General features: G+C 37.0%; 66 protein-coding genes, 3 pseudogenes and 1 riboswitch (1 of these 70 running past the window's edge). Of the genes and pseudogenes, 23 read left to right on the forward strand and 46 right to left on the reverse strand.

Features of this window, described 5'->3' with window-relative positions; translation table 11 throughout:
• Positions 1-119: 119 nt before the first annotated feature.
• The 3 genes and pseudogenes from ACFWDE_RS14640 to ACFWDE_RS14650 form a co-directional block, all read right to left on the reverse strand.
• Positions 120-1,070, reverse strand: a complete 951-nt coding sequence (locus ACFWDE_RS14640; RefSeq protein WP_377893046.1) for an Rpn family recombination-promoting nuclease/putative transposase — start codon at positions 1,068-1,070, stop codon at positions 120-122.
• Positions 1,071-1,200: 130 nt separating this feature from the next.
• Positions 1,201-1,575: a hypothetical protein gene (locus ACFWDE_RS14645; RefSeq protein ID WP_377893047.1), complete on the reverse strand. Its 375-nt coding sequence runs from the start codon at positions 1,573-1,575 to the stop codon at positions 1,201-1,203.
• Between the two features lie 36 nt (positions 1,576-1,611).
• Positions 1,612-1,851: pseudogene (locus ACFWDE_RS14650) on the reverse strand (DUF7660 family protein).
• Positions 1,852-1,940: 89 nt separating this feature from the next.
• Here ACFWDE_RS14650 and ACFWDE_RS14655 point away from each other — a divergent pair.
• Positions 1,941-2,411, forward strand: coding sequence for an SMI1/KNR4 family protein (locus ACFWDE_RS14655; RefSeq protein WP_377893048.1), 471 nt, complete (start codon positions 1,941-1,943; stop codon positions 2,409-2,411).
• A pseudogene (locus ACFWDE_RS14660) lies at positions 2,398-2,865 on the forward strand (DUF4304 domain-containing protein); the annotation flags it as partial. The gene ACFWDE_RS14655 and the pseudogene ACFWDE_RS14660, both read left to right, overlap by 14 nt.
• Positions 2,866-2,924: 59 nt before the next feature.
• Here ACFWDE_RS14660 and ACFWDE_RS14665 read toward each other — a convergent pair.
• Both ACFWDE_RS14665 and ACFWDE_RS14670 read right to left on the reverse strand, forming a co-directional pair.
• A complete protein-coding gene (locus ACFWDE_RS14665; protein WP_377893049.1) occupies positions 2,925-3,719 on the reverse strand; it encodes a nucleotidyltransferase domain-containing protein in 795 nt (264 codons plus the stop codon).
• 52 nt (positions 3,720-3,771) lie between these two features.
• Positions 3,772-4,080, reverse strand: coding sequence for a YuzD family protein (locus tag ACFWDE_RS14670; protein WP_002145082.1), 309 nt, complete (start codon positions 4,078-4,080; stop codon positions 3,772-3,774).
• 206 nt (positions 4,081-4,286) lie between these two features.
• Here ACFWDE_RS14670 and ACFWDE_RS14675 point away from each other — a divergent pair, with 206 nt between their 5' ends.
• Positions 4,287-4,523 (forward strand): NifU family protein, encoded by a 237-nt coding sequence (locus ACFWDE_RS14675; RefSeq protein WP_000431159.1) that lies wholly within the window; start codon positions 4,287-4,289, stop codon positions 4,521-4,523.
• Positions 4,524-4,850: 327 nt separating this feature from the next.
• Entirely contained in the window at positions 4,851-5,066 is a 216-nt protein-coding gene (locus ACFWDE_RS14680) for a hypothetical protein (protein ID WP_002068096.1), read from the forward strand.
• A gap of 79 nt (positions 5,067-5,145) precedes the next feature.
• Here ACFWDE_RS14680 and yutH read toward each other — a convergent pair whose 3' ends face one another.
• Positions 5,146-6,147 carry a spore coat putative kinase YutH gene (yutH, locus tag ACFWDE_RS14685; RefSeq protein ID WP_219920735.1) on the reverse strand — a complete coding sequence of 334 codons (1,002 nt, stop codon included), beginning with the start codon at positions 6,145-6,147 and terminating at the stop codon, positions 5,146-5,148.
• A gap of 120 nt (positions 6,148-6,267) precedes the next feature.
• On the opposite strand from yutH, the gene ACFWDE_RS14690 reads away from it, so the two are divergent.
• A complete protein-coding gene (locus ACFWDE_RS14690) occupies positions 6,268-6,759 on the forward strand; it encodes a phosphatidylglycerophosphatase A family protein (protein ID WP_002145078.1) in 492 nt (163 codons plus the stop codon).
• A 19-nt stretch (positions 6,760-6,778) separates the two neighbouring features.
• On the opposite strand, the gene ACFWDE_RS14695 is transcribed toward ACFWDE_RS14690, so the two are convergent.
• Complete coding sequence (locus ACFWDE_RS14695) at positions 6,779-7,258, reverse strand: GNAT family N-acetyltransferase (RefSeq protein WP_377893051.1); 480 nt, start codon at positions 7,256-7,258, stop codon at positions 6,779-6,781.
• Between the two features lie 163 nt (positions 7,259-7,421).
• Here ACFWDE_RS14695 and ACFWDE_RS14700 point away from each other — a divergent pair, with 163 nt between their 5' ends.
• The 5 genes and pseudogenes from ACFWDE_RS14700 to ACFWDE_RS14720 all read left to right on the forward strand — a co-directional run.
• The gene (locus ACFWDE_RS14700) at positions 7,422-8,525 is read left to right on the forward strand and encodes an HpcH/HpaI aldolase/citrate lyase family protein (RefSeq protein WP_377893053.1); all 1,104 of its coding nucleotides are present in this window, start codon (positions 7,422-7,424) and stop codon (positions 8,523-8,525) included.
• Positions 8,470-9,834: a phosphoribosyltransferase family protein gene (locus ACFWDE_RS14705; RefSeq protein WP_377893054.1), complete on the forward strand. Its 1,365-nt coding sequence runs from the start codon at positions 8,470-8,472 to the stop codon at positions 9,832-9,834. The genes ACFWDE_RS14700 and ACFWDE_RS14705 overlap by 56 nt, the downstream gene beginning before the upstream one ends.
• A 2-nt stretch (positions 9,835-9,836) precedes the next feature.
• Positions 9,837-10,955, forward strand: a complete 1,119-nt coding sequence (locus ACFWDE_RS14710; RefSeq protein ID WP_377893055.1) for a cysteine protease StiP family protein — start codon at positions 9,837-9,839, stop codon at positions 10,953-10,955.
• Positions 10,952-11,767 (forward strand): HAD family hydrolase, encoded by an 816-nt coding sequence (locus ACFWDE_RS14715; RefSeq protein ID WP_377893057.1) that lies wholly within the window; start codon positions 10,952-10,954, stop codon positions 11,765-11,767. The genes ACFWDE_RS14710 and ACFWDE_RS14715 overlap by 4 nt, the downstream gene beginning before the upstream one ends.
• A 561-nt stretch (positions 11,768-12,328) precedes the next feature.
• Positions 12,329-12,433 (forward strand): annotated as a pseudogene (locus ACFWDE_RS14720) (NAD(P)H-dependent oxidoreductase); the annotation flags it as partial.
• Between the two features lie 32 nt (positions 12,434-12,465).
• On the opposite strand, the gene ACFWDE_RS14725 reads toward ACFWDE_RS14720, so the two are convergent.
• From ACFWDE_RS14725 to ACFWDE_RS14740, 4 genes are all read right to left on the reverse strand, one after another.
• Entirely contained in the window at positions 12,466-12,996 is a 531-nt protein-coding gene (locus ACFWDE_RS14725) for an iron ABC transporter substrate-binding protein (RefSeq protein ID WP_377893058.1), read from the reverse strand.
• A 114-nt stretch (positions 12,997-13,110) separates the two neighbouring features.
• Complete coding sequence (locus tag ACFWDE_RS14730) at positions 13,111-13,875, reverse strand: TIGR01457 family HAD-type hydrolase (protein ID WP_377893059.1); 765 nt, start codon at positions 13,873-13,875, stop codon at positions 13,111-13,113.
• Positions 13,876-13,982: 107 nt separating this feature from the next.
• Positions 13,983-14,615: a helix-turn-helix transcriptional regulator gene (locus ACFWDE_RS14735; protein ID WP_377893060.1), complete on the reverse strand. Its 633-nt coding sequence runs from the start codon at positions 14,613-14,615 to the stop codon at positions 13,983-13,985.
• A 78-nt stretch (positions 14,616-14,693) separates the two neighbouring features.
• On the reverse strand, positions 14,694-15,134 hold the full coding sequence (locus ACFWDE_RS14740; RefSeq protein WP_002145069.1) for a DUF86 domain-containing protein: 441 nt from the start codon (positions 15,132-15,134) through the stop codon (positions 14,694-14,696).
• 147 nt (positions 15,135-15,281) lie between these two features.
• Between ACFWDE_RS14740 and glpX the strand changes: the two genes are divergently transcribed.
• From glpX to ACFWDE_RS14760, 4 genes are all read left to right on the forward strand, one after another.
• Entirely contained in the window at positions 15,282-16,253 is a 972-nt protein-coding gene (glpX, locus tag ACFWDE_RS14745; RefSeq protein ID WP_002174048.1) for a class II fructose-bisphosphatase, read from the forward strand.
• A 16-nt stretch (positions 16,254-16,269) separates the two neighbouring features.
• Positions 16,270-16,536, forward strand: coding sequence for a DUF3055 domain-containing protein (locus ACFWDE_RS14750; RefSeq protein ID WP_002034592.1), 267 nt, complete (start codon positions 16,270-16,272; stop codon positions 16,534-16,536).
• Between the two features lie 373 nt (positions 16,537-16,909).
• Positions 16,910-17,407 carry a cytoplasmic protein gene (locus ACFWDE_RS14755; protein ID WP_377893063.1) on the forward strand — a complete coding sequence of 166 codons (498 nt, stop codon included), beginning with the start codon at positions 16,910-16,912 and terminating at the stop codon, positions 17,405-17,407.
• A gap of 11 nt (positions 17,408-17,418) precedes the next feature.
• The gene (locus ACFWDE_RS14760) at positions 17,419-17,940 is read left to right on the forward strand and encodes a GNAT family N-acetyltransferase (RefSeq protein ID WP_377893064.1); all 522 of its coding nucleotides are present in this window, start codon (positions 17,419-17,421) and stop codon (positions 17,938-17,940) included.
• 10 nt (positions 17,941-17,950) lie between these two features.
• Here the strand turns inward: ACFWDE_RS14760 and ACFWDE_RS14765 are convergent, their stop codons facing one another.
• Positions 17,951-18,253: a YutD family protein gene (locus ACFWDE_RS14765; RefSeq protein WP_002015914.1), complete on the reverse strand. Its 303-nt coding sequence runs from the start codon at positions 18,251-18,253 to the stop codon at positions 17,951-17,953.
• Between the two features lie 118 nt (positions 18,254-18,371).
• On the opposite strand from ACFWDE_RS14765, the gene ACFWDE_RS14770 reads away from it, so the two are divergent.
• Positions 18,372-18,950 (forward strand): YhcN/YlaJ family sporulation lipoprotein, encoded by a 579-nt coding sequence (locus ACFWDE_RS14770; protein ID WP_002068062.1) that lies wholly within the window; start codon positions 18,372-18,374, stop codon positions 18,948-18,950.
• Positions 18,951-19,026: 76 nt separating this feature from the next.
• Here ACFWDE_RS14770 and ACFWDE_RS14775 read toward each other — a convergent pair whose 3' ends face one another.
• Complete coding sequence (locus tag ACFWDE_RS14775; protein ID WP_016096606.1) at positions 19,027-19,761, reverse strand: MerR family transcriptional regulator; 735 nt, start codon at positions 19,759-19,761, stop codon at positions 19,027-19,029.
• 108 nt (positions 19,762-19,869) lie between these two features.
• Between ACFWDE_RS14775 and ACFWDE_RS14780 the strand changes: the two genes are divergently transcribed.
• Positions 19,870-20,685: a YhfC family intramembrane metalloprotease gene (locus tag ACFWDE_RS14780; protein WP_377893066.1), complete on the forward strand. Its 816-nt coding sequence runs from the start codon at positions 19,870-19,872 to the stop codon at positions 20,683-20,685.
• Positions 20,686-20,709: 24 nt separating this feature from the next.
• Here ACFWDE_RS14780 and ACFWDE_RS14785 read toward each other — a convergent pair whose 3' ends face one another.
• Positions 20,710-21,153: a hypothetical protein gene (locus ACFWDE_RS14785; RefSeq protein WP_377893068.1), complete on the reverse strand. Its 444-nt coding sequence runs from the start codon at positions 21,151-21,153 to the stop codon at positions 20,710-20,712.
• A gap of 134 nt (positions 21,154-21,287) precedes the next feature.
• Here ACFWDE_RS14785 and ACFWDE_RS14790 point away from each other — a divergent pair, with 134 nt between their 5' ends.
• Together ACFWDE_RS14790 and ACFWDE_RS14795 are read left to right on the forward strand one after the other, a co-directional pair.
• Positions 21,288-21,842 (forward strand): histidine phosphatase family protein, encoded by a 555-nt coding sequence (locus ACFWDE_RS14790; protein ID WP_377893070.1) that lies wholly within the window; start codon positions 21,288-21,290, stop codon positions 21,840-21,842.
• A gap of 83 nt (positions 21,843-21,925) precedes the next feature.
• Entirely contained in the window at positions 21,926-22,405 is a 480-nt protein-coding gene (locus ACFWDE_RS14795) for a YbaK/EbsC family protein (protein WP_377893072.1), read from the forward strand.
• A gap of 19 nt (positions 22,406-22,424) precedes the next feature.
• On the opposite strand, the gene lipA is transcribed toward ACFWDE_RS14795, so the two are convergent.
• Positions 22,425-23,321, reverse strand: coding sequence for a lipoyl synthase (gene lipA / locus ACFWDE_RS14800; RefSeq protein WP_002112653.1), 897 nt, complete (start codon positions 23,319-23,321; stop codon positions 22,425-22,427).
• 189 nt (positions 23,322-23,510) lie between these two features.
• Between lipA and ACFWDE_RS14805 the strand changes: the two genes are divergently transcribed.
• Complete coding sequence (locus ACFWDE_RS14805) at positions 23,511-24,494, forward strand: M23 family metallopeptidase (RefSeq protein WP_377893074.1); 984 nt, start codon at positions 23,511-23,513, stop codon at positions 24,492-24,494.
• A 56-nt stretch (positions 24,495-24,550) separates the two neighbouring features.
• Here ACFWDE_RS14805 and yunB read toward each other — a convergent pair whose 3' ends face one another.
• From yunB to ACFWDE_RS14895, 18 genes are all read right to left on the reverse strand, one after another.
• A complete protein-coding gene (gene yunB, locus ACFWDE_RS14810; RefSeq protein WP_016096601.1) occupies positions 24,551-25,282 on the reverse strand; it encodes a sporulation protein YunB in 732 nt (243 codons plus the stop codon).
• A 55-nt stretch (positions 25,283-25,337) separates the two neighbouring features.
• Entirely contained in the window at positions 25,338-25,640 is a 303-nt protein-coding gene (locus ACFWDE_RS14815; protein WP_016096600.1) for a YunC family protein, read from the reverse strand.
• A 65-nt stretch (positions 25,641-25,705) separates the two neighbouring features.
• Positions 25,706-27,121: a bifunctional metallophosphatase/5'-nucleotidase gene (locus tag ACFWDE_RS14820; RefSeq protein ID WP_377893119.1), complete on the reverse strand. Its 1,416-nt coding sequence runs from the start codon at positions 27,119-27,121 to the stop codon at positions 25,706-25,708.
• Between the two features lie 571 nt (positions 27,122-27,692).
• The gene (gene sufB / locus ACFWDE_RS14825) at positions 27,693-29,090 is read right to left on the reverse strand and encodes a Fe-S cluster assembly protein SufB (RefSeq protein WP_002015928.1); all 1,398 of its coding nucleotides are present in this window, start codon (positions 29,088-29,090) and stop codon (positions 27,693-27,695) included.
• Positions 29,091-29,138: 48 nt separating this feature from the next.
• The gene (sufU, locus tag ACFWDE_RS14830; protein ID WP_002089369.1) at positions 29,139-29,570 is read right to left on the reverse strand and encodes a Fe-S cluster assembly sulfur transfer protein SufU; all 432 of its coding nucleotides are present in this window, start codon (positions 29,568-29,570) and stop codon (positions 29,139-29,141) included.
• Entirely contained in the window at positions 29,560-30,780 is a 1,221-nt protein-coding gene (gene sufS, locus ACFWDE_RS14835) for a cysteine desulfurase SufS (protein ID WP_377893075.1), read from the reverse strand. The genes sufU and sufS overlap by 11 nt, the downstream gene beginning before the upstream one ends.
• The gene (sufD, locus tag ACFWDE_RS14840; protein WP_377893077.1) at positions 30,780-32,072 is read right to left on the reverse strand and encodes a Fe-S cluster assembly protein SufD; all 1,293 of its coding nucleotides are present in this window, start codon (positions 32,070-32,072) and stop codon (positions 30,780-30,782) included. The genes sufS and sufD overlap by 1 nt, the downstream gene beginning before the upstream one ends.
• A 15-nt stretch (positions 32,073-32,087) precedes the next feature.
• The gene (gene sufC / locus ACFWDE_RS14845) at positions 32,088-32,873 is read right to left on the reverse strand and encodes a Fe-S cluster assembly ATPase SufC (RefSeq protein WP_002112662.1); all 786 of its coding nucleotides are present in this window, start codon (positions 32,871-32,873) and stop codon (positions 32,088-32,090) included.
• A gap of 237 nt (positions 32,874-33,110) precedes the next feature.
• Entirely contained in the window at positions 33,111-33,917 is an 807-nt protein-coding gene (gene metQ / locus ACFWDE_RS14850; protein ID WP_377893078.1) for a methionine ABC transporter substrate-binding lipoprotein MetQ, read from the reverse strand.
• A 74-nt stretch (positions 33,918-33,991) separates the two neighbouring features.
• Positions 33,992-34,804 (reverse strand): methionine ABC transporter substrate-binding lipoprotein MetQ, encoded by an 813-nt coding sequence (gene metQ / locus ACFWDE_RS14855; RefSeq protein ID WP_377893079.1) that lies wholly within the window; start codon positions 34,802-34,804, stop codon positions 33,992-33,994.
• 23 nt (positions 34,805-34,827) lie between these two features.
• On the reverse strand, positions 34,828-35,493 hold the full coding sequence (locus tag ACFWDE_RS14860) for a methionine ABC transporter permease (protein ID WP_002112667.1): 666 nt from the start codon (positions 35,491-35,493) through the stop codon (positions 34,828-34,830).
• Positions 35,486-36,511, reverse strand: coding sequence for a methionine ABC transporter ATP-binding protein (locus tag ACFWDE_RS14865; RefSeq protein WP_002145045.1), 1,026 nt, complete (start codon positions 36,509-36,511; stop codon positions 35,486-35,488). The genes ACFWDE_RS14860 and ACFWDE_RS14865 overlap by 8 nt, the downstream gene beginning before the upstream one ends.
• A gap of 432 nt (positions 36,512-36,943) precedes the next feature.
• A riboswitch (SAM riboswitch) is annotated at positions 36,944-37,051 on the reverse strand.
• 125 nt (positions 37,052-37,176) lie between these two features.
• Entirely contained in the window at positions 37,177-37,521 is a 345-nt protein-coding gene (locus tag ACFWDE_RS14870; protein WP_002145044.1) for a hypothetical protein, read from the reverse strand.
• Positions 37,522-37,673: 152 nt separating this feature from the next.
• Positions 37,674-37,982, reverse strand: coding sequence for a thioredoxin family protein (locus ACFWDE_RS14875; protein WP_377893081.1), 309 nt, complete (start codon positions 37,980-37,982; stop codon positions 37,674-37,676).
• Positions 37,983-37,985: 3 nt separating this feature from the next.
• Positions 37,986-38,330 (reverse strand): toprim domain-containing protein, encoded by a 345-nt coding sequence (locus ACFWDE_RS14880; RefSeq protein ID WP_000640865.1) that lies wholly within the window; start codon positions 38,328-38,330, stop codon positions 37,986-37,988.
• Between the two features lie 576 nt (positions 38,331-38,906).
• Positions 38,907-39,290 (reverse strand): glycine cleavage system protein GcvH, encoded by a 384-nt coding sequence (gene gcvH, locus ACFWDE_RS14885; protein WP_377893084.1) that lies wholly within the window; start codon positions 39,288-39,290, stop codon positions 38,907-38,909.
• 41 nt (positions 39,291-39,331) lie between these two features.
• A complete protein-coding gene (locus tag ACFWDE_RS14890; protein WP_002129756.1) occupies positions 39,332-39,697 on the reverse strand; it encodes an arsenate reductase family protein in 366 nt (121 codons plus the stop codon).
• Positions 39,698-40,251: 554 nt separating this feature from the next.
• A complete protein-coding gene (locus tag ACFWDE_RS14895; RefSeq protein ID WP_377893087.1) occupies positions 40,252-40,782 on the reverse strand; it encodes a hypothetical protein in 531 nt (176 codons plus the stop codon).
• Positions 40,783-40,926: 144 nt separating this feature from the next.
• Between ACFWDE_RS14895 and ACFWDE_RS14900 the strand changes: the two genes are divergently transcribed.
• A complete protein-coding gene (locus ACFWDE_RS14900; RefSeq protein ID WP_002145042.1) occupies positions 40,927-41,574 on the forward strand; it encodes a phosphatase PAP2 family protein in 648 nt (215 codons plus the stop codon).
• Positions 41,575-41,631: 57 nt separating this feature from the next.
• Here the strand turns inward: ACFWDE_RS14900 and ACFWDE_RS14905 are convergent, their stop codons facing one another.
• From ACFWDE_RS14905 to ACFWDE_RS14920, 4 genes are all read right to left on the reverse strand, one after another.
• A complete protein-coding gene (locus ACFWDE_RS14905) occupies positions 41,632-42,645 on the reverse strand; it encodes a PTS sugar transporter subunit IIC (protein WP_088079624.1) in 1,014 nt (337 codons plus the stop codon).
• A 22-nt stretch (positions 42,646-42,667) separates the two neighbouring features.
• Positions 42,668-43,618 carry an L-lactate dehydrogenase gene (locus ACFWDE_RS14910; RefSeq protein ID WP_483861751.1) on the reverse strand — a complete coding sequence of 317 codons (951 nt, stop codon included), beginning with the start codon at positions 43,616-43,618 and terminating at the stop codon, positions 42,668-42,670.
• A 245-nt stretch (positions 43,619-43,863) separates the two neighbouring features.
• Positions 43,864-44,112 (reverse strand): spore coat protein, encoded by a 249-nt coding sequence (locus ACFWDE_RS14915; protein WP_002034620.1) that lies wholly within the window; start codon positions 44,110-44,112, stop codon positions 43,864-43,866.
• Positions 44,113-44,125: 13 nt separating this feature from the next.
• A complete protein-coding gene (locus ACFWDE_RS14920) occupies positions 44,126-44,311 on the reverse strand; it encodes a hypothetical protein (RefSeq protein WP_001180550.1) in 186 nt (61 codons plus the stop codon).
• A 221-nt stretch (positions 44,312-44,532) separates the two neighbouring features.
• On the opposite strand from ACFWDE_RS14920, the gene ACFWDE_RS14925 reads away from it, so the two are divergent.
• Positions 44,533-44,802: a hypothetical protein gene (locus ACFWDE_RS14925; protein WP_377893094.1), complete on the forward strand. Its 270-nt coding sequence runs from the start codon at positions 44,533-44,535 to the stop codon at positions 44,800-44,802.
• A gap of 308 nt (positions 44,803-45,110) precedes the next feature.
• On the opposite strand, the gene ACFWDE_RS14930 is transcribed toward ACFWDE_RS14925, so the two are convergent.
• From ACFWDE_RS14930 to ACFWDE_RS14950, 5 genes are all read right to left on the reverse strand, one after another.
• Entirely contained in the window at positions 45,111-45,668 is a 558-nt protein-coding gene (locus ACFWDE_RS14930; protein WP_377893097.1) for a TetR/AcrR family transcriptional regulator, read from the reverse strand.
• Between the two features lie 3 nt (positions 45,669-45,671).
• Complete coding sequence (locus ACFWDE_RS14935) at positions 45,672-46,394, reverse strand: MBL fold metallo-hydrolase (protein ID WP_264539416.1); 723 nt, start codon at positions 46,392-46,394, stop codon at positions 45,672-45,674.
• A 140-nt stretch (positions 46,395-46,534) separates the two neighbouring features.
• Positions 46,535-48,319, reverse strand: coding sequence for an acyl-CoA dehydrogenase family protein (locus ACFWDE_RS14940; RefSeq protein WP_377893101.1), 1,785 nt, complete (start codon positions 48,317-48,319; stop codon positions 46,535-46,537).
• Between the two features lie 382 nt (positions 48,320-48,701).
• Positions 48,702-49,874 carry an acetyl-CoA C-acetyltransferase gene (locus ACFWDE_RS14945; protein WP_002112692.1) on the reverse strand — a complete coding sequence of 391 codons (1,173 nt, stop codon included), beginning with the start codon at positions 49,872-49,874 and terminating at the stop codon, positions 48,702-48,704.
• A gap of 21 nt (positions 49,875-49,895) precedes the next feature.
• Positions 49,896-52,277 carry a 3-hydroxyacyl-CoA dehydrogenase/enoyl-CoA hydratase family protein gene (locus ACFWDE_RS14950; RefSeq protein WP_377893104.1) on the reverse strand — a complete coding sequence of 794 codons (2,382 nt, stop codon included), beginning with the start codon at positions 52,275-52,277 and terminating at the stop codon, positions 49,896-49,898.
• Positions 52,278-52,514: 237 nt separating this feature from the next.
• Here ACFWDE_RS14950 and ACFWDE_RS14955 point away from each other — a divergent pair, with 237 nt between their 5' ends.
• Together ACFWDE_RS14955 and ACFWDE_RS14960 are read left to right on the forward strand one after the other, a co-directional pair.
• Complete coding sequence (locus tag ACFWDE_RS14955; protein WP_001096344.1) at positions 52,515-52,661, forward strand: YuzL family protein; 147 nt, start codon at positions 52,515-52,517, stop codon at positions 52,659-52,661.
• A gap of 97 nt (positions 52,662-52,758) precedes the next feature.
• Positions 52,759-53,598 (forward strand): D-alanyl-D-alanine carboxypeptidase family protein, encoded by an 840-nt coding sequence (locus tag ACFWDE_RS14960; RefSeq protein ID WP_289402265.1) that lies wholly within the window; start codon positions 52,759-52,761, stop codon positions 53,596-53,598.
• A 22-nt stretch (positions 53,599-53,620) separates the two neighbouring features.
• Here the strand turns inward: ACFWDE_RS14960 and ACFWDE_RS14965 are convergent, their stop codons facing one another.
• The 4 genes from ACFWDE_RS14965 to ACFWDE_RS14980 all read right to left on the reverse strand — a co-directional run.
• Positions 53,621-54,538: a proline dehydrogenase family protein gene (locus ACFWDE_RS14965; RefSeq protein WP_002015957.1), complete on the reverse strand. Its 918-nt coding sequence runs from the start codon at positions 54,536-54,538 to the stop codon at positions 53,621-53,623.
• Between the two features lie 309 nt (positions 54,539-54,847).
• Positions 54,848-55,093, reverse strand: coding sequence for a YusU family protein (locus tag ACFWDE_RS14970; RefSeq protein ID WP_002145027.1), 246 nt, complete (start codon positions 55,091-55,093; stop codon positions 54,848-54,850).
• Between the two features lie 47 nt (positions 55,094-55,140).
• Entirely contained in the window at positions 55,141-55,443 is a 303-nt protein-coding gene (locus ACFWDE_RS14975) for an MTH1187 family thiamine-binding protein (RefSeq protein ID WP_001018860.1), read from the reverse strand.
• A gap of 61 nt (positions 55,444-55,504) precedes the next feature.
• Positions 55,505-56,282 carry the 3' end of a methyl-accepting chemotaxis protein gene (locus ACFWDE_RS14980; protein WP_377893122.1) on the reverse strand. 1,238 nt of this gene lie beyond the right edge of the window, so only the last 778 of its 2,016 coding nucleotides appear in the window; its start codon lies beyond the right edge, outside the window; its stop codon occupies positions 55,505-55,507.

The following is a 56,282-nucleotide window of genomic DNA, read 5'->3' on the forward strand; positions in this document are numbered from 1 at the left end:
TACTTATATATAAACCATTTAATACACCATGTTAATTATTTCTTAATTTATATAAAAGAGGAATCCTTCAATGGATTCCTCTTTTATAACATATTTTCTCCTTAAAGAACGGCTAAATCTTATCTTAATAACTCCCTAATTTCCTCTATATTTAAATCAGTAAACTTCGCGATATCTTCAATCGGCATCCCTTTCTCATACATCCCACGAATTAACTGTATTTTCCCTTTTTCGATTCCTCTTTCAATTCCCTTTTCAATTCCCTTTTCAATTCCCTTTTCAATTCCCTTTTCGATTCCTTGTTCGATTCCTCTTTTAAGTCCTTCCTTTTCTGCATGCGCAAATTTCGCAGCCTCATCCATTAGTACTTTTTCTCTGGCGTCATATGCTTGCCTGAAAGAAGAATCTCGGCTCATATCTTCCCATTTATTCATCGCTTTTTGTAACATTGGGTCTTGGCTCATCGCAATATCCTCCAATAGTTCTGTCAATTGTTCATCTTCATTCGCCGGTAACAATAACAACCAACGTACAAATGCATCTTCCCAAGGATTTATTTTTTCCGCTTTCCACTGCCGCATTAATTTTGGAATCTCGACAACATGAATTTCTATGTCATCGCTTAATATTCTTTTCTGTTTCCTATTCCAAAGAACCCCCGTTGTATGAAACTCACCATACTCAGGAAACATGTTAAAATTCAATAAGTTCACAGTAATTGTTTTACAAAGTTCACTATACGCCATCCCTTTTTGCAGTTGAGATGTATATAATTTTCCCCAATAGTATAAACTTCGTTTTATCATATGATGATTATTATTCAACTGAATCTCCACATTAACCTTTGTACCCGTATTTAATGTAGCTAAAACATCTAAAATCGATAATTTATCGTCCTCATATTGACGATGTAAATGAGGATCCTCTAGTTGTAATGAAGCAATTGGTGATTCCAAAGATTCCTGTAACATCGCATTCAAAAATGTAATAAGAATATCTTCGCTACCACTTGTACCAAATAATTGTTTAAACGCAAAATCAATACGTAAATTAACTAATTTCTTGGACATGTGTCTTTTCACCTGCTTATTTTATTTATAGTTTCATTTTACATAACAAAAACGTAAGTAGGCAAATAAGAGCTTGAAATAATAAAGAAAAAAAGAGCTCTAATTAGAGCTCTTTTTCATCACCACACAACTATTCCACATTTCCTTTCACTTTCTCAATAACATCTTCTATACGCTTAGCTATACATTCCGGCTCCCAATCTCCTTCACCGTGCATAGCTGTATAAACTGGACAATTCTCATCATTACTATCTACAAAGATTGGATCTCCGAGATATGAATCTATCCCAACTACAATCCATCCATCTTTCCAGTCTCCTTCTTCATCCCCGATTAAACTTTGACCTTCATCATCAAAGCTATAACCAAGTTGCCCTTCTTCTATTTCTTCACTTTTAAATAATCCTATCATCAGTGGTTCAAATTCATACTCTAATTCAATTTCATTATCCTCAGCACGATCTACATATGCTAAAAGTTGTTTAATTTTATTATGGTTAATCATAATATTTTCTCCATTCTATCTTTTAAAAATCTAACTTTATTCATAATAAGCTGCCGCAAGTAACATCTGGGCAATAAACTTCCATGGAATATTTTCTGGAAGCTTCTCTCCTTGATTTATATAAACACCTTCATAATCACCTAACCAACCATGTAATGCCTCTAAATAAGTCTCTACCTCTATATTCCCCTATTCACTTTAAAATCCTTTTGAAGATATAAACCTCAATAAGTCTTCTTTAGAATTTACGTGCTCAAGGGATTCATACACATCCATATTATTCTCATCCTTCTATTGCTCGTCATTTAAACTAACTATAATATATGAAATAAGATTCTTAAAACTATTATTTGAGGTGATCCAATATGAAGACTACACTTTGGGCAGAAGATGATTATTTAAAATTAGCCCCTATTAACGACGAACTAATAAAAAAAGCAGAAGAAGTACTGAACGTAAAGCTCCCAGAATCATACATAAACCTTCTAAAAGAACAAAATGGGGGAACTCTTCGCCTTGATGCTCACCCTACTTCAGAGCCAAATTCTTGGGCAGATGATCACGTTAATGTTTCTGGTTTATATGGCATTTCTTTTAATGAGAATGAATCTAGTATTTTAGAGAGCCATTATTTAATTCAAGAATGGGAAATGCCTGAGAATATCGTACTTTTATCTGGTGATGGACATACATGGATTGCATTAGACTATCGAAATGTAGCTAAAAACCCTCCAGTTATATTTATCGATAATGAGTTTGAGGAAATTATTGAATTAGCACCTAACTTTGAAAGCTTCTTACAAAACTTAACTACTTACGATTATGATGAAGAATAAGCTTCGCTCTAAAGAGGAGCAAGATTTTATTACAAATTTACACGTTGCTTTAAAACCACTTGGATTTAAGAAGAAAAGACATACATTTTCCAAAGCTGACAACGGATTTTATAAGATCATTCATATACAAAAAAGCCAGTTTGGAGATGATTTCTATATAAATATAGGTGTTCATCCAATTGGTCTCCCGCAACTTATTACGGACCAATTACAAGTAAAAGAAAACATCTCACTATTCGATTGCATTCTACGAACAAGGATAGAGCCTATACATATGAAACAGAACCAGTTATTACATAATGTTTCACATGAAACTATCGACATTCCGAATTACCTTTCTACTATTTTCGACTGGTTTCAAACGTGGGCATCTTATGAAAATTTAATAAAGACAACTATACATTCCATTACTTCCATAATAGCTGTCGTTCCAATATTACAAGAAAAAGCATTTTTTCATTATCTAAAAATAGTAAAAGCACCCTTCATACAAAGGATGCTTTTACTATTCACCTACCACTTTCGCCTACACTCCTCAATCACACTAAGCAAATACCTCTTCGTCATATCAGCCCGTCTCCAACTAGAGAGCTTTCGCTTTTCCTTTGGATTATGCCGCATTCGCTCTACTTCTCTTAATAAAGGCTCCCACTTATGAGAGTAAAGTTCCAACATATATTGCAATCCTCTATCTTTTGAAACGATTGTTTTATGATCTAACGTATATAAAATACGTCCCATCGTAACGACAGCTGATTCTACCCATTCTTCTATGAAAAATAAATAAGGACGCTTCGCTTTTTCAAGCCAGTAATGTTCTACGTTATATTTCATTGTGTTTACTACATCGTTCCACTTTATTTGAAACGGAAGGTCTTCTGCTTCTTTCCCGATAACTGTAATACCTTGGTTTTTCAACGTCCACCATGTTACTGCATTAATGTCCCAGTAACCACTATCCGCTTTCCCCTCTGCACAATACACGTACTCATTTATTTCATGATTGTATTTCCCTAAATCAGCAAGCGGAATATACATACCATCCATTCTTTTACCTAACGTACTTTTCCTAAGTTTTTTATGCAGCTCTATAATTTGCTGTTTTTCAGCTTTATTCACGGAATCACTTATTACCGTAACAAAGTCCACATCGCTCGTTTCTATATGAAATGCTCCTAGCGCGATTGATCCGTAAATGTATACCCCGACTATTTTTTCATCCGAAAAAATTTCTTTTAATTCTACTATGTACTGCTCCATTAACTGTTTCACTTCTCCTGGTAAAGCATGTTTTATTCCATTCTCCACATCTATCCCTCCATTAAAAAAAGCCTTTGCAAATTCGCAAAGACTTCCTGCTTTATAAATATTTCTCGATTTCTTCGTAAACATCCTTCAAACGAGGATTTCCTTCTCCAACAATCTCTCCATTTACAAGAACGACTGGATAAAATAAATCTTCCTCCACTACTCGCTCTGCGAATGCTTTTTTCTCTTCATCTTCTTGTTCTTGTTGAAAATCAATATACTCGAAATTAAATTTATTTTCTTGTCCTTCATATTTACGACCAATCGCCGCTTGTAACCACTCAAACGTTTCTGTTGAAGATGGCATTCCGACGCAACTCGCACAAATCACTTTCGTCCCATACACTTGCACATTAACCATTTCTTCTCCCCCACTTCTTGCTCTAACAGTATATTCAGATACCTTAGTACATAAGCACATCATTTTACAAACTTATTCCATACCCCTATACTGAAAAAACACGTTGTACACATGATAAAATATTTCGACAATAAAACAAGAACAGAAAAAATAGATTTTCCCCTCTATCTTGATTATAATAAAACTGATGAAAGGAGTCGATAAAAATGGAAAACCCACATATGCAAGAACAAGTACTAGAAGTATTAGATAAATTACGTCCATTCTTACTTCGCGATGGCGGAGACGTTGAATTAGTAGACATTGAAGAAGGTATCGTAAAACTACGCCTTATGGGTGCATGCGGAAGCTGCCCAAGTTCTACAATCACACTAAAAGCTGGTATCGAACGCGCACTACTTGAAGAAGTACCAGGCGTTATTGAAGTAGAACAAGTATTTTAATCTAAAAGCGGAAGCGGCTCGTTCAGAACAGAAGGTCATTGGAGCTCCTGACGAAGAGGCGCTTTTTGCCTCACAGGAAGGCGCGAAATGGCCGACTGTTCTAGCCGCTGGAGCTAGACATTATCTAAAAGCAGAAGCGGCTCGTTCAAAGCTACTTCTAAGAAAAGAGACCATATTTGGTCTCTTTTTTTGTACGCAAACAAAACATACTCCCCCACACTATTAACATCATAAAACAAAATTGGAAATCCTTCTCAAAAAATGCGATAATTAATATATAGTGAATCGTTCACACATATAAAGCGAAAAACATAGGGGGGACGACGTATGCCAAAAATAGGGAGTACTTTTGTAACAATTCAAGAATTAGAACAGAAAAAAGAATATTTATTAAGTCTTTCACCCGTTATACCGACATGGAATACGAGCTATCAATTTTTATTTAAAGAAATACAACAAGAATTATTAAAAAAGGTAAATGAAAAAATTGAAAGACACCACATTATTTTAACTATATGTACAGATCAAAAAGTAGGAGCATAGCTTCTTATTATATAAAGATAGAAATGGGTATCTTTTATGGTATAAAAAAGAGACCTCAATTGGCCTCTTTTTTATACTTTTAAGATAGCCAATCTAATTTCCTAATGCCTAACTTATCAACTGGTAAACGAAATGACTCGTAAAAATGATTCATAAATTGCTCAGTGCGCTTCACATCATGTAAAATGATTTCTAAACGAGCTCTATATATGCCTTTTTGTTCTTCGTTTCCTGTTTGATAATATCGTTCAACCGTTTCAAAGTAGTGAAGCGGGAACAGAAGCCTTGCGAATAATAAGCGCCAACCAAATGAAGAGAGCGAATAATTACGTTCATAATCTGTAATGAATTGAACTACCGTTTGCTCCCAATCTTTCTTTTTTTCTATCATCATATAGCGAATACATTCTGCTATATCCCTACTTGGGTGATCATATACCCAATCAAAAGGAAGTTTTAAGCGCTTCGTTTGATGCCATAATAAAGGTGTAAATCGTTCTTGGCAAATTGTTGCTGCGTCAGTTATTTGTGGTGTATCGTCCATTTCTGTATCGACAACATATTGAATTGCATTTTCTGCAACTCCTAAGTAATACGGGAAGGATTCAATAAACAATTGATCGAATACGTCTGAAGGATGGTTCATCACTTGCGATTGCCAAAACTTTTCTAATTGGTCGAGCCTTTTTTCCCATAATGCTTTCCATTCACCAATGCGGCTTAATTGCTCAACTTCTTCTGGAAAGAATGCGCCACGTTTATGGAATATAGAAAGCTCACTTCCTAATGATGTAGCATGTCGCTCTAACATACGCATACCTTTTAATAAGCAATAATTTTTTTCTTCTATCTCACTTACATAGTAGCCGTGTATAGTCGGAACGAAAGTCGAAACAGTTATATCCCCTTGCTGGTTCATATAATCACTGAGCTTTTTCATCTCTACAAGTACTTCTTCCTCCATTTCTCCAATTGGAACAAGTACATAAATTTTGTTGCGAATCCAAAAGCTTTTATAGGGGCCAAGGGGGATTAATTCTTTAACATGCATGTGATAATGCTCATAAATATGCTGAATCATCGCAGTCGCCACCTATGGTTTTTCTTTATATATATGAGCTTGTGCTCGCCTTTCATTCCTATGCACATGATAAAGCAACGAAACGTATACAAATACTAAAAAGAAAAAAAGGTGATAAACATGAAAGACTCAAATCAACTACAAGAAAGAGCATTACAACTATTACAAGAGCGCGGTGTAACAATTGACGATATTGCTGATCTTGTTCATTTTCTTCAAAAGAAATACCATGCAAATTTAGAGATGTCAGAATGTCGCTATAACGTTGAGCGTGTACTATCAAAACGAGAAGTACAAAACGCACTTATTACAGGCATTGAACTTGATGTCCTTGCTGAAAAAGGACTATTAAGTCAACCGTTACAAGATATCGTAAAACGCGATGAAGGACTATATGGAATCGATGAAGTCATCGCGCTTTCTATCGTTAACGTGTACGGTTCTATCGGTTTCACGAACTTTGGATATATCGATAAATTAAAACCAGGTATTTTAGAATACTTAAATGATAAATCAACTGGACAGGTGCACACATTCCTTGATGATATCGTTGGCGGAATCGCTGCCGCTGCTTCAAGCCGTTTAGCGCACCGTGCTGAGCATTCAGAGTAACGTATCTAGGCCGTCAGTTTCATACTGACGGCCTTTCATATTCCATAAGCATAAACTCTCTTCCACGGCTCCAAAAAACAGGTCCTACTTGAAATCCAATATTTTCATATAGCCTAATCGCTCTCTCATTAAATGTCGCTACACTCAGTCGCAACATTTTCGAATTGAATTCCTCAGCAGCAAACGCTATCCCAGCTTGAAAAAATTCTTTTCCCATCCCTTTCCCTGTTAACTCGGGCTTCATTCCAATTCCTATATCTACTACATCTTCGCCTTCATATAAATTGGCATCTCTTCTGCCTGGAACTTGTGCATTTTCTCCAAAACAAAAATAGCCGATGAATTCTCGCTTCTCATCACAACAACCGTAATACGTCCCATCTAATAGCTCTTCTATTACTTCAGCATCTCCTGAAAAGCTATATAACGTATACGGTTCATCGTACGTCCACGTACTTATTTCGTTTGCTTCTTCTTCTGTTAACTTATGTATATCCATCTTCCCTTGTCCCCCTATTATATGCCTACTAACAATATTCGATATTCATCTTATAATTCATCTTTCTCAATATATTTTTTATATTTTCTACTTTATTTCCATGGAAGATTTTTCTTATTATGTTACGATTAAACAGAATCATTCAAATTAAGGTGGTGACAATTTGAATTACTTTTCTTATCTATCTTTGGAAGAGAAACGAAAATTTTTCTATAAAGAACCTCTTAGTTTTTCAAAAGATATAGAGAAAGGGCAATTGGCTTACGCACTAGGTGCTACCCTTTATACACCCGGTACGAAAGAGACGATTGCTGAAGATATCATTAGAAAAAAACATATAGGTGCTACATCGATTATTCTTTGCCTGGAGGATTCTATTAGTGATGAGGAAGTAAAACTTGCAGAACAAAACATCGTAGTCCAAATACAACAAATCGCCAACTTAGTCAGTGCTAACATACTGCACCAAACAGACATACCACTTCTTTTCATTAGAGTTCGAAATCCAAATCAAATGAAAGCAATTGTTACTGAACTAGGCAGTGCCATTCATTGTTTATGTGGCTTCGTCTTCCCAAAATTCACACCAATTAATGGAAGATTATACATCAATCAGCTTAAATATATTAACGAGCTATATTCATTTTCACTTTACGGAATGCCGATTTTAGAATCACCGGAAATTATGCATAAAGAAACGCGCTTAGAATCACTATTACAAATAAAAGATTTGCTAGATTCCTACTACGATTTCATCTTAAACATACGCATTGGTGCTACAGATTTTTCAAGTATATTTGGCATTCGTCGTAATAAATATACTCCTATCTATGATATTACTGTTATTCGTGATTGTATTTCGGACATTATTAATATTTTCTCTAGAGCAACTAACCAATATATAATTTCAGGATGTGTATGGGAGTATTTTTCTAATGATTATGAAGATGGGCTCATACATGAAGTATCACTTGATCAAGCGAATGGATTAATTGGAAAGACAGTTATTCATCCTTCTCATATTAATATTGTACAAGCGATGCACATTGTCACACTGGAAGATTATTTAGATGCAAAATCTATTTTACAAAATGCTGATACGTATAACGGAGTGCTAAAAAGTAGCTTTGCTAACAAAATGAATGAAGTAAAGCCACACTACAATTGGGCTCGCAAAGTCATTTTAAAATCTAATATTTACGGGGTGCTACATGAAAATAAAAAATTCACCGATCTCCTTATTACAAACACAAAGCAACTCGTATAACATTTTAAATGATATACAAGTTCATATAGAAATACGTGATGATCCATATAACTTAGCGCTAGACTCTTTTTTTCAAATGGCTGCGAGGGTAAATAAGAAGCGTAGCTTTTTATTTGTGAGTACCATTCTTGGAAAGCATCTTCCTGTTAAACCAGTAGTTGCTTTAGCAAGCGGATACGCTCTTGCTGCAAGATATATGGAAATACTACATAACACTGTTCATCCATTTCAGAAAGAAATTTTAAATCTCATTTCTTCAGAAATGGATGAAATTCCAGAAGAGGTATTTCATTATCAATATCCGTTACAGGAAGAAGTTTTATTTATCGGCTTTGCTGAAACAGCAACGGCACTCGGTCACTCTATGTTTCAATGTTTCAAAAATGCAAAGTATGTGCATACAACTAGGGAATCGATACCTGAGCTTGAACCCGTTATTACATTTGAAGAAGAGCATTCCCATGCAACATCGCACCGTTGTTATGTGGATAAAAATTTTTTCCAAAACAAAAATCCAATTATCCTTGTAGATGATGAGATGACAACAGGAAAAACAGCATTAAATATTATCAGGTCCATTCAAGAGAAATTCCCACGAGAAGAATACACCATCGCCTCTTTACTAGATTGGCGTTCCGATACACATCGAAACAAATTTAAAGAACTAGAAGATGAACTTCAAATAAAAATTCACGTTATTTCTTTATTGGGCGGAACCATTCGTGCGACTGGACATCCATTAACTACTTCCAAGAAAGAAATTCACAACAAAGGAACAGAGCCTCATTTTCAAAAGCATACAATTGCTTGTCCGACATTACCTTATACATCTATTGAACGTAAAGCAAATTATATAAAGCATACAGGTCGCTTCGGTATTTCAGCGCATGAACAAATACAAATCCATAATTTCGCTCAAAAGGTTGGCAATGACTTAAAGAAAAAACGAATAGGAAAACGATCGCTTTGTCTAGGAACTGGTGAGTTTATGTATATCCCTATGAAAATTGCTGCTCAAATGGGGGAAAACATTTTATATCAATCTACAACACGAAGCCCTATCCATCCTGACCAAAATGGGGTGCAGTATGCTATTTATAATCGTTTTTCGTATCCAAGTCCTGAGGATGCTACTATTACGAATTATTTTTATAATATTTCATCTCATGATTACGATGAAGTATTCCTTTTTATAGAACGTGACTTAGATGAGGAATCATTATCTCCTCTTTTAAAGCAATTACAAACGGTTATTCCAATTATTCATATCGTCTCATTTTCAAAAAGAATAGAAAAGGAAGGTCGATAACTATGGAAAGAGTAAAAGTAGATTCAAATATTGGTAGTTATAGCCGTGAAGATGCTATTTTTCTATTAAAAGATATTAGTGACATGCTGGAAGAAAGTTCAACAAAAACGAGAGAACGAGCGATTCAATCTGGCACACATTATTCTGAAATGTTGCCAATCGAATATAAGCCGTCTAAAGCCTATATGGATTTATTCTTCTCTTCAATGCAAAAATATAAACACAAAATAGCAGTTGCTGTTGGCGTCGTTGCAGAGCAAATCATACAGAATAAAGGAACAAATCTTGTCCTCGTTTCATTAGCACGTGCAGGTACGCCTATCGGTGTTCTCATAAAGCGCTATATACGTTATCGTTATAATCTTGATGTACCACATTATTGTATTTCGATTATTCGTGGAAGAGGTATTGATGAAAATGCTCTTCGCTATATTTTAAAGCACCATCCAAATGAGACGATGCAATTTATTGACGGTTGGACAGGAAAGGGAGCAATAAAAAAAGAACTAAAACATGCAATACTTGATTTTAACGAGAAAAACAATACACAGATTTCTCATTGCATGGCGGTACTTGCTGATCCTGGTTACTGCACTTCAATTTATGGCACCCGAGAAGATTTTCTCATTCCAAGCGCTTGCTTAAATGCAACCGTATCAGGATTAATTAGTCGTACTGTATTAAATGATGCCTTTATTGGTTCAAATGATTTTCATGGTGTTAAATATTATAAAGAACTAGAACAAGAAGACTTATCCAACTTTTTTATCGACGAAGTAGCAACATCATTCCCTTCTGCTCATTTTCATATAAACGAACAATTACATCATATTGCTTCAACATACACAAAGCCATCTTGGCAGGGGCTAAAAGACATCCAATCTATTCAAACACATTTTAGAATAGAGGATATTAACTTAATCAAACCAGGAGTTGGTGAAACAACTCGCGTGTTACTACGGAGAATGCCTTGGAAAATTTTAATACGAACAGAAAATAATCCTGAGTTAGAACATATTTTACTTCTTGCAAAAGAAAAGAATGTCCCTGTGGAAATATACGAAAATATGACCTATTCATGTTGCGGTCTAATTAAACCCCTTATGAGGAAAACAACATGATTTTTGCCAGCGATCTTGACCAAACCCTTATTTATTCTCGCAAATCATTTCGCGCTCATATAGAAGATGCATCCATTCAACTCATTGAAACTTTGGATGGGAAAGAGATTTCTTTCATATCGTATAAAACCATTTCGCTATTAAAAAAACTGCAATTGCACTCACATTTCATCCCAGTCACCACAAGAACTATTGAACAGTTTCAGCGCCTTTTATTGTTCAAAAATGAAATTATTCCTGAGTATGTTGTTACAAGTAACGGTGGCAATATTCTTCATAACGGCAAGCAAGATACTATTTGGAAAGAAAAAATACAAAAGAGAATCTCAACAGAATGCCTAGAAAGTAATGATATACTAAAAGAATTTGAACAACTTGCCCATAAAGATTGGGTCACATCAAAAAAAACTGCCGATCGATTATTTCATTACTGCATCGTAAAGCGCGAAAACATTCCCTATGATGAATTAAAGGCCTTCACTGCTTGGTTGGATGAACAAGGTTGGACTCACTCACTTCAAGGTAGAAAATTATACTTTGTACCGAAACCAGTTAACAAATGGGATGCTGTCCAATATATAAAAGAAATACTACAAATAGATACCGTTATTACAGCCGGGGATTCTTTACTCGATTTATGTATGCTTGAAAAAGCTAACTATGCTTTCGCACCACTTCACGGCGAACTGGGAGCAACACATGATAACTTACAACCTCATATTTTAAAAACAAATGAAATTGGTATATACGCAGCAGAAGAAATTGTAAGTAAAGCCCTTCAAATTATCCATCGTTCATTACCTACTTTATAATACAAATATGCATAATTGCATGCGCGCACCCATTTAAAAAATGCTACAATTTATTCGAATCGCTGTTGCTACACTTCTTGATTAAAGAAAAGACGTTAAAACGGAAATTAACGTCTTATCAGACTCAAGCAATTGACACATTTTGTCATCATGAAAGACACTCGAAAGAGTGTCTTTTTTTCTATACCTGAGCAGGACCTGCTCATTTACAAAATTAATGCATAAATTAATATAACTCTTTAAACGCATTATTCCCTTTCTATATGTTGCGGCGTTCGTTGCGACAGATTCGGATAATAAAAAGCACTCCAGCCAGAGTGCTTTTTACTTTCAAACAAGGAGGTTACATATATGGATAGTACTCTTGTATTTAACTTTGGAATTGGTATTGTCATCATTTTATTCGTCTTCTTTGTACTTTGTATGAGCGGGATATAGAAAGACGGTTTGGGACGTCTTTTTATACATATGTATTATTTGACCGTCGCCCCAAAAGTAACCATAACAGTTACAGATATGCGAATAACTACTAACATATCCACAAATAGGAGGAAGAAAAACGAAATACTTGAGCGTACATTCTATACAAGCCTTCCTTCTGTGGACAACGATGTACGTAAACACTATCTTGAAGAAGTAAAAGAAGTTGTGAATCGCGTATTTTAATAAAAAACTCCGGTTATAACAACCGGAGTTTTTTATTTCATCATCAATTTCGGAATATATCTTTGAAGAATGCTTTCTAATTCATTAATATCTTCCTGTCTAATAAGTAAATTTACATTGTCATTCATTTTTTCTCGCCCGCGATATAAAAATATATTTTCTTTTGGATTTTCCCATGTTGATGTTTTATAGCCTTTTAATTCTTCGTATGAATAAAAGTTCAATCCGTCTATTACACCTTTTTCATATATTTGTACACTTTTAATAAGATGGATAGCTATTAAAGTCATAAAACAACTTGCTACAGCATAACTACCTGACTGAACGAGAAACTGTTCAACTGTACCAATATCACCATTTACGTACTGAGCATATATATACATACATTGCCCGATGAAGTATGCTGGTCCAAGTAATGCAATCCAACGTCGTTTCACCCGAGGATATGTTGCAATAAGTTTTCCTGCACTTTTTTTCATTTCATTTATTTTATATATCTTCCATAGAACAAAGAACAAAACACATAATGTAAAAACAAACATAATACATGACATCCAGTACACTCTTATTCCTCCCCTCCATATCACCACATATAAATTTTACATTTTATATACCTATAGTACATATGTAATTATGCATAAAAAAACAGGCAACCTCTTCCGGTTACCTGCCTTTCATTACATCTTCTCAATCCACTCTGTCAAGTTATGCACAACTCGCGTCGGTTGTACTTCATATTCTATTAACTTCTCCACAGTTGTTACTCCAGTGTGGACAATAAGGGTATGCATACCAGCATTTATCCCCGCTAAAATATCTGTATCGTAGTTATCCCCAACCATTAATGCTTCTTCTTTTTCTATGCCAAGCACTTTTAACGCTTGTTCCATAATGATTGATTCTGGTTTTCCAATAAAGATTGGATCCACACCTGTTGATACTGCTACAACTGATGTTAATGAACCGTTACCCGGTAATAATCCGCGCTCGGTCGGAATTGCGATATCCCCATTTGTTGAAATAAACGTTGCACCGTTACGCACAGCAAGGCACGCTTTCGCTAATTTTTCATATGTGATGTCGCGATCTAATCCAACAACGACGAAATCAGGATTTTCATCCACAATTTCAAATCCTTTTTCCACAAGAGCAGCATGTAAGCCCTCTTCACCAATCATATATACAGTTGCATCTTGTTTGCGCTCATAAATAAAGTTCGCTGTAGCCATACTCGTTGTGAATACTTGCTCCGCTTTCGCTGGAATATCGAAACGAACAAGTTTTTCTGCAACTTGTTCTGGTTTACGAGTTGAGTTATTTGTAACGAATAAATATGGAATACCGCGTTCTCCTAATGCTTTTACGAAGTCACTTGCTTCTTCAATTTGTTCTTCACCGCGATACATCGTACCGTCTAAATCAATTAAATAACCTTTATACATTATTATGTCTCTCCTTCTATGCTAACGTTCATATCTATCATACCACTCTTATATTAACCCCTTTTTCAAAAGAAAAAAACGCTTTACCCTAAAGCGTCCCATAACGTTCATTTTTTCTCTTTTATTTGGTACGAACAATTACAATCTCCCTCACACATGTTTGCTAACGTCTTCACATTTGCATCTACAAATAACCGCTTATACATATCTTTTTCATCTTCACACACTTGCGGGAATCTCTCTGCAATTTCCTTTAACGGACAGTTTTGCTTTTCAAATATGAAAGAATGCTCCCCATCTCGCTTTATTTGAACCATATAACCGTTTCTCTCTTGCATAGCAGCTACTTCTTGAACTTTATACGCTAAATTGCTTTGATTACTTATCCTCTTTTGCAACTGTTCTTCCATTCGTTTCGTTCTCGCTTGCAAGACGTGACGCAGCATTTTTTCATCGCCCATTCGAGCTAAATCTTCTAGCATATCAATAGCAAATTGCTTATATTCTTTCGGGAATGTATCTTCTCCCTTTTGACTTAATCCATACAAATATGTTGGTCGTCCGACATGCTGTCTTACCATCTTTGAATAGATTAGCTCATCTTTCTCCAGTTTACTTAAATGCCTTCGAATCGCCATCTCAGTAATCTCTAAAGCTTCAGCTAAATCTGCTACAGTATGCTCACCCTTTACCTTCAATAATTGTACAATCTCTTCTTTCGTAGTACGTGCTTCCCCCATATTTCACCCTTCTCCCTTTTCTCTCTCATATACAATATAAGATCCCCAAAGGAATCTCCGGGGATCTTATAAGCATAATTATTCTGGTACAAATGCAGATACAGGTCCTAATTCCTTTTCTAAATAACTACGAATATTCGCTGGGTATTTCTCTACCACTGCGATATTTTTTTGAATCGTCTTATATAATTCATCATGATTCATTTGAATATAATCTTGCGTAAGCATTTTTCGAAGAAGAATAATTTCTTTAATATGCGCTCCCTCTTCTCCACTTATAACTCTCTCGTCCATTAAAATATCAATAATATCTTCGTAACTTCCTGGATCGCGCATAATAAATCCATCAATCATCGCATTCCCTACATCTAATATACAATCGATAATAAGATGGGCTATGCGCTCTAATGCATAAAATTCAAACTCTGTTTCATATGTCTTTTTCTCTTGAAATGTATTTGTTGCTCGTTCTAAACATACTAGCATTTGTTCTATTTTCTTTCTGTCTACGAAGTACATGAATGTCACCTACCTGGAAATTAAAGCATTTACATTTTAATTGTAACGCTTTCTTCTGAAAAAATCGACAATTTTTCGAATTCACCTTTTCCTCGTTATTTGTTATAGTTATATTTGTATGATTTTTGAAATTGGAGGAATGCAACCTTGGAACGTGAACTCGCACTAGAAATTGTCCGTGTAACAGAAGCAGCAGCCTTAGCATCCGCACAGTGGATGGGCCGCGGAAAGAAAAACGAAGCAGATGATGCAGCAACTACAGCTATGCGTGATATGTTCGATTCAGTAAACATGGCAGGTACAGTTGTAATTGGTGAAGGAGAACTTGATGAAGCACCGATGTTGTATATTGGTGAAGAACTAGGAACAGGTAACGGTCCAGAAGTAGATATCGCCGTTGATCCATTAGAAGGTACAAACATCGTTGCGAAAGGCCTTGCAAATGCAATGGCAGTTATCGCAATCGCAGATAAAGGAAACCTTCTTCATGCTCCGGATATGTACATGGAAAAGATTGCGGTTGGTCCAAAAGCAGCTGGTAAAATTAGCTTAGATGATCCAATTGAAAAAACAATTGAAATTGTAGCAGAAGCAAACAATAAAAAAATTCGTGACCTAACGGTTATCGTGCAAGAACGTGAACGTCATCAAGAGATTATTGACCGTGTTCGTGCAAAAGGTGCACGCGTAAAACTATTTGGTGATGGGGATGTTGGTGCATCCATCGCTACAGCTTTACCTGGGACAGGTATCGACTTATTCGTAGGTGTTGGTGGAGCTCCAGAAGGCGTTATTTCTGCAGCAGCATTAAAATGTCTTGAAGGTGAAATGCAAGCGCGCTTAGTTCCAATGAACGAAGAAGAAGAAGCTCGTTGTCGTGAAATGGGATTAGAAGATCCTCGTCAACTTCTTATGTTAGATGACTTAGTATCTGGTGATGACGCAATCTTCTCAGCAACAGGTGTATCTGCTGGTGAGTTATTAGACGGCGTGAAATTCCTTGGCGGAGATTTAGCTGAAACATATTCTATCGTTATGCGTTACAAAACAAGAACGGTACGATTTATTAAAACGCACCACCATTTAGACCATAAGCCACACTTAAACTTAGATATTTAATAAAGGAGCCATGTGTATGGAAGAACGTTTCTTTCTGTACGACGATACTGTCGCTACAAAAACTCGTTTCGTTAGCTTTCTAGGGGAAAATGAGCGTCATGATTTAGCGCTTCTATACTCCGATCGTCATTACGGTAAAACGATAGTCCTTGATATGCAGAGCAACAAATTTGCTATCATCGGTCCTGACGATTTAAACGAACAAGGCTACTTAGAGCATGCATTTTCGATGTCTGAAGAAAATGCAGAAGAATTACGCTCATTTTTATTTGAACTTATATAATTTATCTGGTGCACCAGCTATGTTAGCTGGTGTTTTTTTACAATTTATATTTTGAATTTTCAATCTTATATGTTATACTTATGAACAAATCTATTTGGATAGAAAGGACGTTATCTACGTATGCCAACAATTACTTTGTAGTGGACCAGCAATTGGATAGCATTACTCTCAAAAAAGCACCGTGCTTTTTCAAGGGAGTAGTCTGCCCATTCCCATTACAAAGGAACGTAACGCATCTGTAGTATGATGTTTACGGAGGTTCCTCTTGGGGGAATCTCCTTTTATTTTTGTCTACTTCTCATGTCTTCATACTACAAGACATCCAAATAGCTGTATTACGTTCCTTTGCCACTAATATAAGAGGTGAAGGAAAATGCAGAAAGTACAACTTTCTTGGAGTTTATATGAAAATGAGTTATCCACAATCGAAAAATATTGTAAAAATTGCAGACGTACTACCCTTTTTACTGATACGAACATTCGCAGGCATAACGCAAATGGAAAAAACATATACCGATTTGCAATTTATAAATGTCCGAAAAATCATACGTGGAATCAAAAGCTCCACATTTATAAATCATTTACTGATCATGTCGAAACTGTCGATATGGCTCAGCAAGAACAAACTGAAACAAACACGATTATTTCTATTACAGAGTATAAAGAAAGTGGTATAGAAGAAATAACAATAACATTAGAAATTGTTCTCGGATCTCACCGAATTGATAGAGCATTATCCACATATATTTCAGATTGGAGCCGCGCTGCCATTGTGGATAAAATTGAAAACGGTCGTATTCAGCTAAACGGACGACACCTGAAACCAAACACAACACTCACTGAAGGTGATTTCATCTCAATTTGTTTATAAAGGAGACGATTATGCTAAAAATAAGAAAAGGCACAATTGATTTATTGGACGAATTAGATGTGATGTATGCAGAATGCAAAGAAGCACTCTTACAGAACCAAATTTATCAATGGGATGATTCTTATCCGACGCGAGAACATATTTCCTATCATTTAGAACAGGACGAATTATATTGTCTATTCCAAGACCAAGTACTTGTCGGCGCTGTTGTCTTAAACGAAGCAGAGTCTCCAGAATACAAATTAATTGACTGGTCAGAAACAGAAGGACACTTTCTTATCGTCCACTCTTTTGTCGTCCACCCGCTCGTGCAAGGCAAAGGATATAGTAAAGTACTATTATCCTTTTGGGAAAGCAAAGCAAGACGGGAAGGTTACAAAGGAATACGCCTAGATTGCTTTACAGGTAATCCTGTTTCATTAGGCCTATATGAAAAAAACAATTATATTTGCCGAGGTGCTGTTTATTTCAAAAGTAAACAGCCTCCTCATAATTGGTACAACTGCTATGAAAAAATCCTCTTACAATCGTAAGAGGATTTTTTCATTTCTTCACTTTTCGTAATACGAAGTGTGCACAACCGAAGTTACAGTACTCGTATAAATACTCTGATAAAGTACTAATTTTCGTATCATATGTCGAACGTTGATTACTATCATCAAAGAATCCACGCAATCTAAGTTGCTCATAACCCCAGTCTCCAACGATATAATCATATTTATTTAAAATTTCTGCATAGCGCTCTTTAAGTGCTTCTTCACTAAAACCATCACGAAAGTTTTTAATTACTTCGTACTGAACATTATTAACGCTCACCGTAGTATGAATCTCTTGCTTTTGCTCCATTATGAACTTCCTCTCTAAGCATTCTTCTTTTTATCGTATCACAAAGCATAACAACCAACAATTTCAAATACAAAAAATTGAAAATTAGTGCATGCTATGGAGAAGGAGGTGATACATCGTGAAAAAGCAAATTATACTCTCTCTTCTCACTCTTTCCTTATTTGCAGGCTGCCAATCAACTAATAAAGCTGAAATGGAGCGTGAAGAAGGAAGTCGTGTTCTTGTTTCCAACAAAAACGACATGTATCATACGGAAAACACAAATACAAGGTTAACGAGAGTCGGTTATTCTTCTAAACAGAAGCATGAAGTATCTAACAAACAAGTAGGCGCTATTAACCGTGAGAAAGTCGCCGAAATGATTACGAGCATGACAGTCAAACTTCCTGATGTCACCAATGCCGCTACACTCGTTACCGACGATGAAGTGTTCGTTGTATACCGTGCAAACACAACGGATCCGAAACTCGTAACAGATCAAGTATATAAAACAGCTTTGTCCATCGTCCCTCGCTATTATAAAGCATATGTATCAACAAACCAAAAGTTGATTTCTCAAATTCAAGGTCTTCAATCTGGTAGCTTAAACGATAAAGAATATGAACAAAGTCTTGATATGCTAAAACGTGAAATGAGTAAAAATCCTCATTTGAACAATACAGGGGATCAAACTTTGAATGATATGATTAAAAAGTAAAAGGTGGAGAAAACCTCCACCTTTTTTGAATTTATTGAATAAAGAAGCAGTTAAATGAAATATATTAACGATTATTTCATTTTTTATTACGATCCGCATAAACCTCCATCGCATCACACATAAACTGTGCTAAACCTTCACCAAACTTATCAATATTTTTCGTAAAGCGCTCATCAGCGACATACATTTGACCGAGTCCCTTAAATGCATCTAATGAATATTCACCGAAGTTTTGCAAGTAATCGTACCATACTTTAATTGCAGATTGTGCTTCTGTAGAATCAGGTGCTCCATTTCGAAGTGTCGCTAGATTTCTGTAAATAGTATTAAACTCCTCCTGTTTCTCTGTAGACATACCCTTCGCTGTTTTATTCGCTTTATCTACAGCTGCGTCTCCCCATCTTTCACGTGCTTCTTCTTCGTACGGGTTATGGCTAAAATCAAACCCTTCAAATTTCTCTTTATTTGTCATCTCAATGTCTCCTTTTGTATGCTTAATTGTTTTATCAATCGTCGCTATCACTTTATCCAACCTAGCTCGCTTTTCAAGAAGCATTTTCTTATGAAGCTGTAATGCCTCTTCACGGTCGAATGAAGGACTCATGATAATCTCCTTAATCTTCTTTAAAGGGAAGCCAAGCTCTTTAAAAAATAAAATTTGCTGCAACGTTTCTAAATTTTCATTGGAATACAGACGATATCCAGACTCTGTCGTCTCATCTGGGGTTAACAACCCAATTTCATCGTAATGATGCAGTGTGCGCACACTAATTCCAACTAAATTAGCTACTTCTTTTATCCTCATTGTCATGCGTATCTCCCCCTTAATACATACGATAAAGTATGACGTAACGTTAAAGTCAATAAAAATTTCATTTTGTTTTTGAAAGATTCATCTCTCCACATTCCCCTACATTTCATGCATAATATATATGTACATACATTAGAAAGCGGTGAAAGTATGGTTTCAAATACTGTAATTGCCAGTATCATAATTCAACTCGTTGTTTCGGTTCTGGTCCCAATTATTGTACTCGTTTATTTCCGTAAGAAATATAATATTAATTGGAAAATAGTTGGCGTTGGTATCCTTATCTTTATCGGGTTTACCCAAATTCTCGAAACACCATTCCAATTATTCATGCGTGGTAATCCCACAACAGCTGAGTTTTTAAAGAACCCATTTATCTTTTCGATTTTCGGCGGACTAACTGCTGGTATTTTTGAAGAACTAGGTCGTTTCGTTGCCTTTTACTACTTACTGAAAAAATATCGAGATTATAAAGACGGTCTTGCGTACGGAATTGGACACGGCGGTATTGAATCGATTTTAGTCGGTGGATTCGCTGGGCTTCAAACTCTTACCTTTGCAACATCTATTAACAATGGTAGCTTCGCTCAAATGGTTGAACAATACCCACAACTGAGCCATATCAAGGACTTGTTAATAGAGCAACCTGCCTACTTATACTTACTCGGTAGCTTAGAAAGAATTATGGCACTCGTTCTGCAAATTGCTTTTACAATGCTTGTCGTATACGCAGTAAAACAAAAGAAATACATCTTCCTCGTATACGCTATACTATTCCACGCACTTGTAGACTTTTTCGCAGCACTTTACCAAACAAAAATGATTAACATCTTTGTAGCAGAAGGAATTACTCTTCTCTTCGCGATTGGCGCTTTCGTTCTTATTCGCAAAATGAAAGAGAAATTAGTGAGTGCTTCAGAGTAAAAATAAACCACCAATTTTGGTGGTTTATTTTTTATGTGGATTATCGCAATGATGATAACTTTTCCCTCCTTGCAGCTCCCTCTTTGTTTCTGCATCTATAACGATATATTTATGCAACTCCTCTACTTCATTTTGAGAAAAGGAAGTGAAAAAGTATACTTGGCGATCAGGATGAATAAACGAATCTTGAAGCACCACTCTACTGCGACAGCCGACAGCTGTTTTTTTTCGGAAGACAAATTCTGCATCTTGTACTTCTTTAAATAAGATTTTTTTACGAACACTATACGCCGCATTTTTGTATTCCTTATAGACCTTCTTATCTAACTGTTCATAAAATAGATCTTCATTCACAAACGACTTATTTTGATTACTCGGGTATTCTAAGTTTTGATTTGATTGTGCATATGCTGTGGACAATTGTATGAGAAAACAAACACTGAATACAATGCATATCATTTTTTTCATAATTGCACCTCAAATTTTGATTTATCCACATTACTTTTCCACAGACCTAGATCACTATGCCCTTTCCAAGAAAAAGGAATTTTTTCCACATTTGTCGAAGTATATATCGTCAACTTGAAAGATGGGGATGAAATATGAAGAAAATTATTGTAATCAGGCATTGTTCAGCAACTGGACAAGAACGTAATGCGGAATTAACAAACATGGGAAGAGACCAATCAAACACCGTTGCTACATTCCTCATGGAAAATCATCTACAAATAGAGCATATTATTTCAAGCCCATTTGTCCGAGCTATCGATTCTATTCGGCCATATGCCCTCCAAGCTAATTTATCTATTCAAGAAGATGAACGGTTAGCAGAACGCATATTAAGCTCTGTTTCAATGGATGATTGGCTTCAAAAACTAGAATACACTTTTACCAATATAGATATTGCCTTTTTGGGCGGAGAGTCAACAAAACAAGCAACAGACCGTGCCATCTCACTTATTCAGGAAGTTTTAAAACTAGAGCATGACACAACATTACTCGTTACACACGGCAACTTACTCACATTAATTTTAAAGCACTTTGATCATACTATTGGCTTTGACGAATGGAAAACTTTAACGAATCCTGATATTTATGAAATTACACTTGATGAACAATCTATCATAAAACGATTATGGGAAGCGCCATCCAAGTAATATCCCTTTCCAATACATTCAGTTGACACTGCGAGAAGGTATGGTAGGGCTGCAGTAAAACATAGAGAGGGGTATCATTCAATATGTACGAAGACGTACTTTCTTTACTACATAAAACAAATGCTTCTTATGAAAAATTTGAACACGAACCAGTGCTTGACTATGAGACTGATCGAATCGTTCGTGAAAGGCTCGGCTTACAAGGTAATCCAAGTAAAAGCCTATTTTTAAAATCAAAATCCGGGGCGTATTACGTATTCTTTACGTTAGAGGGAACTCGCCTCAACCGAGGAGAGATGAAAGAAATAACAGGAGAAGGCTTATCTCTCTGTTCTCCTGATGAGCTAAGAGAAGAGACTGGTTGCATGCCAGGATGTGTAGCTCCTTTCGGTTATTCACAAGATGTAACGATTATTGTGGACAGTTCAATTTATACTTACAAAAAAGTTTTAATCACACCTGGTGTGCCTGAATTTACAATTGAATTATCCACAGAAGAATTAAAAAGAATTTTATCAACGTGTCAAAATACAGTTTTAGAGTATAAGAAAAAGGAGAGCTAATATTAGCTCTCCTTTTTCATTATTTCGCTTCTGCTACTTTTTCTTTCGCAGAACGTACTTGCTCGTCCGCATGATAAGAAGAACGCACAAGTGGACCAGCTTCACAGTGGCTAAATCCTTTGCTAAGTGCAATTTCTTTAAGCTCTGCAAATTCTGCTGGTGGGTAATATTTAAGAACTGGTAAATGCTTCTTAGATGGTTGTAGGTATTGTCCAAGAGTTAAAATATCCACATTGTTTGCACGTAAGTCATCCATTGCTTCAATTAAATCTTCTCTTGTTTCACCTAAGCCCACCATAATGCTCGATTTAGTTGGAATATCAGGCTGCATTTCTTTTGCTCGACGTAAAAACTCTAATGAACGGTCATACTTTGCTCTAGCGCGAACTCGGTTAGATAATCGACGTACTGTTTCAATGTTATGGTTCAAAATATCTGGTTTTGCATCCATTAACATTTTTAAGTTTTCTTCTACCCCAGCCATATCAGATGGTAATACTTCGATAGATGTGAATGGGTTTTTACGACGTACAGCACGTACTGTTTCAGCAAAAACAGCTGCTCCGCCGTCTTTTAAATCATCACGTGCAACCGCTGTTATAACAACGTGCTTTAAGCCCATTTGTACTACAGAATCTGCTACGCGTTCTGGCTCTTGTAAATCAAGCTCAGTTGGCAAGCCTGTTTTAACCGCACAAAAACGACAAGCACGTGTACAAACCGCACCTAAGATCATAAATGTTGCTGTTTTCCTTACAGCCCAGCATTCATGAATATTCGGACATTTCGCCTCTTCACAAACTGTATGAAGATTCTTAGAACGCATCATTTTCTTTAAGCCTGTATAGTTTTCATTCGTGTTTAACTTAATTTTCAACCATTCGGGCTTGCGCTTATACTCTGTTTGTTTTGTCATGGTTATCAACTCCGCACAATATGAAATAGTTTACCGTGTTCGCTTCTTTCAATGTAACATATCTATTCTAACGTATGAAAGCGATTTGCTCAAATGAAGATTCTAAGATTTTTTCCAATCGTTCCCTATAATGAAATACTCCGTATATCCCACACTAAAAAGAGTGATGTTGTGAAAGGAGTCTATTTCATGCTTCGAAAAATTTCTCTTTTGCTTTCGATTTGCTTTCTTCTCCACCAAAACATCGCTTTCGGTGAAGATAATCAGCAAAGCATATATGAAAAGCGCATGGCACTATATAAAGAAACTGAGCAATCTTCAGGTATTCCGTGGTATTACTTAGCTGCAATGGATCAATACGAAAGAAACATACGGAGCGTAAGAAAGGATATTCCGAAAAAACCAGATGCCATCATTTCCCTTTATTTCAAGCCTGAAATATGGGCTGGACCTGTTAATAGTAATGATACTCTCCCCCATACGATTTCTCTATTTGGCGGAATTGGTTTAGATGGTGACAAAGATGGATTTGCAAATGCAAATACCGATCGTGATCTTCTGCATACAGCAGCAACTATTTTAAAGAAACAAGGAACGTCAGAAGATCGTATTAATATTATGCTTTGGGAATATTATAGACGTGCAAAAACAGTTGAATTAATTACAGAATACGCCCAAATTTATAAACATTATGGCCGCATTAATTTAGAAGGAAATGCTTTCCCTCTCCCGATTCGCAGTGACAATAGCTACCGTAGTACTTTCGGTGCTGGTAGAAGCTTTGGCGGCAGGAGGATTCATGAAGGAACCGATATTTTTGCTGGATATGGCGTACCAGTACGGTCAACTTGCTATGGCGTTATTGAAACAAAAGGATGGAATCGTCTTGGTGGATGGCGCATTGGTATTCGTGACCTTCATAATAATTACCACTATTACGCTCATTTAGGCGGGTTCTCTAAAGAAATACAGCTCGGACAAATTGTCGAACCAGGAAAAGTAATCGGATTTGTCGGTAGTACTGGTTATGGTCCTCCTGGCACAGCTGGAAAGTTCCCGCCCCACTTACATTTCGGCATGTATAAAGACAATGGCTATACGGAATGGGCTTTCGATCCATACATGCATTTAAGCCTTTGGGAACGAAAAGAACGAGCAAATACAAAACGATAACCGTAGCAAATTGCTACGGTTATTTTTATAAATATAAATCAATAGAACACTACTGACTAATTATCCGTTTTCTTTTTATCTGGTACAACAACACCCCCACTTCCGTAATAAGTAGGCACTTCACCTTGAACGATGCGCGTCGCAATCGGAATGTTTTGCTTCACTTTAATTTCTTTCGTGCGTAACGGAATCATAACTTGTAACGTCACTTCCACTTCCATAATAATTTTGATCGCCGTATTATTAATTCCTTGCGGCTCAACTAATTGTTTAATATCCGTATTCACATGACCAATTGGCGTAAAATTAATCGGAATATCCGGCCCTATATTACCAAGAAGCGCATTATCGGTTATGCGTCCAAAAGGAACTGACATAGATACCCCATTCTCTTCAAAAATACCAAGTGCTTTCGTATCCCCTTTTTCTACTTGTTGTAAATATTTCTCTATGTATGCAGTAGTCGATGTTAATATTTCATTTACTTGTTTTGTATTTAAATCAATTGTAGATACTTTCCCGTTCCTATCCGTTTGTACTTTCATTAATGAATCTACATCAAACCCTTCATTAATTCGGTCTTTTACCGCTTTCGTCATAACTGCTGTTGCCATTTTATGCGTCTCTGTTTCCCCATACTTAATTAACGTTGGTTGAATACTTTTATTTACAATCCATAACCCTTGAACTACCATTACGATAAAAATGATAAACGAAATAAGCAGTATATACCGAAAGGAAATCGGTCCCCTTCGAAACCGCGAATTTTTCGAACGAAATATGCTCATAAAAAAAACCTCCTTCTTATATTATTTCTATGCAAGAAGGAGGGACGATATATGCTTATCTCATTTTTAATAGTGCATCTTTTCCGATTGTGCCGGCCGGAATCCCTAAAGCTTCGGCTTCAATCGTTACTGATTCCAGCGGTGCTTCAAGAAGTTGTTCAATCGTTCTTACACCAACCGCACGGCCAGCAATAATTCCTCGATCGCCTAACTTCTCATTTAAAAGACCTACATCTAGAGCACCGCACATAATATATCCTTTATCACTCATTACAGCTAGCAAATTTGTCTTCGGAAGTTTTACGCTAACAGCAATGAACGTATAGTTATCAATTATAATTGGCTCTACATTAACCATAGTTCACACTCCTCTCTTTCTTATCTTTATGACAAGAGAAAAATGAGTGTTACAAGTTAACTAGCCTATAGTTTGACTGAAGATGTATAAGTTATCAACATGTCTGTTAACACATCTCTAAGTAATTCCGGCATATAATATTGTTTGTCAGAAAGTGTGGATAGCTCTGGGTATAAGTATCCGAATGTAAACATATCAATCGTTCCTACCATATATATCCGGTCTAATTCCAGCGATTCGCCATTAATCAATACATCTTCTAGTAAAATTTTATTCCCTGGAATCGTATCTGGAATCACTTCCAAACCATCGTAAATCATTTTCCCCATTACTTTTCCACGAAATCCGAATCCTTTCACCTCAAGATTCTCCATATTCGGGCGGCGCGCTTTCAAAATAACTTCTCTTAACGTTTTCCCTGGTACTTTTAATAGACATGGATTAATTGGATGTGGACAAATCCGATGAATATCTCCGCGCGTCACAACACCTTCATTTAATCCCTCAAGAAGTACACCAGCATTCACCATCCCAACATCCGCATTACACCACTCTTTAAGTGCACTTGCCAACATATGAGAAAACGTCGTCTCCTTAAACCAATCAACCGGCAATGATTCTTTTAAATGAACGACAGGCTCAGCCATTATCTGTTTACTTTCTTCCTTTAGCATTTCAATTGTGGATAACGGCTCGCTATAAGCACCTAACCGTTCTGTCTTAATCGCTCTACCGTCTTTTTTCAACAGTCTCTTCGTCTCTTTATCCACAGTAAGCTGAACGTGACCAACGTAATGTCCCCACTTTTCACAACAGCAAAGCAAAGTATTATCCACAAGAACGCCACGCTCAAATAAATGATGCGTATGTGCCCCTAAAATAACATCTATATCATAATGCTCCGCCATATACTCATCCATACTTTTTCCAAGATGAGAAAGCACAACAGTAATATGAGCTGTATCCTTAATTTCTTCTAAAATAGATTCTAAATGGATGATTGGATCTTCAATATGCCAGTCTAACATATGATAAAACTCTGGATAAGCTACCGTTAATCCAATAAAGGCAATCCTGATCCCATCTGTCGTTGTATGTAATTTATAAGGCTGCGCCCACGCTGGACGTACACCTTCTTTTTCAAATAAATTCGCTACAAGCACCTCAAACCCAGCATCATCATATAGACGATTCAAATGCTCTTTCGCCAATGTAATTCCTTCATTATTTCCGATCGTTACATAATCATATAACGCCTCATTTAATAATTTTGTATTCCCAAGTCCATTTGTCGCTTCCGAAATACTATGAAAACGATCCACATGATCGCCAATATCCACAGTTAAAACAGTCTCTCCCGCTTCCTGTCTTCGCTTTTTCTCCCCTAGTACAAACCGAGAAATTTGCGGCCAATTTTCAAAATGACTATGTATATCGTTTGTATGATAAAGGTGGATGATCGTTTCTTTATTTATATTCAGAGAAAAAACCTCCTCTCAGTTCCTTACTGCCATTTACGCTACACGTACGCAATAATCCTGTAAATACTTTTCGTCTTTTCTTGCTATTCTACATTGTACTCGCATTGTGGGAAAAAGCAAAAGATTGCCCTTTTATTATGGAGAACTTTATATTACTTTTTCTAGTCTATTGATTAGTTTGAGGGGGATTTTTTGTGAAATGATTCTAGTTGGTGGGGGGAGATTTGTCAGTATCTTTGCCTTACTTACTAAGTGCTCCTCTCGTATTTGAATGTTGAGGGGTATATGAGAGATTTCTTTTGTCTTACTTTGTCGACAAATCGATATTCCTTGTCGAACCGCTGATATATTTTACCGAACACCCACCTGGGTATCCCTTCCCAACCAGAGCTGCTTACCCAACACAAGAAAGCGCCCTGCACAGCAGGGCGCTTTCTTCATACATATATTATCCAGTTCCAGCGGCTAGAATGTTCGGTGGCTTCACTTCTTCCTATGAGGCAAAAAGCGCCTCTACGTCAGAAGCTCCATCCCCCTCACATTCTGAACGAGCCGCTTCCACTTTTAAATATTAACCAATAGAACCTTCCATCTCAAACTTGATTAGACGGTTCATTTCAACTGCGTATTCCATTGGAAGTTCGCGAGTGAATGGCTCGATGAAGCCCATTACGATCATTTCTGTAGCTTCTTGCTCAGAAATACCGCGGCTCATTAGGTAGAATAATTGTTCTTCTGATACTTTAGACACTTTCGCTTCGTGCTCAAGTGAAACGTAATCGTTTTTGATTTCGTTATAAGGAATTGTATCAGATGTAGATTGGTTATCCATGATTAACGTGTCACACTCGATGTTAGAACGAGAGTTTTTCGCTTTTGGTCCGAATTGTACGATACCACGGTAAGTTACTTTACCACCATGCTTCGCAATCGATTTAGAAACGATTGTTGAAGATGTGTTTGGTGCTAAGTGAATCATTTTCGCACCAGCATCTTGGTGTTGGCCTTTACCAGCAATCGCGATAGATAATGTTAAACCACGAGCGCCTTCGCCTTTTAAGATAACTGCTGGGTATTTCATCGTTAATTTAGATCCGATGTTACCGTCAATCCATTCCATCGTTGCGTTTTCTTCACAAACCGCACGTTTTGTAACTAGGTTGTATACGTTGTTTGCCCAGTTTTGGATTGTTGTATAACGGCAATATGCATCTTTCTTAATGATGATTTCTACTACCGCACTATGAAGTGAGTTAGTCGTGTAAACAGGTGCTGTACAACCTTCTACGTAGTGTACGTGTGCGCCTTCGTCTACGATGATAAGCGTACGCTCGAATTGTCCCATATTTTCAGAGTTAATACGGAAATACGCTTGAAGTGGTGTATCAACTTTAATACCTTTTGGAACGTAGATGAATGATCCACCAGACCAAACTGCAGAGTTTAATGCAGAGAATTTGTTGTCTGTTGGTGGGATTACTTTTCCGAAATGCTCACGGAAAATATCTTCGTTCTCTTTTAATGCGCTATCTGTATCTTTGAAGACGACTCCTAGATCTTCTAGGTCTTCTTTCATGTTGTGGTATACAACTTCAGATTCGTACTGTGCAGATACACCAGCTAAATATTTTTGCTCAGCTTCAGGAATACCTAATTTATCAAATGTTGCTTTAATTTCCTCAGGTACTTCATCCCAAGACTTCTCAGATTTCTCAGATGGTTTTACGTAGTACGTAATTTCATCGAAATCTAAGTCGTTTAAGTCGCCACCCCATTGTGGCATTGGCATTTCATAGAACTTATCCAGTGATTTTAAACGGAAGTCTAACATCCACTGTGGTTCTTCTTTCATACGTGAAATCTCTTCAACGATCTCTTTTGTTAAACCGCGTCCAGCACGGAAAATCGAAACGTCTTTATCCTTGAAACCATATTTATAATCGCCGATATCTGGCAGTTGCTTCGCCATGTTGGTGTGTCCCTCCTTATATAACCTCGTTTTTAGGAACCTTTAACATTACTTATCTTCGTTTAAGCCCTTTTCTAACGCTTTCCACGCTAATGTTGCACATTTAATACGTGCCGGGAACTTGCATACGCCTTGTAATGCTTCAATATCTCCTAAATCAATGCTGTCATCATACTCTTTTCCTAGCATCATGTCAGAGAAAATTTTAGAAAGCTTAAGAGCCTCTTCAATTTTCTTTCCTTTTACTGCTTGTGTCATCATTGAAGCTGAAGACATTGAAATTGAACATCCTTCGCCTTCAAACTTCGCTTCTTGTACAATACCCTCTTCTACTTTCATCGTAAGTTGAATACGATCGCCGCAAGTTGGATTGTTCAAGTTAACGGTAACACTATCTTCTAACACGCCATGGTTACGAGGATTTTTGTAATGATCCATAATAACTTGACGATATAACGTATCTAAATTATTAAATGACATTTGTGAAATACTCCTTTGTCTTGATTAGCGATTCAACAAATGTATCAATTTCTTCTTTTGTATTATATAAATAGAAGCTCGCACGTGCTGTAGAAGAAGCTTTCAGCCACTTCATAAGTGGTTGTGCACAGTGATGTCCTGCGCGAACCGCAATGCCTTCTACATCTAATACAGTTGCTACATCGTGAGGATGTACTTCATCAATATTAAATGTAACTAGACCAGCGCGATGCTTTGGACCATAAATTGTAACGCCATCTACTTCTGATAGTCTCTCTAAAGCGTATTGCGCTAATTCATGTTCATGCTTTTCAATATTATGAAGACCGATTTCTTCTAGGAAATCAATTGCCGCACCAAGTCCGATTGCATTACCGATAATCGGTGTACCTGCTTCGAACTTCCACGGAAGCTCTTTCCAAGTAGACTCTTGTAAGTCTACGAAATCAATCATTTCACCACCAAATTCAATTGGTTCCATATTGTTTAGCAATTCTTTCTTACCATATAATACGCCGACACCTGTTGGTCCGCACATCTTATGAGCAGATAATGCGTAGAAATCACAGTTTAAATCTTGTACATCCACTTTCATATGAGGTGCACTTTGTGCTCCATCAACGATCATGATTGCACTGTTTTCATGTGCGATTGCTCCGATTTCTTTTACAGGGTTAATCGTTCCAAGTACGTTTGACACGTGCATAATAGAAACAATTTTTGTATTCGGTGTAACTGTTTGACGAACATCTTCTAAAGAAATTGTACCGTCTGGTTGAAGCGGAAGGTATTTTAAAGTTGCGCCAGTTTTCTTCGCAACTTGTTGCCACGGAATGATGTTACTATGGTGCTCCATGTAAGAGATGACGATTTCATCGCCTTCTTTTACATTATCAAGACCATAGCTAGCTGCTACTGTATTTAATGCAGTTGTCGTTCCGCGCGTGAAAATAATCTCTTCCATTGATTTCGCATTAATAAACTTGCGAACTTTCTCACGTGCACCTTCATACGCGTCGGTAGCTTTCGTACCGAGCGTATGAACACCGCGATGCACGTTAGAATTATATTCTTTATAATAACGTTCTAACGTTTCAATGACTTGAATTGGTTTTTGAGAAGTTGCTGCACTATCGAAATAAACAAGTTGTTTGCCGTTCACTTTTTGATCAAGAATTGGAAACTGTTTGCGTATTTCATGAATATTCATTAGCGAACTTTCCTTTCAATTACCTCAACAAGCTGTGCTTTTACTCCTTCAATTGGAAGCTGATTTACTACAGGTGCTAAGAATCCATGGATGACTAAACGTTCTGCTTCGCGTTTTGGAATCCCACGGCTCATCAAGTAGTATAATTGGTATGGATCTACGCGGCCTACTGAAGCTGCGTGACCTGCCATTACATCATCTTCATCGATTAAAAGAATTGGGTTTGCATCACCGCGAGCTTTCTCATCTAACATAAGAACGCGAGAAGATTGTTGTGCATTTGATTTAGATGCACCGTGTTCAATCTTACCAATTCCATTAAAGATAGATGTTGCACTATCTTTTTGTACTCCGTGTTTTAAAATCCAACCTTCAGAGTGTTTACCGAAGTGAACAACTTTAGTTGTAAAGTTTTGTGTTTGGTTACCACGGCCAATTGTTACTGTTTTTGTATCAGCAAATGATCCGTCGCCCATTAAGTTCGTAACGTTCTCTGAGATTGTATTTCCGTCATTCATAAGGCCTAGAGCCCAATCAATACGGCCGTCGCGTCCAACAATGCCGCGGCGGTTAACGTAAGTTGTTACGTCTTTTGCTAATAGATCAACCGCACCGAATTTCACTTGTGCGCCTTGTTCCACGATTACTTCTGCTACGATATTTGCAATACCTTTAGCATTTTCATTTGCAACGTAGTTTTCTACATATGTTGCAGCACTGTTCGCATCAGCTACGAATAATACGTGGTTATATACGTTAGCTTCTTCGCCGTCTACTAAGAATACAGCTTGAAGTGGAGTTTCAAGAACAACATTTTTCGGAACATATACGAATGCACCGCCGTTGATTAATGCAGCATGAAGTGCAGTTAGACGATGCTCGTCTACTTTCACGCCGTCTTTCATTAAGTACTTTTGTACTAATTCAGCATGCTCTGTTGCAGCTGTTACGATGTCTGTAAAAATAACACCTTTTTCTTTTGCTTCGTCTGCTAAAGAAACGAACGCAGTTGTACCAGTACGTTGCACTAATACGCTGTTATTTTCATCGATTAAGTTTTTCACTGCTTCTGGAAGCTCTGTTAAAGAACTTACAGGCTCTTGCTTAGCAGCGTCGCCTTTTCCGATAAAGTCCCATTTTTCAATTTTCGTTTTATCAGGCGTTGGCATTGGAAGTTCAGTTGCTTGTGCAAGAGCTTGTAAGCGGAACTCAGTCAACCAAGCAGCTTCGTTTACTTCGCTTGCGCGCTGACGGATTGTTTCTTGATCGAAAGGTAATGTACCGATTGTCATGTTTATGCTCCTCTCTTACGCTTCTTGCTCTGCTGTTTCGTCTTCAATACCTAATTCTTTTTTAATCCAGTCGTAACCTTCAGCTTCTAGACGTTGTGCAAGCTCAGGGCCACCAGATTTAACGATACGACCGTTCATCATAACGTGAACGAAGTCTGGAGTGATGTAGTTTAATAAACGTTGGTAATGCGTAATCATTAGGCAACCGAAATCTTCGCCGCGCATTTGGTTAATACCTTTAGATACAACTTTTAATGCATCGATATCAAGACCTGAGTCGATTTCATCTAAGATTGCAATTTTTGGCTCGATCATCATTAATTGAAGAATCTCATTACGTTTTTTCTCACCGCCAGAGAAACCTTCGTTTAAGTAACGTTGTGCCATTTCTGGATCCATTTCTAGGAATTCCATGTTTTTATCTAATGTACGGATAAATTTCATAAGAGAAATTTCTTCGCCTTCTTCACGACGTGCATTAATTGCAGAACGTAAGAAGTCAGCGTTTGTTACTCCGCTAATTTCACTTGGATATTGCATTGCTAAGAATAGACCTGCTTGTGCGCGCTCGTCTACTTCCATTTCTAATACATCTTCACCGTCGATGATGATGCTACCTTCTGTTACTTCATACTTTGGGTGACCCATAATTGCAGAAGATAAAGTTGATTTACCTGTTCCGTTAGGTCCCATAATTGCGTGGATTTCTCCACCTTTTACTTCAAGGTTTACACCTTTTAAAATTTCTTTACCGTCGATTGATACGTGTAAGTCTTTAACCGTTAATGTAGAACCAGCCATCTCAATACCTCCATTAATCCTCTATATACATTTTAAAAATTCCTAAAACGTTCATATTCTCATTTTATTCTCATTCTAATCTTATAGCAAATAAAATGATATCGCAAACACTAAGAAAATGTAACAATTTTTTCACAAATGTATATAAGTATTTCCTTTACATCCTCTTATGATACACCTTTCTTCTTATATATATAAAGAAAAAAGGACTGGGTTATTCCCAGCCCTTTCCAGCACCTATTCGTTCACAGGAAGTACAGCACCTTTATATTCTTTGTTAATAAAATCTTGAATTTCTTTTGAATGCAATACGTCTACTAACTCTTTAATTTCTTTTTTCTTCTCGTCACCTTTACGAACTGCGATAATATTTGCATAAGGAGAGTCTGATCCTTCAATTGCAATTGCATCCTTTTTTGGATTTAATTTCGCATCAATTGCGTAGTTTGAATTAATAAATAAAGCATCACCTTCATTGTTTTCGTACAGCTTCGGTGAAAGTCCAGGTTCTACATCTGTTTTAAACTTTAAATTTTTCGGGTTTTCTACAACATCTTTTACTGTCGCTTTAACAACATCTACACCGTCTTTTAATTTAATAACGCCGCCTTTTTGTAACAATGCTAACATACGGCCACGCTCAGCTACGTTATTACTCATAATAACCGTTCCTCCATCTGGAAGATCTTTTAAGCTTTTATATTTCTTAGAATAAATGCCCATTGGCTCTAAATGAATTTTTCCTGCGTTTACAATTTTATATCCTTTTTCTTGAATTTCTTTATCTAAATACGGAATGTGTTGGAAGTAGTTCGCATCAATTTCTTTATCCGCTAACGCTTTATTCGGCAGAACATAGTCCTGGAATTTTTTAATCTCTAATTTAATACCCTTTTTCTCTAATATCGGCTGTGCCTTCTCTAAAATAACAGCGTGTGGCACGTTAGAAGCTCCAACAACAAGCTTATTCTCCTCTTTCCCCCCGCAAGCGGCTAATGTAAATACAGACAGTGCTGTAACAACTGACAATATAATCTTTTTCATATGATGTCCCCTTCTCCCCTATAGTTATGTAGTTAGAAAAAAGAGCCAGCATACACCAGCCCTTCTTCAAACAATTATTCTTTTACAGGAACAACTGCCCCTTTATATTCTTTATTAATAAAGTCTTCAATTTCTTTGGAATGCAGTACTTCTATAAGAGCTTTAATCTCTTTTTTATCTTTATCACCTTTACGAACAGCTACTATGTTTGCGTATGGAGAATCATTTCCTTCAATTGCAATCGCGTCTTTTTCTGGGTTTAATTTCGCATCAATTGCATAGTTAGAATTAATTAGAACCGCATCGCCTTCTTTATTGTTATACACTTGTGGCAATAAACCAGGCTCGATATCCGTTTTGAACTTTAAGTTTTTCGGATTATCTGCAATATCTTTTGGAGTCGCTTTAACCGGATCTACTCCGTCTTTAATTTTTAAAACTCCTTCTTTTTGTAAAATTGCTAAGCCACGTCCATGGTCAGCAACAGAATTACTCATAATAATTGTCGCCCCGTCTGGAAGTTCTTTTAAACTCTTATATTTTTGAGAGTACACACCAATCGGCTCTAAATGAATTTTCCCAGCTACTTCAAAGTCATATTTTTTATCTTTAATTTCTTTTTCTAAATACGGAATGTGCTGGAAGTAGTTCGCATCTAATTCTTTATCTGCTAACGATTTATTCGGTAACACGTAGTCTTGGAATTTTTTAATTTCTAACTCAATTCCTTTTTTCTCAAGTAACGGTTTTGCCTTTTCTAAAATTTCAGCGTGCGGTACGTTAGAGGCACCAACAACTAGTTTCTTTTCATCTTTATCTTTCCCACCACAAGCAGCTAGCCCAAAAATCGAAGTTGTAATAAGTGCTGTAAGTAATAATTTTTTCATTTGAAATACCCTCCCGTTTTTCATTATCTTTTATCTATTCGAGTCGTTAAACTATCACCAATCCACTGAATGAAAAATACAACTAGTAATACACAAATTGTCGCAACGATTGTTACATCGTTATTTCCTCGCTGGAACCCTTCTAAATAAGCAAGTGTTCCAAGGCCACCAGCACCAACAACACCTGCCATTGCTGTATAGCCTACTAAAGCAATTGTCGTTACCGTAATACCCGATACTAACGCTGGTAACGCTTCTGGAATTAATACTTTCAAAATGATTGTGCTTGTTTTTGCTCCCATTGCTTTTGAGGCCTCAATTACACCTTTATCAATTTCACGAAGTGCGATTTCAACCATTCTCGCGTAAAATGGTGCCGCTCCAATAATTAAAGCTGGCAGCGCTGCACTCGCTCCGAGAATTGTTCCAAGAAGAATCTTTGTGAATGGGATTAATAAAATAATTAAAATGATGAACGGTATAGAACGGAAAATGTTTACGAACGCTCCAATCACCGTATTAATCGCTTTATTTTCCCATAAATTATCTTTCGCTGTCATAAAGAGTAATAGTCCTAAAATAAGTCCTAAAACAAATGTGGCAAGCGCTGCGATTGCCGTCATATATAACGTTTCACCAGTTGCTTCTAACATTTGATTCCAATCAACATTTGCAATTAACTTATCCATGTGCAATCACCTCCAGCTCTACTTGATCTTGATGAATCCCTTCTATTGCTTGCTGGATCGCTGTTTCTTCACCATTTAAATGAACGACTAAACTTCCGTAAGAGCCGTTATTCGTTTGTGCGATATTTCCTTGCAAAATGCTAACTTCTATATCACCGCGCTGCATTAACCTTTGAAGTACCGGTCTTTCTACCGCTTCACCGACAAACTGCAAACGAATTACTTTTCCATCTGGATACTTTTCTATCAAACTTTCAATCGTTTCATTCGTATCTTCAGAATCAGTTAACTGCTGTACAAATCGTTTTGTAATGTCTTGCTTTGGATTACGGAATACGTCAAGTACTGGACCCGTTTCTACGATCTTTCCTTTCTCCATTACAGCAACACGATTACAAATTTTGCGAATAACGTGCATCTCATGCGTAATCAATACAATTGTTAAGCCGAGACGCTTATTAATATCTAATAATAAATCTAAAATTTGATCTGTCGTTTCCGGATCAAGAGCTGACGTTGCTTCATCACATAAAAGTACTTGTGGATTATTAGCTAACGCTCTTGCAATCCCGACGCGCTGCTTTTGCCCACCACTTAGCTGAGATGGGTACGCGTCTCCTCTCCCCTCTAATCCAACAAGATGAATTAACTCATCGACACGTTTTCTTCTCTCCGCCTTATCGACACCTGCAATTTCAAGTGGAAATGCGATATTTTCACGCACAGTTCGTGACCAAAGTAAGTTGAAATGCTGAAAAATCATTCCGATTTCTTGTCTTGCCTTACGAAGTTCATTTCCAGTAATCGCTGAAATCACACGATTCGCAATTGTAATTTGGCCAGAAGTTGGTTTCTCTAACTGATTAAACAATCTGATTAACGAACTTTTCCCAGCGCCACTATATCCGATAACACCAAATATTTCGCCCTTCTCTACTTGTAAGTTGGCGTTATCTACAGCAGTGACATCACCGCTTTTTGCCTTATATATCTTCTTTACATTCTCTAATAGAATCATGATGTTCACCCCTTTTTTAAATAAAAAGCGCAAGCGGCTCGTTTAGAACAAGAGGGCGTTGGAATCCCAGACGTAGAGGCGCTTTTTGCCTCATAGGAAGGGATGAAACGACCGACTGTTCTAGCCGCTGGAGCTAGATTTGATAAAAAGCGCAAGCGGCTCGTTTAGAATGTGAAGTGGATGGAGCTTCTGACGTAGAGGCGCTTTTTGCCTCATAGGAAGAAGCGAAGCCATCGAACATTCTAGCCGCTGGAGCTGGATTTCTTAAAAGTTTTGGATAGACTCCGCAATTTTTTTATTTTTGATGCGTGTAGTCCATCGGTATAGCTCCTCTTATTATTTGAATGTCCTCCGCATTCAAACAACAAAAAACCTTTCCGCTTCTAGAGAAGCAGAAAGGTTTATATGCGTATATAACAACATTATCCCTCTCTCTCATCTCTCAAAGCATTTGCTTTGCAGGAATTGGCACCATTTCAACATAAGTTGACGGTTGCCGGGCTTCACAGGGCACAGTCCCTCCACCTCTCTTAATAAGAGAAATCAGATTAAATTTTCGTCTGATTTAAAATTTATGAAATTGTCTATATTTTATGAATTGAATTGTATCAATATCATCACGCTCTGTCAACAGAAATTTTCGCAAAAAAAGAAACTTCAGAATTTTAAGCTCCGACTGACATCGGTTTACATATATGAAACATCGATTCGACTAATAACATCGTTCGATACGTTCCAGAATATTGTACCCGTCCATCACTCATTAACGTTTGCAACCTCATATTTCCAGTCACTAATTTTTGTACATCCTCTTCCTTTAAACAAACGATTTGTTCCGTTCCTCTCGCCTCTTTCAAAAGTTCTATATAATCTCTTGAAATTTGTAACGAACAGCATTCATCTCCAAAACGAAAATTAACAGTTCTTTCTCCTTGCCTTAAAAGCGGTTCTAAATGATATTGACCATTAGCGTAATTTACAAATGATTGAAGCAAAGAATATAATTCCATCCTAAATCACATCCCTCATATCACTTTCTATTACATACCATTCCCTCTTATTAAAGAGCAATCCTGTTACTTTCGCTCGACAAATACTGTATCTATCACGCATATCGACATATTTCCCAAGAAATATGTCGAGGCGGCAAAAACTTTGCCGCCTACTTTAATTCCGTATATAAATATTCAACCGAATGAAATGCATATATTTTCTTCATCAGTGTCCCATTTTCAAAAACAAGTAAACACGGTACACTTTCTATCCCATACTCTTTCGCTAAATGCGGGGCATAATTTAAATCTAACATCCCAATTTTCAAATCTTCAATCGTCATCTCGACGACCGTTAACATCTTCTTTGCTAACTGGCATGTTCCACACATTGGTGTATACACATATAACACTGTTTTTTCTTCATTTCCTATTAAATCTGTAGCTTCGGCACCTGTCAAATCAATCACTTCTATCATTCCTTACCGTAAATATTCTGTATAAACGTCAATGTCAGCTCCCCATAATACATTTGCTAAATGTGAAGAAGGTGCAGTCGCCACCTCGCGATACGAGCGATCAATATAAATATGCTCTGCTTGCGGAAATTCTTTTCGGAATTGTTTCCTTAACTTTTCTCCTGCATCATCAGCATCCACTAGCACATATACGTCCTTATCAAAAAATTGATCAATGAGCTCATCCATTTTCGACAAACCAATTGTACCATTTGTACAAACAATTTCCACTGGTTCACGAATAATAGATTCAATCTTTCTTCTATCCGATTTACCTTCTACAATAATGACTTTTTCCACATAAATCATATGTCATCACCCGATCACCATATACTATACAACCTTTAACTTAGTATATAGTATATTCGTTATTTTCATGTTGTTTCCTGTTTATTTTTACAAAAGAAAAGCACAAGCGGCTCGCTCAGAACAGGAGGGCATTGGAACTCCTGAACTAGAGGCGCCTTTTGCCTCAAGTGAAGGAGTGAAATGACCGACTGTTCTAGCCGCTGGAGCTGGACAAAGAAAAGCGCAAGCGGCTCGCTCAGATTGTGAGGGGGATGGAGCTTCTGACATAGAGGCGCTTTTTGCCTCGTAGGAAGACGCGAAGCCACCGAACAATCTAGCCGCTGGAGCTGGATCATAACGAAAAGCGGAACCGACTGTTTAGCCCTGTTGGCTAAGGTTCTTTCGTACAGAAGAGGCCTTTTGTCTTCTCGTACGGAAGGTTCTTAGACATGAAGGGCTAGGAGGTGGCTAAATCGGCATAAATCCTCAATGAAAAACGTTCTCCTACATGATAATTAATATATATGTTTTTAAATTCGTTATGTACACAAAATAAAAAAGGACAGCACAAAGGCTGTCCTTTTTCTTCGACTATAATTAGTCTTGGTTTGTCATTTCTGCATATTTTTCTGCAGTTAATAACTTCTCAACTTGGCTTGCATCAGAAAGTTCAATTTTAACCATCCATGCACCCTCGTATGGAGATTCGTTAACTAGTTCTGGTTGGTCACTTAATTCTTCGTTTACTGCTACAACTTTACCACTTACAGGTGCGTATAATTCAGAAACTGTTTTAACAGATTCTACGCTTCCGAATGGCTCGTCAGCTTGGATTGTTGCACCTACTTCAGGAAGTTCAACGAATACGATATCGCCTAACTCACCTTGCGCAAAATGAGTAATACCGATAACAACCGCATTACCTTCTGTTTTTACCCATTCGTGTTCTTCAGAGTAACGTAAATTATTTGGAATGCTCATGACTGTACCTCCAGTGAATGTATTAATTATGTAAAAATACCTTATTGGTACTTTTTCCACACACTTTCAAACTGCTCTTCGTTAAAACCAAGTGTTACACTCGTTCCATCTGTTACAATTGGACGTTTAATTAACATGCCATCAGATGCTAAAAGCTCGTACATTTCGTCTTCGCTTGCATCCTTTAACTTATCTTTTAAACCAAGTTCGCGGTAACGCATTCCACTTGTATTAAAGAATTTTTTTAATGGTAATTCACTTTTCTCATGTAAATTACGTAAATCTTCTTTTGACGGTGGATTTTCAACAATATGAATCATCTCATATGCTACATCGTTTGCCTCAAACCATTTCTTTGCTTTTTGACATGTGCCACACTTTGGATATGAATAAAATGTTACTGTCATAAATTCACCTACTTTTTTACTAACCTTTACCTTTATCATATAGAAAACATTTTATTATTTCAAACGATTATTCGCTAAACTTTTACTTATTTCGTGATAATTTTTAATAATCCTGCTAATTTTTCTTATTTTTCCGCCATTTATTAAGAAAAATTAAATATATAATTTTTTTAAAACTTTTTTCTGATCCCACGCCGAACATATCTCTTAAACAAACGTTTGATTAATTTCCTATTTTTCTACCTCAGCCTTTGGAATACGTAGATTCTTTCATACCGAACATATACCTTAAACAAACGTTTGTTTAATTTCATATTTTTCTTCTTTTCCTTTGAGTTACATCGCTTCTTTCTTACCGAACATACACCTTAAACAAACGTTTGTTTAATTTCATATTTTTCTACCTCAGCCTTTGGAATACGTAGATTCTTTCATACCGAACATATATCTTCAACAAACGTTTGATTAATTCCTTATTCTTTCAAATTAATACTTCCATCCTTACCAAACGTATACCTTACATAAAAATAAGAAGCCTTCTATATAAAGGCTTCTCACGATCTATTCAAATAATCCGCAATTGTTTGAAATACTACGATATACATATTATGAATACTTCCTTCTGTATTTCCACCATTTGATAAACCAATTCCCCATTGTTGCCCTTCGCCACTTCCGATATTCGCAAAACCTTGCGTATACATAGCATTTACATCTTTTCGTGCGCTGTTATACTCCATATCTTTTGTAATAAAAATTGAATATGATTTATCTTGTAAACCTATAAAAAACACCGGTTTCTTTAACGATGAAAATAACTCTTTATACTGCTCTGTTGAGGCTTCTTGAAAGTACTCTTTCATTATTAAAAAACCATCTACTTCCTTAGATTTCTTTGTCAGTTCCTCTAACTTCACTTTTTCAAACTTTATATTTCTAAACGTATCTTTCGGCTTTTCACCAACAACTCCAATTACGAGCGCTCTCCCGTTATATTCTAATGTATCTCCTTCATTATCCTTTGCACATCCAGTACTCACTAGGCATAACAATATAAAAACTAAGAAATAAGATACACGCTTCATATAGCACCCTCCCCCTCTTTTAAGTCAAGTGACAAAAATGTAAGGTGAATTCAAGAAAATGTAAGTAAAATCGATAGCCCAATTGGATTTTCTATATTATAATCAATTGAATTTATTTACATTACTAAAACATAGGAGATTATCATGAAGAAATTTAAACTTTCATCCCTTCTTCCGTTAAGTTATATACTTCTACTCGTACTCGTAAGTCCCCTTTACGATGTATTAAATAAATCTACTGTTCACGCAGTAGATGTCACAACTGTAGTAGATGACTGGATTCCATTTGTGAAAGCGTTTATTATTCCTTACTTACTTTGGTTTCCATACTTATACGGTGCACTTATTTATTACTGTTTTGCTGATCGAAAGCAATATTATGTCACTTTAAGTAGTGTAATTCTTGGAAAACTTGCTTGTTTTTCGATTTATTTTTTTTGGCAGACAACTGTACCACGCCCAACCGTCGTTGGAACAGATGTATTTTCCGAACTAGTCCGCTATATTTATAGTATTGATCATCCAGTAAACTGTTTCCCAAGCATTCATGTCCTTACGACATTTGTAATTATGTTAGCTGCCTTTAAGCGTAGAGAACAGCATGCTTTGGAATATTACATCCTTACTTTCTTCGGTACACTTATCATTTTATCAACGCTATTTACGAAGCAGCATGCATTTGTAGACGCCATTTCTGGAATGACGCTTGCAAGCGTACTATACTTCGGTGTTCAACTATTATTAGCAAAAGAAACAGTAACAGTTCCAGTAAAACAAAATCACAAAATGTAAAAAAGCAGACTGTGGCTTCTTCAGTCTGCTTTTTTCTATATTAAGGAGATTTTCAAATTAAGATTGCGGTACAGTCATATCACCAGAATGAATACGACCTGCTTTTTTAAGAGCAATATAAAGTATATAAGAAACCGCTACTGGGATGATGATATAAGTGATTATCATCGCTGGGACAACCTCCCACCCTTGGCTGGAAATTAAATTAATTGGTGCGATAAGAGAGCTTAATCCAAGACCTGCAATTTCTTTTCCTGCTTCCAGTTGGAAAATTAATGCTGATACTGGGCCCACTATAGCACTGGCGACGACAGTTGGGACGAGAATCATTGGATTTTTAGTAATGTTCGGCAACTGTACTTTTGGAGTACAAAGTGCCTGAGCTAATATGCCACCTAAATTATTCTCTTTCGCTGAAATAACAGAGAATCCGATAAACTGAGCAACACATCCTGCAAGTGCTGCACCTCCCGCAACACCATCTAAGCTAAGTGCTATCGCTAAAGCAGCTGATGAGGCCGGTGAGATAAGTAATAGTCCCCAAACTACAGCAATCACGACAGAAGCAATAAATGGGCTACCAGCTGAACTATCTTTAATGAATGCTCCAACTGTATTTAAAACTGGGCTAATATTTTGAGCTAACCAAATACCGACTAAACCAGAACCTAATATTGCTGCAAATGGAACGAGCATCATATCTAAAGCAGTTTTTCCACTTAATCGTTTACCAATATAAACTGCTAAAGTCGCTGTTAATAATGCACCGATCGGTTCACCTGTTTTAATGATGAGACCAGCTTCAGTAATTGAAATTGAGCCAGCTCCAATTGCTCCAGCTACCATCGCTGAGAAAATTACGAGCCCGTTTGCACCGAGCATAAAAGCAATTCCGGCTCCAATTGCTGGTGCCATAAGTGATTTTGCAACAACTCCGATTGTAATAAGTAATGGGATATCAACAATTCTTCCTATATTTTCGATCAGTAAACCAATTCCGAGGGATACGAAAATACCCTGTGCGATTCCGGCAGAAGCTTTAAACACACGAGACATTATATATTCCTTCATTTGTTTCACCTTCTCCTATAAGTTAGTAACCAACTGTTTTCATATAATCGCGTAAAACATCGTTTGATTTTGCAAAGCGGCTTTCTTCATCTTCTAATAAGTTCAGTTCTACCACTTCTCTTATACCGTCTCTAGTAATAATTGCCGGTACTCCTGTACAAATATCGTATTCGCCATATTCACCATCTAAAATAGCTGAAACAGCGATAACACGGTGATCATCATTGAAAATTGAGCGCGCAATATAAGCTAAAGAATTTCCAATTCCGTAATAAGTAGTTCCTTTGCGCTTATAAATTTCCCATCCAGCTTTTGCAGTCTTCTCAACAATTTCATCTAAATCTATTTCACCTAAGCGTTCTTTTTGTTCCTCTAAAATTTGCAGAATTGGTTTTCCACCAACAGTTACATGAGACCAAGCAACCATTTGAGAATCACCATGTTCTCCTAATGAATACCCATGAATACTACGAGGGTCTACATGTAACATTTCAGATAAAATTGTTCTTAAGCGAGAAGAATCTAGTGATGTACCAGTACCAAGTACACGATGTCTTGGCAAACCAGATAATTTCCACACTTGATATGTAATAATGTCAACTGGGTTCGATGCGAGTAAGAAAATGCCATCAAATCCACTTTCCATTACGCCGCCAACAATGCTTTCCATAATCTTAGCGCTTGCTCCTAAAGTGTCTAAACGACTTTGCCCAGGCTTCGGCGCTGGTCCTGCTGTAATAATAACAATGTCCATATCTTTGCAGTCTTCATAACTTCCTGCATATACTTTTGTTCTTGTATTTGTAAAGTTAATGCAGTGCGATAAATCCATCGCTTCTCCAACTGCACGTTCATGATTTATATCAATTAACAATAGCTCTTCGCAAATCCCTTGGTTTACAATGGAATACGCACAGCTTGATCCAACTAATCCAGTACCGATAATTGCAATTTTTCTTGTGTTTCTATTCATAGCAATCTCTCCCAATTGATTATGTAGTCTATTTCTTTTGTTCTTTACACTCCTAATTATAGAGGTTCTCACGATAGAAACCATGGATACTTTGTGAAATGTTGAGCAAAGTTTTTGTCCTTTTTGTGAATTGTTATATTCAATTCTTGTCATATTTGTTACAACTGGAAAAATATTTATTATGTATTTATTGACATATACCAAATAAAAACGAGCGAATCCATTCGCTCGTTTCATTCATCGCGCTATTCCGCACTTAATTGACTTTTTAATTGTTGTACAATCATTGGATTAGCAGGCGCTGCCGGCTTATAATAACTTTTTTGCTTTGCGTATTCATACATATTACGTTGACGAGATTCATCTTGATTACGAATTTGAATTAACGTTTGATGTAACTGTTCATTATCAGACTGAGAAATATAATTTGCATAACTTGTTAAACTTGAATTTAACCCTGCTAAATAATCGTTTACCATATCTTTTTCATTCATTTCTCTCTTCCTCCTATCCTAAAAAAGTCATTAATTGCTGTTTCGTATTTCGTGCATCTTGCGCATCCTTTTGTAGCATTTGCTTTAGCTGTGGATCTGTACAAGCCTGTGCATACTGGTCCAATTTGTTAATAATCGTCGCATGTCCACCAATCAAATGACGTAAGTTTTCTACTTCAAGCTCTGTTAAATTTTGCATAGAATACTCCTACCTTTCTTCTTTCATTCACCATTTATTATTTGATTCTTTTCAAATCATATTCATTAAAAACTTTCTAAAATTTCCTCCATACTAAAACCAAACACATCTATTTATAAAAACAGAAAAATGTTATAATTACAGAAAAATACAATTTTTAAAAATATCCCCTTATGATAACTACATAATTAACACACAAATCATATTAAGAAGATGTACTTATGCAAAGTAAATTTAAAGTTATCTTCTTTATCGTTTATGCAATCTTATATGTAAAACTTTTAATCGATGTATTAACTTTAAAACCACTATTCACTTCTATACCTTTGCATATGTTATTTCTCATTTATCTTTTGTTCATTGCACTTAACAACTATAAAAATCGTAACACTACATTTTTCTTATTATTTATTAATGCAACTCAATTAGTAAGCGGTAGTTTTTTAAAAAAAACTACCTTTTATAAACTCTACATAACAAAGGAGCAATGACTATGAAAATCCACGATTTTCTTACAAAAAGCCAAGAAGCTTATGATTCTGAGTCAAGCCACGACCCTTTCGTATTTACGTTTTTTAATTTTTTCTTAGCAATATATATTTTTCTAAAGCCTGCTAAATAATATTATTTAGCAAGAAAGAGCCTCTAAATCAGTAGGGGCTCCTTCTCATTTTCAAGCTCTGTTAAATTTTGCATAGAATACTCCTACCTTTCTTTGTTCATTCGTCATTAGTATTTGGTTCTTTTGGGATTATATGCACTAAAAAACCTTAGAATCACTTCTAAGGTTTCCTCTTATTCAATCTCTCATTACATGTAATCCTTTAATAAACGTTTCCAATAAAACATGTAAACTTGTATCTAAATCTAGCGGCAAACCAAATCCACCTTGCTGTTCAATCGACGCAAATCCATGACAAATACTTCTGAATCCACGTGTCGCATGAAGTGCATTCTCTCCTTCTAAGCCGTACTGTTGTAAAACCTGAAGACAAAGCTTTACAATTCCGTCACCTGCTTTTCTTACTTCTTCATCTCGTGAAAAGGTTGCTTCATACAACCCAGGATGTTTTCGGACGAATGCTACGTACGCTTCTCCTAATGCATGAATTGCTTCATCCATACGTTTACCCTCGGCCGTTTCTTCCAGTCTGTTATGCAACTGTTTTATTCCGTAAATACCAAGATTTTTCCGTACATCTTGTAAACCTTTCACATGATTATATAGCGAGGGCGAACGTACCCCTAACCTTTGTGCTAATGAAGCTAACGTTACTTCTTGTATTCCATTTGTATCTGCAAGTTCTGCCGCTGTTTCTACGATTTTCTGTAATGTAAGTCCGATTCTCGGTGACATAAATTAACCCTCTTTCCTACTTTCTATATTCCGCTTAGCTTCCTTAATAGCAAGTTTTATGACAGTGCTTGGATCCTTTATCATTTTCCCATGTCCTGCCGCAAGCAAGGAAGGCTCATATTCGCTTAGCTTCTCTGCACTTTGTAATGATATTTCTTTGCTCCACGTTGCCATTGCAGGAAACGGAAACCAAAATTTCATTTGTCCCGAAACAGCCATACCTCCTCTTGTTTGGAAGGCATCCCCGACAATTAGAGCTTTATTTCGTACATCAAGAAACGACATGGAACCTGGCGTATGTCCCGGTGTCATAATCGCAAGAAGCGATCCAACTCGGTCGCCATCCTCCAATAAAACATCAGGTACTGTTTTTACCTTTTTAGGTACACCGCCTTTTATTGGTATATTCGGTTCATCCTTTTGTAACGTCGTATCTCCTTCTAAAAGCTTTGCGTCCCGCTTAGAAATATAGACTGGAACATTAGGAAGCACTTCCTTTAATGCGTCTAATGCACCAATATGATCATCATGCGCATGTGTTAATACAATCTTAGTAATTGGTTTCCCTATTTTCTCAGCCGCCTGTAAAATTCCTTTTGCGCTATATGGCAAAGCCGCATCAATTAAAGTTAAACCATCTTCTTCCTCGACAAAGTAACAATTCACAGGAAACACTCTTGGCAAAAATGACAATTGATATACCGTTTTTTCATGTATCACTCTCATATTTCCAGCTCCCTTTCCGAATAAAACTAATGCTATTAGTTTTATTATACTAATGGCATTAGTTTCATGTCACTAAAAATTTCATTTTTGCAAAAAAAAAGAACAGTAGTCGTATAAACGACTACTGTTCTTTAAAGATATTAAACTGTGTAACGCTCATCTTCTAAAATTTTCGCAGCAATTTCACGTTTCTTCGGAATTACGTTAAGTGGTGTGTGGCGAGTTAATTTACGTAATGATGATAACATCATGCGCAGCATGTCGCCATTTTCAACTGCGATAAGTGTTTCTTTCGCATCTGCTTCGATTTCGTTGAATGCTTCTTGGCAGAATACTTCAGTGTATAACACTTTTTGTTTATTCTTTTCAAGACCAGTTGTTTTAATTGCTTTTTCTGTACGAAGAAGAGCTGATTCCATTGCGTAAAGATTGCTTACGATGTCAGCGATATTCACAAGAATTTCTTGCTCTTTATCTAATGCTTTACCGTATTTTTGAGCCGCTAATCCAGCTACCATTAAGCCGATTTTCTTAGCGTTACTTACTAAATATTTTTGAAGTGCTAATGGCTCATCGCCTACTTCTTCTGGCATCATCATCATTAACTCTTCTTGTAATTTTTGCGCTTTTTGTAGTAATGGTAATTCACCTTTCATCGCTTTACGTAAGAACGTACCTGGTACGATTAGGCGGTTAATTTCGTTCGTTCCTTCGAAAATACGGTTAATACGAGAATCGCGGTACATTCTTTCAATCTCGTATTCTGCCATAAATCCGTAACCACCGTGAATTTGAACACCTTCATCTACTGTATAGTCTAATACTTCAGAACCGAATACTTTGTTTAAAGAGCACTCGATTGCATATTCAGCGATAGAAGCTGCTACTGCTTTACCATCTTTTACTTCTTCTTCAGATAATGTGCTCATGCGGCTTTCGAATAAACCTACTGTACGATATACAGAGCTTTCAGCTGCATATGTTTTTGCTGCCATATTCGCAAGTTTCTCTTGAATTAATGGGAAGCGAGCGATTGGTTGTTTGAACTGTTGACGTTGATTTGCATATTGTGCTGAAATTTCTACTGCACGTTTCGCAGATCCAACTGTACCAACTCCTAATTTATAACGGCCGATATTTAAAATGTTGAACGCGATAATATGGCCTTTACCAATTTCACCAAGTAGATTTTCTTTCGGTACTAATGCATCCTCTAAAATTAACGTACGAGTTGAAGAACATTTAATACCCATTTTCTTTTCTTCTGGGCTTGTAGATACACCAGCGTATTCTTTCTCTACGATAAATGCTGAGAAGTGCTCGCCATCTATTTTTGCGTATACGATAAATACGTCAGCGAATGCGGAGTTTGTAATCCATTGTTTTTCACCGTTTAATACGTAATGTGTACCTTCTGCATTTAAACGTGCAGTTGTTTTTGCACCTAATGCATCAGATCCTGAACCTGGCTCAGTTAATGCATATGCAGCTAATTTTTCACCAGTTGCAAGTAGTGGTAAATATTTTTTCTTTTGCTCTTCGTTACCGAATAACACGATTGGTAACGATCCGATTCCAACGTGAGCACCGTGAGTGATAGCAAAACCACCAGCGCGAGAGAATTTCTCTGCGATTAACGCTGAGCTTACTTTATCAAGACCAATTCCGCCGTACTCTTCTGGTACGTCAGCGCCTAGTAAACCAAGTTCACCAGCTTCTTTTAAAAGACGCACAGAACGATCAAACTCATGTTGCTCTAAATATTCAAGCTCTGGAAGAACTTCATTTACGATAAAGTCCTCTGTCGTTTTTGCAATCATTTTATGCTCAGATGAAAAATCTTCTGGCGTAAACACTTGATCAATTGTAATTTCCTCTACTAAAAAGCTACCGCCTTTAACCGCACTTCCTACTGTTTTTTCCATGAAAATTTCCTCCTTTATATTTTCATAAGCCGCTTTTCTCATTTTGAAAGAAGCTGGCTCTCATTTTTTTATAAACCTTTGTTGCTTCCATTCTTTGCTTTAGCGTCCTCTTGTTCTGGGTGAGCCGCTTCCACTTTTTTACAATCCAGTTCCGGTGCCTAAAACAGTCGGTCGTTTCACCCCTTCCTTTGAGGCAAAAAGCGCCTCTTCGTCAGGGCTTCCAACGCCCTCCTGTTCTGAGCAAGCCACCTGCACTTTTTATATAATCCAGTTCCAGCGGCTAAAATGTTCGGTGGCTTCACTTCTTCCTACGAGGCAAAATGCGCCTCTTCGTCTGAAGCTCCATCCCCCTCACATTCTGAGCGAGCCGCTTCCACTTTTTTTATAGTAATTCAAATACTCCCGCTGCTCCCATTCCGCCGCCGATACACATTGTTACGATACCGAATTGTTGGTTGCGGCGTTTCATTTCGTGAATAAGGGATAGTGTTAGTTTTGCTCCTGTACAGCCAAGTGGATGTCCAAGTGCGATTGCACCGCCGTTTACATTTACTTTTTCTTCATCTAATCCTAGTTCACGAATAACTTGAATCGATTGAGAAGCGAACGCCTCATTTAGCTCGAATAAGCCGATATCAGATAGTTCTAATCCCGCTAGTTTTAACGCTTTCGGAATTGCAGCAATTGGACCGATACCCATTATTTCTGGTGGTACACCAGCTACTGCAAATGAACGGAATTTCGCAAGTGGCTTCATGCCATCGCTCACTGCTTTTTCACGATCCATTAATAGTACAGATGCTGCTCCATCACTCATTTGTGAAGAGTTACCAGCCGTTACAGAACCGCGAACGTTAAATGCTGGACGTAATTTACCTAAAATGTCTAGCGTCGTCTCCGCTCTTACACCTTCATCTTGTGCGAAAATACGTGTTTCCTCTTGCAGTTTGTTGTTTGCTCCAACAGTGCGTAACATTACATCTACAGCTACTGTTTCATCCGCAAAGTTCCCTTCAGCTAACGCTTTTGCTGCGCGCTGGTGACTTCTTACCGCAAAAGCATCTTGCTCTTCACGAGAAATTCCATATTTCACAGCAACTTGCTCTGCTGTATGTCCCATACCCATATAATATTCTGGAGCTGCTTCTACAAGGCGACTATTCGGACGAACAACGTGCCCCATCATTGGAACTAAACTCATTGATTCCGCTCCGCCTGATAATACAGCTTCAGAGTGACCTAGCATAATGCGCTCTGCTCCGTAAGCGATACTTTGTAAACCTGAAGAACAGTAACGGTTAATTGTAATAGCTGGAACATCGTAAGAAAGTCCTGCTAGCCCGCCGATATTACGAGCCATATTTAAACCTTGTTCTGCTTCTGGCATCGCACAACCGAAAATTAAATCATCAATTGGTCCTTCATAATTCGCACGCTTTAACGTTTCTTTTACTACTAATGCCCCTAAATCATCCGGACGAACTGTTTTTAATGAACCCCTCTTTGCTTTTCCAATTGGTGTTCTTGCTCCCGCAACAATGACAGCTTCTCTCATGAACGATATCTCCCCTCGTTATTAGTTACGTAATGGCTTCCCTTTTACAAGCATGTGCTGCATTCTTGCTTGTGATTTCATCTCACTTACTAAGCTAATAAATGCTTCACGTTCTACATCTAATAAATATTGCTCATCAACTTCTGTTCCGTACGGTACTTTTCCGCCCGCAATGACATATGCAAGTTTCTTCGCAATGTGAAGATCATATTCAGAAATGTAACCAGATAAATGCATTGCTTCTACACCAAGTACAAGCGTTGCATAGCCTGTTTCACCAACAACTGGTATCTTTTTACGGATCGGCGCTTTATAGCCAGCTTCATATAACGAAAGTGCTTTTTGTTTCGCATCATATAGTAAGTGATCACCATTCACACTAATACCGTCTTTATCGCCTAAGAAGTTGTTAGAGACCGCTTCTTGTGCTGATGTTGAAACTTTCGCCATCGCTACGGATTCAAATACTTTGTTCGCAACTTTTTGCAGATCAAACTCTACACCGTTTGCCATTTTGTTTAAGTGTTTAATGTATAACTCTTTGTTACCGCCTCCGCCAGGGATTAAGCCAACACCTACTTCTACTAAGCCCATATATGTTTCGCTAGAAGCTTGAATGCTCGCTGCTGGTAAACAAACTTCTGTACCGCCGCCAAGCGTCATACCATATGGCGCTGCTACAACTGGCTTAGAAGAGTACTTAATTTTCGTCATTGCATCTTGGAAGTTTTTCACAACCCACTCAATTTCAAAGTAGTTGTCGTCTTGTGCTTCCATTAAGATCATTGCAAGGTTCGCACCAACGCAGAAGTTCTTCGATTGGTTTCCGATAACAAGACCTTTATAATTCTTTTCTACTTCATCAACAGCGTAGTTAATCATTTGTGTAATATCCATACCGATTGCATTGCTCTTCGAATGGAATTCTAAGCAAAGGATGCCGTCGCCTAAATCAATTAAGCTCGCTCCGCTATTTTTCTTTAACACACCGTTTTTTGCTTTTAACTGCTTAAGAGAAATTGCCTTTTTGTTACGTTCGATTCGCTTATATTCGCCATTATCATAATAGTAGCTATCGCCATTATCATGTTTATAGAAAGTAGCAAAACCTTTCTCTACCATTTCTTTCACCCAAGTAGGAACAACTGCGCCGTTTTCTTCCATCTTTTGAACGGACTTTTCAACGCCGATTGCATCCCAAATTTCGAATGGTCCTTGCTCCCAGCCGAAGCCCCATTTCATCGCTTGGTCAATTGCAACGATATCGTCAGCAATTTCTTTATGAAGTTTTGCAGAATATAAAAGAGTTGGTGTGATAATGTTCCATAGTAACTCTCCTGCACGATCTTTCGCGTATACAAGCGCTTTCAATTTATTCGCTAATCCTTTTTCTTGCTTACTTAACTCGATAGATGCAGCTTTTAATTTTTTGCGCGCTTCGTATTCCATCGTTTCTGGATTTAATTCTAAAATTTCTTTTCCTTGCTTTAAGAAGAAGCCTTGACCAGTTTTACTTCCAAGCCATTTTTTATCAAGCATGTCATGCATGAAAGCTGGTACTTTAAATACATCACGCTCTTCTTCTTGTACATTTTCATATACGTTATTTGCAACATGTACAAATGTATCTAAACCAACAACATCTAATGTGCGGAACGTTGCGCTCTTCGGACGACCAATTAATGGACCTGTTACAGAGTCAACTTCTCCAATACTATAGCCACGCTTAATCATTTCTTGAAGCGTTACAAGCAAGCCATACGTACCGATGCGGTTTCCAATAAAGTTTGGTGTGTCTTTTGCGATAACAACGCCTTTTCCAAGAACGTCTTCGCCAAATAGTTTCATGAAGCTTAATACTTGTGGATCAGTTTCTTTCGTCGGTATTACCTCTAGAAGTTTTAAATATCGTGGTGGGTTAAAAAAGTGTGTTCCTAAGAAGTGTTTCTGGAAGTCGTCTGAACGACCTTCTGCCATTTTTTCAACGGAAATGCCTGATGTATTTGAACTCACAATTGAGCCTGGTTTACGAACAGTATCTATTTTTTCAAATAGTTTCTTCTTTATATCTAAATTTTCAACTACTACTTCAATAATCCAATCTACATCAGCAAGACGCTCAAGATCATCTTCTAAGTTACCTGCTTCGATCAGTGCTAGATTACCTTTCACTGTCAGAGGAGCTGGTTTTTGCTTTAATAGTTTTTGCACAGCCGTATTACTAAAACGATTTCTCACACTTTTATGTTCTAATGTAAGTCCCTTCGCTTCTTCTTCTTTCGTAAGCGCCGGTGGTACAATATCAAGCAATAATGTCGGAATACCAATATTAGCTAAGTGTGCCGCAATCCCTGAACCCATTACGCCTGAACCTAGAACAGCAGCCTTTTTAATTTGGAACATCCATTTCTCCCCCTATTCTTGAATGAATGCTCATTCAATTTTTCGACATAAGTCGCAATCAATGAGTGAGCCTCTACTAATAAATATATGATACAGTTTGAATTTTCGCAATATATTTATTGATAAAATTTTCTGAAATAAATATTTTTCTTTCATTTGGCTATGCTATACATGTGTATTTTCTTCACTAAAATGCACTTTTCCTTTTTATAATCTGACGAAACTGGAGGAATATATATGGCAAAACTTAAGAAAAACCCTTCAAAAGCTGGAATTAGTGCAGCAAGCGTAACTGGAAATGCAGGTCCGCATAATCACGGTGTTGAAAAAGGGCGTCAAGGTAATAACCAACAATATAAGAAGCATAATATGGGCGAAAAATAACGCTATATTTTTGGGCAGAGAACGTGGCATAATGATTAATGGCTGCTTTTTCTGCCCAATTTATTTGTACATATGGAAAACAAAAGAGGGAACGACGATGAAACGAACAATAATTATGATTGTAATGATCGCCACACTATTTACAGGAATGATTTTCTTCTCTTATGCGCATAGGCAACAAGTTGTAAGAGCAGATCAACCTAACATTACTGGGCAATACGGGATTACAATTGATGCAGACACAGGGGAAATTTTGTATGGAAAACGTGAAGATGAACGCTCTTATCCGGCTAGTATAGCCAAGATGATGACAACTCTTCTCTTACTAGAGAATGTGAAAGAAGATGAAGAAATTACGGTTACAGAGAATGCGATTAAAACAGAAAGTCAAAGTGCAAAGATTAAGCTTCGTGCGGGTGAAAAGTTAAAACGTGATGAAGCATTAAAGCTTATGCTTATCATTAGTGCAGACCCAATCGCTGAGTCAATCGCTGAACATATTGCGGGATCAAAAGAAAAGTTTGTGAAAATGATGAATGCTAGAGCGAAGGAACTTGGTACAAAGCATGCGACTTTCAAAAACGCAAGTGGTGCTGATGCACTTGGAAATAAAGTATCACCTTATGACATTGCTATTATTACGAAAGAAGCATTAAAGTATCCAATTGTTTTACAATATATGAATTCAGTAAATACAACTCTACATACTTCCGAACGCTCTCCAAAAATCGCAAACTATGGACGAGAAGAACTATATGACGATCCATATGCGATTGGAAGTAAAAGCGGTTTATCGGCACTCGGAAAATACACAGTCGTAACAGTTGATGAAAAAGACGGTAAACGCGTCATTAACGTCGTGTTATCTTCTACTCGTACGCAGCTATACCCTGATACGAAGAAAATGGCGAACTACGCATTTCAGCAATTAAAATAACCAAGGAGTATTTTCTCCTTGGTTATTTTTTGATCATACCTTTTAATACGAACGCAACGTTTGCTGGACGTTCTGCTAGACGACGCATGAAATAGCCATACCAGTCGTTTCCATAAGGTACGTACACACGCATTTTGTAGCCTTCTTTTACTAGCTCAAGTTGACGCTCTGTACGAATACCAAATAACATTTGGAATTCAAATTGATCCCTTGGAATGTTATGTTCTTCGGCAAGTTTTTTTGTATATTCAATAATCGCTTCGTCATGTGAAGCAATTGCAGTGTAATTTCCATTTAATAAGTGCATTTTAATAATTTTTTTATAATTATCATCTACATCTTTCTTTTCCGGGAACGCTACTTCTTCAGGTTCTTTATAGGCCCCTTTTACAAGACGTAAATTAGGATTGTAAGCGTTTAAATCTTCAATATCTTTTTCTGTACGATACAAGTAAGCTTGAATAACAGTACCAATATTATCGTATTCAGATTTTAATTGTTTAAAGATATCAATTGTTTTTCCGCAGCGCGTATAGTCTTCCATATCAATTGTAATAAACACACCATTTTCTTTTGCAGCTTCTAAAATACGGCGCATATTATTCATTACGATTTCGTCAGAGATATCTAATCCCATAGAAGTCATCTTTAAAGAAAGCTGTGAATTAAGACCTTCTCTTCCAATTGCACGAATCGCTTCAATCGATTCGCTAGCCATTTCATTTGCTTCCGCTTCGTTATCAACGAATTCACCTAAATAATCGATTGTTACACAAAGACCTTGCTTATTTAATGCTTTAATTGCAGCTGTCGCTAATTCAATCGTCTCCCCTGCGACGAAGCGACCTGCACCAAAGCGTAAACCGTACTTTTTAGCCAGTTTTGTTAGCGCTTTATTTTTAGATAAGAAAAGAAACGAATTTCGCATTAATTGTTCCATGTAATTCACCCCTACGACTATAATTTATCTGTTTTTTACCCCTCTTCGAAATTATATCACTGTTTAAAATTATTTGATACAAATAATTATTTAGATAATTTATAAAATACTATCAAAACATTTAAAACCCTATATTCTCGTTTGTAAATATGAAGAAAATATTTTTCGACATTCAAAAAAACGAGTTTACTAGGGGAAAAATGAGCATGCCGAAAATATTCGACATGCTCACAAAACCATTTATACTTCATCTAAATTATATGAGGATATTAATAACAAAAACTTGAGGTAACATTATCTCAAGCCTTCTTACTTCTCATTTCGCTTCTCATCATTCAGCTTTTTAATATTCGTAATTAACTGTACCATCTCTTCTTTTGCATCTGGATACGTCTCATTCCAATGTTTCACTAAAGCTGGCATCGTCTTAGCTATATAAGAATAAAGTGCCCATTTCTGTACCTGCTCTTTTCGCTCTTCGTTGCTCTCTCCAAGTAATAGTTCCGTGTATTTTTCTAGTAATCCGTCAAATTGCTCGTTAAACTTTTCACTCATCTTATTTCCTCCTATATGAAAAAAGCAGCGAAGATCGCTGCTTTTTCTTATAATTTTGATCGAACAGAGTTTAATTTCTTCTCCATCGTGCTTACTTTATCACGGCGATCATCAATACGAATTGTTGTTGCAACACGTTGTGCACCTTTCGTATATGGAACCTCATGCATTTGTTGAATGACTTCTAAAATGACAGGAAGATCTCCCTCAATAATTGTATTCATCGGTGTTAATTGATACTTCACGCGATCAGCATTTTTCTCTAGCACCTTTTGTACTTCTGCTACATATTCACTAACACTTGGATTACCTGTTCCTACTGGAATAATCGATACGTCAACAATTGCCATAGTAACTTACCTCCTATAATCGCTTCTTATATATCCATTGTCTATTTTACCTAAATCCTCATCACTTTACTAATCTGTTTTCTTCTACTTTAAATTGCTCAACCAATCTCTCTAAGTCCTGCATATTCTCTGTCAAACTTTCCATCGTATGAGCTACTTTTTCTAAATGATTCACTTGTGACTCAGTTGCTGCATTTACCTCTTCAGAAACAGCCGCACTCTCTTGACTCGTGCTAGCAATTGTTTGCATAACTTCTGTAATTTCTTCTTGCTCGTGACCTATATTCTGCACTTCTGCTACAATCTTCTCTACTGAAGCACTAATTGTACTTACGACTGACATGATTGTGCGGAATTCATCTTCTGCCTCTGTCGTAACTTTATTTTGTATATCCGCAATATCTTTCAGTTTACTTACAACCTCTACAACTCGTTTTACTTCTAACTGCACATCGCTAATCATTATTGCAATCTCACCGGTTGCCTCTTTTGATTGTTCAGCTAATTTTCGAACCTCTTCAGCAACAACAGCAAAGCCCTTACCTTGCTCACCTGCACGTGCTGCTTCAATCGAAGCGTTTAAAGCAAGTAAATTTGTTTGATCCGAAAGACCTTTTATAAGTTCTACCACATTTTGAATCGATCCAACTCTTTGCTCTAACTTACCGGATGCTTCTTCCGTATGAACAACGATAGAAGATGATTGTCCTCTCGTACGAACTAAATTCCGCATCGTATTGAGCCCCTGTTTAGATGCTTCCTCTGCTTTGCCGGTCACTCCCTTTATTTCACCAACGGAACTATTCATCTGTTCCATCGACTGTGCCATATTTTCAAGT

Source organism: Bacillus sp. NPDC060175, from assembly GCF_042728695.1.
In the GTDB taxonomy this organism is placed as follows: Bacteria; Bacillota; Bacilli; order Bacillales; family Bacillaceae_G; genus Bacillus_A.

Excerpts from the sequence above, each read along its gene's own strand:
- ACFWDE_RS14640 (WP_377893046.1), bottom strand. The coding sequence starts at position 1,070 with ATGTCCAAGAAATTAGTTAATTTACGTATTGATTTTGCGTTTAAACAA.
- ACFWDE_RS14645 (WP_377893047.1), bottom strand. The coding sequence starts at position 1,575 with ATGATTAACCATAATAAAATTAAACAACTTTTAGCATATGTAGATCGT.
- ACFWDE_RS14655 (WP_377893048.1), top strand. The coding sequence starts at position 1,941 with ATGAAGACTACACTTTGGGCAGAAGATGATTATTTAAAATTAGCCCCT.
- ACFWDE_RS14670 (WP_002145082.1), bottom strand. The coding sequence starts at position 4,080 with ATGGTTAATGTGCAAGTGTATGGGACGAAAGTGATTTGTGCGAGTTGC.
- ACFWDE_RS14675 (WP_000431159.1), top strand. The coding sequence starts at position 4,287 with ATGGAAAACCCACATATGCAAGAACAAGTACTAGAAGTATTAGATAAA.
- ACFWDE_RS14680 (WP_002068096.1), top strand. The coding sequence starts at position 4,851 with ATGCCAAAAATAGGGAGTACTTTTGTAACAATTCAAGAATTAGAACAG.
- yutH (WP_219920735.1), bottom strand. The coding sequence starts at position 6,147 with ATGATTCAGCATATTTATGAGCATTATCACATGCATGTTAAAGAATTA.
- ACFWDE_RS14690 (WP_002145078.1), top strand. The coding sequence starts at position 6,268 with ATGAAAGACTCAAATCAACTACAAGAAAGAGCATTACAACTATTACAA.
- ACFWDE_RS14695 (WP_377893051.1), bottom strand. The coding sequence starts at position 7,258 with ATGGATATACATAAGTTAACAGAAGAAGAAGCAAACGAAATAAGTACG.
- ACFWDE_RS14705 (WP_377893054.1), top strand. The coding sequence starts at position 8,470 with ATGAAAATAAAAAATTCACCGATCTCCTTATTACAAACACAAAGCAAC.
- ACFWDE_RS14710 (WP_377893055.1), top strand. The coding sequence starts at position 9,837 with ATGGAAAGAGTAAAAGTAGATTCAAATATTGGTAGTTATAGCCGTGAA.
- ACFWDE_RS14715 (WP_377893057.1), top strand. The coding sequence starts at position 10,952 with ATGATTTTTGCCAGCGATCTTGACCAAACCCTTATTTATTCTCGCAAA.
- ACFWDE_RS14730 (WP_377893059.1), bottom strand. The coding sequence starts at position 13,875 with ATGTATAAAGGTTATTTAATTGATTTAGACGGTACGATGTATCGCGGT.
- ACFWDE_RS14735 (WP_377893060.1), bottom strand. The coding sequence starts at position 14,615 with ATGGGGGAAGCACGTACTACGAAAGAAGAGATTGTACAATTATTGAAG.
- ACFWDE_RS14740 (WP_002145069.1), bottom strand. The coding sequence starts at position 15,134 with ATGTACTTCGTAGACAGAAAGAAAATAGAACAAATGCTAGTATGTTTA.
- ACFWDE_RS14750 (WP_002034592.1), top strand. The coding sequence starts at position 16,270 with ATGGAAGAACGTTTCTTTCTGTACGACGATACTGTCGCTACAAAAACT.
- ACFWDE_RS14755 (WP_377893063.1), top strand. The coding sequence starts at position 16,910 with ATGCAGAAAGTACAACTTTCTTGGAGTTTATATGAAAATGAGTTATCC.
- ACFWDE_RS14760 (WP_377893064.1), top strand. The coding sequence starts at position 17,419 with ATGCTAAAAATAAGAAAAGGCACAATTGATTTATTGGACGAATTAGAT.
- ACFWDE_RS14765 (WP_002015914.1), bottom strand. The coding sequence starts at position 18,253 with ATGGAGCAAAAGCAAGAGATTCATACTACGGTGAGCGTTAATAATGTT.
- ACFWDE_RS14775 (WP_016096606.1), bottom strand. The coding sequence starts at position 19,761 with ATGACAATGAGGATAAAAGAAGTAGCTAATTTAGTTGGAATTAGTGTG.
- ACFWDE_RS14780 (WP_377893066.1), top strand. The coding sequence starts at position 19,870 with ATGCATAATATATATGTACATACATTAGAAAGCGGTGAAAGTATGGTT.
- ACFWDE_RS14785 (WP_377893068.1), bottom strand. The coding sequence starts at position 21,153 with ATGAAAAAAATGATATGCATTGTATTCAGTGTTTGTTTTCTCATACAA.
- ACFWDE_RS14790 (WP_377893070.1), top strand. The coding sequence starts at position 21,288 with ATGAAGAAAATTATTGTAATCAGGCATTGTTCAGCAACTGGACAAGAA.
- ACFWDE_RS14795 (WP_377893072.1), top strand. The coding sequence starts at position 21,926 with ATGTACGAAGACGTACTTTCTTTACTACATAAAACAAATGCTTCTTAT.
- lipA (WP_002112653.1), bottom strand. The coding sequence starts at position 23,321 with ATGACAAAACAAACAGAGTATAAGCGCAAGCCCGAATGGTTGAAAATT.
- ACFWDE_RS14805 (WP_377893074.1), top strand. The coding sequence starts at position 23,511 with ATGCTTCGAAAAATTTCTCTTTTGCTTTCGATTTGCTTTCTTCTCCAC.
- yunB (WP_016096601.1), bottom strand. The coding sequence starts at position 25,282 with ATGAGCATATTTCGTTCGAAAAATTCGCGGTTTCGAAGGGGACCGATT.
- ACFWDE_RS14815 (WP_016096600.1), bottom strand. The coding sequence starts at position 25,640 with ATGGTTAATGTAGAGCCAATTATAATTGATAACTATACGTTCATTGCT.
- sufB (WP_002015928.1), bottom strand. The coding sequence starts at position 29,090 with ATGGCGAAGCAACTGCCAGATATCGGCGATTATAAATATGGTTTCAAG.
- sufU (WP_002089369.1), bottom strand. The coding sequence starts at position 29,570 with ATGTCATTTAATAATTTAGATACGTTATATCGTCAAGTTATTATGGAT.
- sufS (WP_377893075.1), bottom strand. The coding sequence starts at position 30,780 with ATGAATATTCATGAAATACGCAAACAGTTTCCAATTCTTGATCAAAAA.
- sufD (WP_377893077.1), bottom strand. The coding sequence starts at position 32,072 with ATGACAATCGGTACATTACCTTTCGATCAAGAAACAATCCGTCAGCGC.
- sufC (WP_002112662.1), bottom strand. The coding sequence starts at position 32,873 with ATGGCTGGTTCTACATTAACGGTTAAAGACTTACACGTATCAATCGAC.
- metQ (WP_377893078.1), bottom strand. The coding sequence starts at position 33,917 with ATGAAAAAGATTATATTGTCAGTTGTTACAGCACTGTCTGTATTTACA.
- metQ (WP_377893079.1), bottom strand. The coding sequence starts at position 34,804 with ATGAAAAAATTATTACTTACAGCACTTATTACAACTTCGATTTTTGGG.
- ACFWDE_RS14860 (WP_002112667.1), bottom strand. The coding sequence starts at position 35,493 with ATGGATAAGTTAATTGCAAATGTTGATTGGAATCAAATGTTAGAAGCA.
- ACFWDE_RS14865 (WP_002145045.1), bottom strand. The coding sequence starts at position 36,511 with ATGATTCTATTAGAGAATGTAAAGAAGATATATAAGGCAAAAAGCGGT.
- ACFWDE_RS14870 (WP_002145044.1), bottom strand. The coding sequence starts at position 37,521 with ATGGAATTATATTCTTTGCTTCAATCATTTGTAAATTACGCTAATGGT.
- ACFWDE_RS14875 (WP_377893081.1), bottom strand. The coding sequence starts at position 37,982 with ATGATAGAAGTGATTGATTTGACAGGTGCCGAAGCTACAGATTTAATA.
- ACFWDE_RS14880 (WP_000640865.1), bottom strand. The coding sequence starts at position 38,330 with ATGATTTATGTGGAAAAAGTCATTATTGTAGAAGGTAAATCGGATAGA.
- gcvH (WP_377893084.1), bottom strand. The coding sequence starts at position 39,290 with ATGAGCATTCCAAATAATTTACGTTACTCTGAAGAACACGAATGGGTA.
- ACFWDE_RS14890 (WP_002129756.1), bottom strand. The coding sequence starts at position 39,697 with ATGACAGTAACATTTTATTCATATCCAAAGTGTGGCACATGTCAAAAA.
- ACFWDE_RS14895 (WP_377893087.1), bottom strand. The coding sequence starts at position 40,782 with ATGAAGCGTGTATCTTATTTCTTAGTTTTTATATTGTTATGCCTAGTG.
- ACFWDE_RS14900 (WP_002145042.1), top strand. The coding sequence starts at position 40,927 with ATGAAGAAATTTAAACTTTCATCCCTTCTTCCGTTAAGTTATATACTT.
- ACFWDE_RS14905 (WP_088079624.1), bottom strand. The coding sequence starts at position 42,645 with ATGAAGGAATATATAATGTCTCGTGTGTTTAAAGCTTCTGCCGGAATC.
- ACFWDE_RS14910 (WP_483861751.1), bottom strand. The coding sequence starts at position 43,618 with ATGAATAGAAACACAAGAAAAATTGCAATTATCGGTACTGGATTAGTT.
- ACFWDE_RS14915 (WP_002034620.1), bottom strand. The coding sequence starts at position 44,112 with ATGAATGAAAAAGATATGGTAAACGATTATTTAGCAGGGTTAAATTCA.
- ACFWDE_RS14920 (WP_001180550.1), bottom strand. The coding sequence starts at position 44,311 with ATGCAAAATTTAACAGAGCTTGAAGTAGAAAACTTACGTCATTTGATT.
- ACFWDE_RS14925 (WP_377893094.1), top strand. The coding sequence starts at position 44,533 with ATGCAAAGTAAATTTAAAGTTATCTTCTTTATCGTTTATGCAATCTTA.
- ACFWDE_RS14930 (WP_377893097.1), bottom strand. The coding sequence starts at position 45,668 with ATGTCACCGAGAATCGGACTTACATTACAGAAAATCGTAGAAACAGCG.
- ACFWDE_RS14935 (WP_264539416.1), bottom strand. The coding sequence starts at position 46,394 with ATGAGAGTGATACATGAAAAAACGGTATATCAATTGTCATTTTTGCCA.
- ACFWDE_RS14940 (WP_377893101.1), bottom strand. The coding sequence starts at position 48,319 with ATGGAAAAAACAGTAGGAAGTGCGGTTAAAGGCGGTAGCTTTTTAGTA.
- ACFWDE_RS14945 (WP_002112692.1), bottom strand. The coding sequence starts at position 49,874 with ATGAGAGAAGCTGTCATTGTTGCGGGAGCAAGAACACCAATTGGAAAA.
- ACFWDE_RS14950 (WP_377893104.1), bottom strand. The coding sequence starts at position 52,277 with ATGTTCCAAATTAAAAAGGCTGCTGTTCTAGGTTCAGGCGTAATGGGT.
- ACFWDE_RS14955 (WP_001096344.1), top strand. The coding sequence starts at position 52,515 with ATGGCAAAACTTAAGAAAAACCCTTCAAAAGCTGGAATTAGTGCAGCA.
- ACFWDE_RS14960 (WP_289402265.1), top strand. The coding sequence starts at position 52,759 with ATGAAACGAACAATAATTATGATTGTAATGATCGCCACACTATTTACA.
- ACFWDE_RS14965 (WP_002015957.1), bottom strand. The coding sequence starts at position 54,538 with ATGGAACAATTAATGCGAAATTCGTTTCTTTTCTTATCTAAAAATAAA.
- ACFWDE_RS14970 (WP_002145027.1), bottom strand. The coding sequence starts at position 55,093 with ATGAGTGAAAAGTTTAACGAGCAATTTGACGGATTACTAGAAAAATAC.
- ACFWDE_RS14975 (WP_001018860.1), bottom strand. The coding sequence starts at position 55,443 with ATGGCAATTGTTGACGTATCGATTATTCCAGTAGGAACAGGTAATCCA.